The sequence below is a fragment of the Antarctobacter albus genome (assembly GCF_900101505.1).
GTDB classification, from domain to species: Bacteria; Pseudomonadota; Alphaproteobacteria; order Rhodobacterales; family Rhodobacteraceae; genus Antarctobacter; species Antarctobacter albus.
Genome location: NZ_FMZI01000008.1, coordinates 112,788 through 166,615 on the forward strand (window position 1 = coordinate 112,788; position 53,828 = coordinate 166,615).

At 65.3% G+C, this 53,828-nt stretch carries 60 protein-coding genes and 1 pseudogene (2 of these 61 cut by a window edge); 28 read left to right on the plus strand and 33 right to left on the minus strand.

What is annotated here, in order from left to right; all coding sequences use genetic code 11:
• The 4 genes from BLQ71_RS15125 to BLQ71_RS15140 all read right to left on the minus strand — a co-directional run.
• Positions 1-227, minus strand: the 5' end (the start) of a protein-coding gene (locus tag BLQ71_RS15125) for a glycerophosphodiester phosphodiesterase family protein (RefSeq protein WP_074622324.1). It extends 523 nt beyond the left edge of the window; the window shows 227 of its 750 coding nt (coding positions 1-227); its start codon is at positions 225-227; the stop codon falls past the left edge of the window.
• Complete coding sequence (locus tag BLQ71_RS15130) at positions 227-691, minus strand: RidA family protein (RefSeq protein ID WP_074622427.1); 465 nt, start codon at positions 689-691, stop codon at positions 227-229. The genes BLQ71_RS15125 and BLQ71_RS15130 overlap by 1 nt, the downstream gene beginning before the upstream one ends.
• A gap of 154 nt (positions 692-845) precedes the next feature.
• The gene (locus BLQ71_RS15135) at positions 846-2,150 is read right to left on the minus strand and encodes an HlyD family type I secretion periplasmic adaptor subunit (protein WP_043142348.1); all 1,305 of its coding nucleotides are present in this window, start codon (positions 2,148-2,150) and stop codon (positions 846-848) included.
• On the minus strand, positions 2,147-3,877 hold the full coding sequence (locus BLQ71_RS15140; protein ID WP_074622325.1) for a type I secretion system permease/ATPase: 1,731 nt from the start codon (positions 3,875-3,877) through the stop codon (positions 2,147-2,149). The genes BLQ71_RS15135 and BLQ71_RS15140 overlap by 4 nt, the downstream gene beginning before the upstream one ends.
• A 127-nt stretch (positions 3,878-4,004) precedes the next feature.
• On the opposite strand from BLQ71_RS15140, the gene BLQ71_RS15145 reads away from it, so the two are divergent.
• Positions 4,005-4,820, plus strand: coding sequence for an MlaA family lipoprotein (locus tag BLQ71_RS15145; protein ID WP_229754886.1), 816 nt, complete (start codon positions 4,005-4,007; stop codon positions 4,818-4,820).
• Between the two features lie 13 nt (positions 4,821-4,833).
• A complete protein-coding gene (locus BLQ71_RS15150; protein ID WP_043142341.1) occupies positions 4,834-5,421 on the plus strand; it encodes an MlaC/ttg2D family ABC transporter substrate-binding protein in 588 nt (195 codons plus the stop codon).
• Positions 5,422-5,632: 211 nt separating this feature from the next.
• Here BLQ71_RS15150 and BLQ71_RS15155 read toward each other — a convergent pair whose 3' ends face one another.
• Together BLQ71_RS15155 and BLQ71_RS15160 are read right to left on the minus strand one after the other, a co-directional pair.
• Positions 5,633-6,127, minus strand: a complete 495-nt coding sequence (locus tag BLQ71_RS15155) for a hypothetical protein (protein WP_074622327.1) — start codon at positions 6,125-6,127, stop codon at positions 5,633-5,635.
• A 151-nt stretch (positions 6,128-6,278) separates the two neighbouring features.
• Positions 6,279-8,432, minus strand: coding sequence for a transglycosylase domain-containing protein (locus BLQ71_RS15160; RefSeq protein WP_074622328.1), 2,154 nt, complete (start codon positions 8,430-8,432; stop codon positions 6,279-6,281).
• A gap of 253 nt (positions 8,433-8,685) precedes the next feature.
• Here BLQ71_RS15160 and BLQ71_RS15165 point away from each other — a divergent pair, with 253 nt between their 5' ends.
• The 3 genes from BLQ71_RS15165 to BLQ71_RS15175 all read left to right on the plus strand — a co-directional run bounded on the left by BLQ71_RS15165 (position 8,686) and on the right by BLQ71_RS15175 (position 11,047).
• Complete coding sequence (locus BLQ71_RS15165; protein WP_043142336.1) at positions 8,686-9,024, plus strand: P-II family nitrogen regulator; 339 nt, start codon at positions 8,686-8,688, stop codon at positions 9,022-9,024.
• Between the two features lie 30 nt (positions 9,025-9,054).
• Positions 9,055-10,389: an ammonium transporter gene (locus BLQ71_RS15170; protein WP_074622329.1), complete on the plus strand. Its 1,335-nt coding sequence runs from the start codon at positions 9,055-9,057 to the stop codon at positions 10,387-10,389.
• Between the two features lie 184 nt (positions 10,390-10,573).
• Entirely contained in the window at positions 10,574-11,047 is a 474-nt protein-coding gene (locus BLQ71_RS15175; RefSeq protein ID WP_043142333.1) for a hypothetical protein, read from the plus strand.
• A 153-nt stretch (positions 11,048-11,200) separates the two neighbouring features.
• Here BLQ71_RS15175 and BLQ71_RS15180 read toward each other — a convergent pair whose 3' ends face one another.
• The 4 genes from BLQ71_RS15180 to pgsA are packed head-to-tail and all read right to left on the minus strand — an operon-like array spanning position 11,201 to position 13,380.
• Positions 11,201-11,971, minus strand: a complete 771-nt coding sequence (locus BLQ71_RS15180) for an FCD domain-containing protein (protein WP_043142332.1) — start codon at positions 11,969-11,971, stop codon at positions 11,201-11,203.
• A 49-nt stretch (positions 11,972-12,020) separates the two neighbouring features.
• A complete protein-coding gene (locus tag BLQ71_RS15185; RefSeq protein WP_043142329.1) occupies positions 12,021-12,464 on the minus strand; it encodes a molybdenum cofactor biosynthesis protein MoaE in 444 nt (147 codons plus the stop codon).
• 5 nt (positions 12,465-12,469) lie between these two features.
• Positions 12,470-12,715 (minus strand): molybdopterin converting factor subunit 1, encoded by a 246-nt coding sequence (moaD, locus tag BLQ71_RS15190; protein ID WP_043142327.1) that lies wholly within the window; start codon positions 12,713-12,715, stop codon positions 12,470-12,472.
• Entirely contained in the window at positions 12,715-13,380 is a 666-nt protein-coding gene (gene pgsA, locus BLQ71_RS15195; RefSeq protein ID WP_043142325.1) for a CDP-diacylglycerol--glycerol-3-phosphate 3-phosphatidyltransferase, read from the minus strand. Before pgsA ends, moaD begins: the two co-directional genes overlap by 1 nt.
• Before the next feature lie 92 nt (positions 13,381-13,472).
• On the opposite strand from pgsA, the gene BLQ71_RS15200 reads away from it, so the two are divergent.
• Positions 13,473-13,859, plus strand: coding sequence for an META domain-containing protein (locus BLQ71_RS15200; RefSeq protein WP_074622330.1), 387 nt, complete (start codon positions 13,473-13,475; stop codon positions 13,857-13,859).
• On the opposite strand, the gene recO is transcribed toward BLQ71_RS15200, so the two are convergent.
• From recO to lepB (BLQ71_RS15235), 7 genes are all read right to left on the minus strand, one after another.
• A complete protein-coding gene (gene recO / locus BLQ71_RS15205) occupies positions 13,843-14,568 on the minus strand; it encodes a DNA repair protein RecO (RefSeq protein WP_074622428.1) in 726 nt (241 codons plus the stop codon). The two genes, BLQ71_RS15200 and recO, sit on opposite strands and share 17 nt — an antisense overlap.
• A gap of 134 nt (positions 14,569-14,702) precedes the next feature.
• Positions 14,703-15,032 (minus strand): DUF1491 family protein, encoded by a 330-nt coding sequence (locus tag BLQ71_RS15210; RefSeq protein WP_043142323.1) that lies wholly within the window; start codon positions 15,030-15,032, stop codon positions 14,703-14,705.
• On the minus strand, positions 15,032-15,940 hold the full coding sequence (era, locus tag BLQ71_RS15215) for a GTPase Era (protein WP_043142320.1): 909 nt from the start codon (positions 15,938-15,940) through the stop codon (positions 15,032-15,034). The genes BLQ71_RS15210 and era overlap by 1 nt, the downstream gene beginning before the upstream one ends.
• An 88-nt stretch (positions 15,941-16,028) precedes the next feature.
• Positions 16,029-16,919, minus strand: a complete 891-nt coding sequence (locus tag BLQ71_RS15220) for a DMT family transporter (RefSeq protein ID WP_074622331.1) — start codon at positions 16,917-16,919, stop codon at positions 16,029-16,031.
• A 545-nt stretch (positions 16,920-17,464) separates the two neighbouring features.
• Complete coding sequence (rnc, locus tag BLQ71_RS15225; protein ID WP_069207968.1) at positions 17,465-18,145, minus strand: ribonuclease III; 681 nt, start codon at positions 18,143-18,145, stop codon at positions 17,465-17,467.
• Positions 18,142-19,110, minus strand: coding sequence for a signal peptidase I (lepB, locus tag BLQ71_RS15230; RefSeq protein WP_083342270.1), 969 nt, complete (start codon positions 19,108-19,110; stop codon positions 18,142-18,144). The genes rnc and lepB (BLQ71_RS15230) overlap by 4 nt, the downstream gene beginning before the upstream one ends.
• On the minus strand, positions 19,107-19,940 hold the full coding sequence (gene lepB, locus BLQ71_RS15235; protein WP_043142313.1) for a signal peptidase I: 834 nt from the start codon (positions 19,938-19,940) through the stop codon (positions 19,107-19,109). Before lepB (BLQ71_RS15235) ends, lepB (BLQ71_RS15230) begins: the two co-directional genes overlap by 4 nt.
• Positions 19,941-20,378: 438 nt before the next feature.
• Here lepB (BLQ71_RS15235) and BLQ71_RS26815 point away from each other — a divergent pair.
• Positions 20,379-20,852 (plus strand): annotated as a pseudogene (locus BLQ71_RS26815) (trypsin-like serine peptidase); the annotation flags it as partial.
• A 447-nt stretch (positions 20,853-21,299) separates the two neighbouring features.
• Positions 21,300-22,388 (plus strand): extracellular solute-binding protein, encoded by a 1,089-nt coding sequence (locus BLQ71_RS26820; RefSeq protein WP_074622430.1) that lies wholly within the window; start codon positions 21,300-21,302, stop codon positions 22,386-22,388.
• A gap of 3 nt (positions 22,389-22,391) precedes the next feature.
• Here the strand turns inward: BLQ71_RS26820 and acpS are convergent, their stop codons facing one another.
• The 8 genes from acpS to folK form a co-directional block, all read right to left on the minus strand.
• Positions 22,392-22,793: a holo-ACP synthase gene (gene acpS / locus BLQ71_RS15250; RefSeq protein WP_074622332.1), complete on the minus strand. Its 402-nt coding sequence runs from the start codon at positions 22,791-22,793 to the stop codon at positions 22,392-22,394.
• 67 nt (positions 22,794-22,860) lie between these two features.
• Complete coding sequence (locus BLQ71_RS15255) at positions 22,861-23,319, minus strand: hypothetical protein (RefSeq protein WP_074622333.1); 459 nt, start codon at positions 23,317-23,319, stop codon at positions 22,861-22,863.
• Between the two features lie 101 nt (positions 23,320-23,420).
• Positions 23,421-24,254: a 2OG-Fe(II) oxygenase gene (locus BLQ71_RS15260; RefSeq protein WP_043142307.1), complete on the minus strand. Its 834-nt coding sequence runs from the start codon at positions 24,252-24,254 to the stop codon at positions 23,421-23,423.
• 113 nt (positions 24,255-24,367) lie between these two features.
• On the minus strand, positions 24,368-25,117 hold the full coding sequence (locus BLQ71_RS15265; RefSeq protein WP_043142304.1) for a pyridoxine 5'-phosphate synthase: 750 nt from the start codon (positions 25,115-25,117) through the stop codon (positions 24,368-24,370).
• A gap of 94 nt (positions 25,118-25,211) precedes the next feature.
• Positions 25,212-25,847 carry a DUF2062 domain-containing protein gene (locus tag BLQ71_RS15270; protein WP_043142302.1) on the minus strand — a complete coding sequence of 212 codons (636 nt, stop codon included), beginning with the start codon at positions 25,845-25,847 and terminating at the stop codon, positions 25,212-25,214.
• Positions 25,848-25,863: 16 nt separating this feature from the next.
• Positions 25,864-28,014: a RelA/SpoT family protein gene (locus tag BLQ71_RS15275; protein ID WP_069207972.1), complete on the minus strand. Its 2,151-nt coding sequence runs from the start codon at positions 28,012-28,014 to the stop codon at positions 25,864-25,866.
• A gap of 28 nt (positions 28,015-28,042) precedes the next feature.
• Positions 28,043-28,396: a DNA-directed RNA polymerase subunit omega gene (gene rpoZ / locus BLQ71_RS15280; RefSeq protein WP_043142299.1), complete on the minus strand. Its 354-nt coding sequence runs from the start codon at positions 28,394-28,396 to the stop codon at positions 28,043-28,045.
• An 83-nt stretch (positions 28,397-28,479) separates the two neighbouring features.
• A complete protein-coding gene (gene folK, locus BLQ71_RS15285) occupies positions 28,480-29,040 on the minus strand; it encodes a 2-amino-4-hydroxy-6-hydroxymethyldihydropteridine diphosphokinase (RefSeq protein ID WP_074622334.1) in 561 nt (186 codons plus the stop codon).
• A 137-nt stretch (positions 29,041-29,177) separates the two neighbouring features.
• Here folK and BLQ71_RS15290 point away from each other — a divergent pair, with 137 nt between their 5' ends.
• From BLQ71_RS15290 to BLQ71_RS15315, 6 genes are all read left to right on the plus strand, one after another.
• Positions 29,178-29,750 carry a LabA-like NYN domain-containing protein gene (locus tag BLQ71_RS15290; RefSeq protein WP_043142294.1) on the plus strand — a complete coding sequence of 191 codons (573 nt, stop codon included), beginning with the start codon at positions 29,178-29,180 and terminating at the stop codon, positions 29,748-29,750.
• Positions 29,751-29,965: 215 nt separating this feature from the next.
• A complete protein-coding gene (ispH, locus tag BLQ71_RS15295; protein ID WP_074622335.1) occupies positions 29,966-30,922 on the plus strand; it encodes a 4-hydroxy-3-methylbut-2-enyl diphosphate reductase in 957 nt (318 codons plus the stop codon).
• 7 nt (positions 30,923-30,929) lie between these two features.
• Complete coding sequence (locus tag BLQ71_RS15300; RefSeq protein WP_074622336.1) at positions 30,930-31,382, plus strand: DUF3429 domain-containing protein; 453 nt, start codon at positions 30,930-30,932, stop codon at positions 31,380-31,382.
• Between the two features lie 41 nt (positions 31,383-31,423).
• Positions 31,424-32,014 (plus strand): class I SAM-dependent DNA methyltransferase, encoded by a 591-nt coding sequence (locus BLQ71_RS15305; RefSeq protein WP_074622337.1) that lies wholly within the window; start codon positions 31,424-31,426, stop codon positions 32,012-32,014.
• Positions 32,007-32,459: a ribonuclease HI gene (gene rnhA, locus BLQ71_RS15310; protein WP_074622338.1), complete on the plus strand. Its 453-nt coding sequence runs from the start codon at positions 32,007-32,009 to the stop codon at positions 32,457-32,459. Before BLQ71_RS15305 ends, rnhA begins: the two co-directional genes overlap by 8 nt.
• Before the next feature lie 13 nt (positions 32,460-32,472).
• The gene (locus tag BLQ71_RS15315) at positions 32,473-33,093 is read left to right on the plus strand and encodes a trimeric intracellular cation channel family protein (protein WP_074622339.1); all 621 of its coding nucleotides are present in this window, start codon (positions 32,473-32,475) and stop codon (positions 33,091-33,093) included.
• Between the two features lie 135 nt (positions 33,094-33,228).
• On the opposite strand, the gene BLQ71_RS15320 is transcribed toward BLQ71_RS15315, so the two are convergent.
• Positions 33,229-34,404: a MalY/PatB family protein gene (locus BLQ71_RS15320; protein WP_074622340.1), complete on the minus strand. Its 1,176-nt coding sequence runs from the start codon at positions 34,402-34,404 to the stop codon at positions 33,229-33,231.
• A 103-nt stretch (positions 34,405-34,507) separates the two neighbouring features.
• On the opposite strand from BLQ71_RS15320, the gene def (BLQ71_RS15325) reads away from it, so the two are divergent.
• From def (BLQ71_RS15325) to BLQ71_RS15355, 7 genes are all read left to right on the plus strand, one after another.
• Positions 34,508-35,035 carry a peptide deformylase gene (gene def / locus BLQ71_RS15325; RefSeq protein ID WP_069207978.1) on the plus strand — a complete coding sequence of 176 codons (528 nt, stop codon included), beginning with the start codon at positions 34,508-34,510 and terminating at the stop codon, positions 35,033-35,035.
• Positions 35,032-35,535: a peptide deformylase gene (gene def / locus BLQ71_RS15330; RefSeq protein ID WP_074622341.1), complete on the plus strand. Its 504-nt coding sequence runs from the start codon at positions 35,032-35,034 to the stop codon at positions 35,533-35,535. Before def (BLQ71_RS15325) ends, def (BLQ71_RS15330) begins: the two co-directional genes overlap by 4 nt.
• Positions 35,532-36,026, plus strand: a complete 495-nt coding sequence (gene def / locus BLQ71_RS15335) for a peptide deformylase (RefSeq protein ID WP_074622342.1) — start codon at positions 35,532-35,534, stop codon at positions 36,024-36,026. The genes def (BLQ71_RS15330) and def (BLQ71_RS15335) overlap by 4 nt, the downstream gene beginning before the upstream one ends.
• A 65-nt stretch (positions 36,027-36,091) precedes the next feature.
• Positions 36,092-37,003 (plus strand): methionyl-tRNA formyltransferase, encoded by a 912-nt coding sequence (gene fmt / locus BLQ71_RS15340; RefSeq protein ID WP_074622343.1) that lies wholly within the window; start codon positions 36,092-36,094, stop codon positions 37,001-37,003.
• A gap of 58 nt (positions 37,004-37,061) precedes the next feature.
• Positions 37,062-37,301, plus strand: coding sequence for a hypothetical protein (locus BLQ71_RS15345; protein ID WP_043142274.1), 240 nt, complete (start codon positions 37,062-37,064; stop codon positions 37,299-37,301).
• A 203-nt stretch (positions 37,302-37,504) separates the two neighbouring features.
• The gene (locus BLQ71_RS15350) at positions 37,505-37,738 is read left to right on the plus strand and encodes a GlsB/YeaQ/YmgE family stress response membrane protein (RefSeq protein WP_043142272.1); all 234 of its coding nucleotides are present in this window, start codon (positions 37,505-37,507) and stop codon (positions 37,736-37,738) included.
• 97 nt (positions 37,739-37,835) lie between these two features.
• Positions 37,836-38,825: a glutathione S-transferase family protein gene (locus tag BLQ71_RS15355; protein WP_074622344.1), complete on the plus strand. Its 990-nt coding sequence runs from the start codon at positions 37,836-37,838 to the stop codon at positions 38,823-38,825.
• A 6-nt stretch (positions 38,826-38,831) separates the two neighbouring features.
• Here the strand turns inward: BLQ71_RS15355 and BLQ71_RS15360 are convergent, their stop codons facing one another.
• Positions 38,832-39,188, minus strand: coding sequence for a response regulator transcription factor (locus tag BLQ71_RS15360; protein ID WP_308421245.1), 357 nt, complete (start codon positions 39,186-39,188; stop codon positions 38,832-38,834).
• A gap of 242 nt (positions 39,189-39,430) precedes the next feature.
• On the opposite strand from BLQ71_RS15360, the gene BLQ71_RS15365 reads away from it, so the two are divergent.
• Positions 39,431-40,606 (plus strand): lytic murein transglycosylase, encoded by a 1,176-nt coding sequence (locus BLQ71_RS15365; protein ID WP_069207984.1) that lies wholly within the window; start codon positions 39,431-39,433, stop codon positions 40,604-40,606.
• Positions 40,607-40,681: 75 nt separating this feature from the next.
• Here BLQ71_RS15365 and ade read toward each other — a convergent pair whose 3' ends face one another.
• A complete protein-coding gene (gene ade, locus BLQ71_RS15370) occupies positions 40,682-42,376 on the minus strand; it encodes an adenine deaminase (protein WP_074622346.1) in 1,695 nt (564 codons plus the stop codon).
• A 146-nt stretch (positions 42,377-42,522) separates the two neighbouring features.
• Between ade and choX the strand changes: the two genes are divergently transcribed.
• Positions 42,523-43,443, plus strand: a complete 921-nt coding sequence (gene choX, locus BLQ71_RS15375; protein ID WP_069208150.1) for a choline ABC transporter substrate-binding protein — start codon at positions 42,523-42,525, stop codon at positions 43,441-43,443.
• Between the two features lie 32 nt (positions 43,444-43,475).
• Here choX and BLQ71_RS15380 read toward each other — a convergent pair whose 3' ends face one another.
• A complete protein-coding gene (locus BLQ71_RS15380) occupies positions 43,476-44,111 on the minus strand; it encodes a glutathione S-transferase family protein (protein WP_074622347.1) in 636 nt (211 codons plus the stop codon).
• 131 nt (positions 44,112-44,242) lie between these two features.
• Here BLQ71_RS15380 and choW point away from each other — a divergent pair, with 131 nt between their 5' ends.
• Positions 44,243-45,073, plus strand: a complete 831-nt coding sequence (gene choW, locus BLQ71_RS15385) for a choline ABC transporter permease subunit (protein WP_074622348.1) — start codon at positions 44,243-44,245, stop codon at positions 45,071-45,073.
• Entirely contained in the window at positions 45,070-46,083 is a 1,014-nt protein-coding gene (gene choV / locus BLQ71_RS15390) for a choline ABC transporter ATP-binding protein (RefSeq protein ID WP_069207987.1), read from the plus strand. The genes choW and choV overlap by 4 nt, the downstream gene beginning before the upstream one ends.
• On the opposite strand, the gene BLQ71_RS15395 is transcribed toward choV, so the two are convergent.
• Entirely contained in the window at positions 46,080-46,688 is a 609-nt protein-coding gene (locus BLQ71_RS15395; RefSeq protein WP_074622349.1) for an enoyl-CoA hydratase/isomerase family protein, read from the minus strand. The two genes, choV and BLQ71_RS15395, sit on opposite strands and share 4 nt — an antisense overlap.
• Entirely contained in the window at positions 46,685-47,440 is a 756-nt protein-coding gene (locus tag BLQ71_RS15400; protein WP_043142242.1) for an SDR family oxidoreductase, read from the minus strand. Before BLQ71_RS15400 ends, BLQ71_RS15395 begins: the two co-directional genes overlap by 4 nt.
• 153 nt (positions 47,441-47,593) lie before the next feature.
• Between BLQ71_RS15400 and BLQ71_RS15405 the strand changes: the two genes are divergently transcribed.
• Positions 47,594-49,123, plus strand: a complete 1,530-nt coding sequence (locus BLQ71_RS15405; RefSeq protein WP_074622350.1) for a DUF2125 domain-containing protein — start codon at positions 47,594-47,596, stop codon at positions 49,121-49,123.
• Positions 49,124-49,190: 67 nt separating this feature from the next.
• On the opposite strand, the gene BLQ71_RS15410 is transcribed toward BLQ71_RS15405, so the two are convergent.
• The gene (locus tag BLQ71_RS15410) at positions 49,191-49,943 is read right to left on the minus strand and encodes an SDR family NAD(P)-dependent oxidoreductase (RefSeq protein ID WP_069207989.1); all 753 of its coding nucleotides are present in this window, start codon (positions 49,941-49,943) and stop codon (positions 49,191-49,193) included.
• A gap of 73 nt (positions 49,944-50,016) precedes the next feature.
• Positions 50,017-51,264, minus strand: coding sequence for an FAD-dependent monooxygenase (locus BLQ71_RS15415; RefSeq protein WP_074622351.1), 1,248 nt, complete (start codon positions 51,262-51,264; stop codon positions 50,017-50,019).
• A 48-nt stretch (positions 51,265-51,312) separates the two neighbouring features.
• On the opposite strand from BLQ71_RS15415, the gene BLQ71_RS15420 reads away from it, so the two are divergent.
• Both BLQ71_RS15420 and BLQ71_RS15425 read left to right on the plus strand, forming a co-directional pair.
• On the plus strand, positions 51,313-52,641 hold the full coding sequence (locus BLQ71_RS15420; protein WP_074622352.1) for an amidase: 1,329 nt from the start codon (positions 51,313-51,315) through the stop codon (positions 52,639-52,641).
• Between the two features lie 140 nt (positions 52,642-52,781).
• Positions 52,782-53,828: the 5' portion of an aminotransferase class I/II-fold pyridoxal phosphate-dependent enzyme gene (locus BLQ71_RS15425; RefSeq protein ID WP_074622353.1), read on the plus strand. Its footprint extends 132 nt past the window's final position; the window shows 1,047 of its 1,179 coding nt (coding positions 1-1,047); the start codon lies at positions 52,782-52,784; the stop codon falls past the right edge of the window.

Below are 53,828 nucleotides of genomic sequence, written 5' to 3' on the forward strand. Positions count from 1 at the left end.
GCGCTGCGTTGCTGGATCGGCCCGCTGGCCCCGGTCAGCCGGGTCAGCGCGTAGTCGTGAAAGACCATCGCCTGTCCGTCTTTCGACAGTTGCAGGTCGATCTCGATTCCATAGCCCGCGTCCATCGCCGCGCGGATCGCCGCGCGCGAGTTTTCGGGCCGCCCGGGCCCGTGCAGGGCCCGGTGGGCAATCGGGCGGTCCAGAAAGGCCGCGGGCAGGGGCACCATCACGCGATCTCGAAGATGCCTTCGATCTCGACGGCGACACCCAGCGGCAGCGCGGGGGCCGAAACCGCCGAGCGCGAGTGCCGCCCCGCATCCCCCAGGATCTCGACCAGCGTGTCGCTGGCGCCGTTGATGACCTTGGGCTGATCGGTGAAATCATCTGTCGAGTTGACGAAGCCGGTCAGCTTGACCACCCGCTTGAGGCGGCTGAGGTCGCCACCGCAGGCCGCCTTGACCTGAGCCAGGAGGCTCAGCGCGCAGGCACGAGCCGCTGCGGCGCCCTCTTCGACGCTCAGGCCGGCACCCAGCTTGCCGGTGATCAGCCCGTCCGCGTTCATGCTGATCTGTCCCGAGACAAAGACCAGGTTGCCCGACAGGACGTAGGGCACGTAGTTGGCGGCGGGGGCCGGTGCGTCGGGCAGGGTCAGGCCCAGCTCGGCCAGGCGGGCGTCGATGGCGTTGGTCATGATGCGTTCCTCGTCGGATTTCGCGGCCACGCTAACGGCGCCGGAATGCGGGCGCAAGCGCCGAGACCGCGCGCCGCAAGGCTCTTGGAAAGAGCCTTGCCCAACGGCTTTGCAAAGGCGTTGAAGCGGTGTCCAAACCGCTTCAAAGGGCCCCTCAGCTTTCGCGGAAGGCCTTGGCGAAATAATCCGTGAAGGGTTTGACCAGGTAGGCCAGCGGCGTGCGGTCCTCGGTGCGGATGAAGGCCTCGACCGGCATGCCGGGGATCAGCGCCGCGCCCTCGGGCAGGCGGTCGATCTCGCCCTCGTTCAGCACGATCTCGGCCCGGTAATAGCGCACACGCGAATTCTGGTCCTCGAAGGCATCGGCAGAGATCTGCACGACCCGGCCGAACAGTTCCGGCGTCTGTCGCTGGTCGAGCGAGGAAAAGCGCAAACTCACCTCCTGGTCGACGAAAAGCTTGTCGATGTGGATCGGTTCGACCTGCGCGGCAATCACCAGCGGGCGGTCCTGCGGCACGATGAACAGCACCGGGTCCGCCGGACGGATGACCGACCGCGGGGTGAAGATCGTCAGCCCGTAGATCACCCCGCCCACCGGCGCGGTGATGTCCAGCCGGTTCAGCCGCTCACGGATGGCAAGCCGTTTTTCCGCCAGTTCGCGTTCACGGAACTGCAGGTCACGCAGAGTGGTGATCGCCTCTTCGCGGCGCTTGGTCTGCAGGCTCAGGATCTGGATGTCGATTTCGGTGATGCGGCCCTCGGCCTGCGCCTTCGAGGCCTTGAGTTCCCCCACCGATCCGGCCAGCCGCGCTTCCTCGCGCTGCAGGGCCAGGATTTCCGGCGCCCGCACCAGGCCCTGCGCACGCAGTTCCTCCTTGTTGACCAGCTCTTCCTTGATCAGCTCCAGCTGGCGCGCCAGCGCCTCCTGCTGGGCGAGGATGCCGATCACTTGGTCGGCGATCTGGTCTGAGCGTTTGCGAAGCTGCCCGATCTCGCCCTCGACGGAGTCGCGCCGGGCAAAGAAGAGGTTGCGCTGACCTTCGACCAGTTCGGCAACCTCCGGGTCGGTGACGGCGCGGTTCAGCACTTCCTCGGCAAAGACGATCTCGTCCTTGGCGTCCCGTTCCGCCTGCAGGCGGGCGCGCCGCGACATGATCTCGTACAGCTGGCCCTCGATGATGTTCAGCTCGGAGAGCAACAGGGTCGGGTCCAGCCGGATCAGCACCTGGCCTTCCGTCACGGTGTCGCCCTCGTCGACCAGGATCTTGGCGACCACGCCGCCGTCGGGGTGCTGCACGACCTGCCTGTTCTGGTCGACCTCGATCTGGCCGGAGGCCACGATGGCGCCCGAGATATTTGTCGTCGCCGCCCAGGTGCCGAAGCCCCCCACCAGGATCGTCAGGCCGATGATGCCAAAGATCATCGGCATGCGCAGGGAAAACTGTTTTTCGGGGCTCATCTGACGCCTCCCGGTCCGGCTTTCTGCAATTGCTGGTGGTTCTTGACCATGGCCTGCAACACCTCGTCCTTGGGCCCGAAGGCCGCGCGCCCGCCGTTTTCAAGCATCAGAAGCAGGTCGCATTCCTTGATGGCGGCGGGGCGGTGGGCCATGATCAGAACGATCTTACCCTCTGCCTTGAAGGTCTTGATCGCCTTGTTGACGGCCTCGGACCCCTCGTTGTCGAGGTTCGAGTTCGGTTCGTCGAGGACCAGCACCACCGGGTCGCCGTACATTGCACGGGCCAGCCCGATGCGTTGCATCTGGCCGCCCGACAGCCGTCCGCCGGCGGCCGAGACCCTTGTATCATACCCCTGCGGCAATTTCAGGATCATCTCGTGCGCGTCGGCCTTCATCGCCGCCTCGACGACCTTTTCGGCATCGGGCTGGGGCGACAGGCGGGCGATGTTCTCGGCGATGGTGCCATCGAACAGCGTTACCCGTTGCGGCAGGTAGCCGATGTGCTTGCCCAGCGTCTCGGCGCCGTATTGATCCAGGGATGCCCCATCCAGCCGGATCTTGCCACCTGCCGGGCGCCATACCCCGGTCAGGGCACGCGCCAGCGTCGACTTGCCCGCGCCCGACGGCCCGATCACGCCACAGGCCTGGCCCGGCCCGACGCTGAAGGACACCAGCCGCAGCGCCGCCTGCTGTTCGCCCGGGGCGACGACGGTCAGCTGCTGAACGTCCAGCTTGGCCTTGGGTTTCGGCAGGGCGGTGGGGGTTCCGGCCTCGGGCACCTCGGTCAGAAGCTGGGCCAGGTTGTCCCAGCCCTTGCGCGCGCGCTGCACCAGCACCCATTGCCCGATCAGCAGTTCGATCGGCGCCAGCGCCCGGCCCATCAGGATCGACCCGGCGATCATCGCGCCCGGTGTCAGCTCTCCTTGCAGGACGAGGTAGGCACCCAGGCCCAGCATCGCCGATTGCAGCAGCATCCGGAAGGTCTTGGTGATCGTGGTGAAGGTGCCGGTCAGGTCGGCGGAATGGATCTGCCCCGACAGCGCCTGCGACCGCGCCTGCATCCAGCGGGTAAAGGCATCGCCGCGCATCCCCAGCGCCTGCACCATCTCGGCCTCGGCGCGGATCTGGTCCGAGGTGCGTTCCGCCTGCATCACGGCGATGTTGGATTTCTGCGTCGGGTTCTTGCTGACCGTCTGGTTGATCAGCGTCACGGCGATCAGGAACAGGCCGCCGCAGATCGCAAGAAAGCCCATCCATGGATGGAAGATGAAGATCGCGAAGATGAAGAAGGGCGTCCAGGGAATGTCGAAGAAGGCCATCAGCACCGGCGAGGACATCAGCCGCTGCACCGATTCCAGGTCCCGCAGCCCGGTCTGGGCCAGTTCGTCGTTCTGCACCGCCGCGCGCCGCAGCACGGCGTCGAAGACCCGCAGGTCCAGCGCCGCCTGGAAGCGCGCGGCAACCCGTCCCATGATACGGCCCCGGACGTAGTCCAACAGGCCCATCATCGAGTAGAGAAAGACCACCAGCACCGACAGCGCGATCAGCGTCGCCTCGGAGCGCGAGCCAAGCACGCGGTCATAGACCTGCAGCATGTACATCGGCCCGGTCAGCATCAGCATGTTGACGAAAAAGCTGAAGATGCCGACGAACCAGTAATATGGCCGGCTTTGCCTGCGGGCTGCCCGCAATTCGTCGCGGCCGGTGTCTTTCTGTGCCATGCTCATATGCCTGTATCAGCCCTTCGTTGTGTCTTGGGCCGGAATCGGTGACAGTGAAACCCTGTCCCGTCCCATGTCGCTATTGTGCCACATGGCCGGGGATTCCGGGATCCTTCGTTGGGAAGGGGCGGAGATGAAATTACCTACCCTTTTACGGAAGGCGCGCGGCTTTCCCAAGGGGTTTGAAGAGGACTGGGGGTTGATGGTGAATGTAAGGCCGGTTGTGGTTCTGACCGTCGTTCTGGGCATCGCGGGCTGTTCCGTCCCGGGGCCCGAGGGCGCGCCGGGGGGCATCCACGACCCCTACGAGACGCAGAACCGCAAGGTGCACGACTTCAACAAGAAGGTCGACAAGACCTTCTTCAGCGGCGATGGACCGGGCTACGCCGAGACCGTGCCGCCCTTCGTGCAGGATCGCGTTTCCAGTTTTGCCGACACGGTGTCGCTGCCGCAGACCGTGGTCAACCAACTGCTTCAGGGGCGCCTGCTGCGCGCGACCAGCAACACCATGCGCTTTACGCTGAACGCGACCATCGGTGTCGGCGGCCTGTTCGACGTGGCCAATAAATGGGGCCTCAAGCCCGACGAGACCGATTTCGGTGAAACTCTGGCGGTCTGGGGCGTGCCAGAGGGCGCCTACCTTGAGGTGCCCTTGCTGGGGCCGTCGACCGAGCGGGATGCCGCCGGTGACGTGGTCGACCTGTTCACCGATCCATTGAAATACGTGGTTCCGACTCCAGATCGGTATATCGGCACGGTCGCAAAGGCCATCGACAAGTTCGGTGAACGCAGCCAGTTCAGCGGCACCGTCGATTCGGTTCTCTACGACAGCGCCGACAGCTATACCCAGTTGCGGTTGATCTACCTGCAACAGCGCCGCTACGAGCTGGGCGAAGAGGCGCCGGGGGCGGATTTCGATCCCTTCGCCGTCGACACTGAAGGTTTCTAAGAGGAGTCCCGTGATGACCCATCTCAACCGTCGCCATTTCATCGCGGCGGGCGCAGCCCTCGCCGCGATGCCAGCCATGCCCGCTCTTGCCCTGACCGGGCAGCAGGCCGCGAACCTCGTGCACAACCTCGTGAACGAGATCAACACGGTCATCGCCTCGGGCAAGTCCGAAGCGTCGATGTACCGTGAGTTCGAGCGGCTGTTCAAGAAATACGGTGACACGCCGCTGATCGCCGCCAACGTGCTGGGGGTTGCCGGGCGCAGCGCCAGCAACGCGCAGCGCAAGGCCTTTACCGAGGCCTTCACCGGCTACATCGCGCGCAAGTACGGCAAGCGGTTCCGCGAGTTCCAGGGCGGGCGCATCGAGGTGCAGTCGGTCCATGCGATCAGCCGCGGTTACGAGGTGCGCTGCGTGGCCCACATGAGCGGGTCCAAGACGCTGGAAACCGCCTTCCGCGTGTCCGACTCGAACCGGTTCTACAACCTCTTCGTGGAGGGAGCCGACATGCTGCTGTCCGAGAAGGAAGAGATCGGCGCCATGCTGGATGCCCGCCGTGGCAACATCGACCAGCTGATCGCCGACCTGCGCCGGGCTGGCTGAGCCGCGCCTGCGCGTCCTGCCCGCAGAATGATTACGGGCCGGTCCCCCTGGGGCCGGCCCTTTGCATCAATTGATGCCGTGCGGAGCTGAGAGCCTTTCAGGACAGCCCGATGACAAGAAACCCTCATTTGAAGAAAATCTTGGGAGAGGGTTGCGGTGAATGTCAGGTGTGCGGGACAAAGCGGACGTCCAAAGACACGTGGCAGTTCTATTATGTCATCGAATACGAGGGCCGGGATAAAATTTCAGTTATTCGATGATCAGTATGGTCCTTCACCGAATCATCAGTTTTTTCAGGAGACCTGTGATATTCGCCCGCATCGAACGCTTCGAATATCTCATAGAAGGGATCGGGCACCATCGTGCCCGACTCGAATCCTGAAAGCCACGCCCGCCACAAATCACTCATGATGCAGTCGCAGGTTCGGTAACTCAGAAGCCCTGCAGCATATTTTTCAGTAATCATGAGGGCGACCGAATTGTAAAACTGGTGGTTCCGCAGGTTACCAGCCCAATGCTCGATTAGCTCAGGTTCTATCTCGCGGCGAGGCTCGGCGCTCGAAATCTCAGCCATCGCCGCCAGGTGGCGTTCAAGTGTATCTCTGTCCGATGAGTTCTCTACGGCACCCAAAGCTTCGTCCCAATGCAACGGCATGCCCTGTCTCGAGCGCCAATTTCCGACACTGACGTTGTCACCATCTGGCATTTGATACTCCCTTACAAGGACCGCTGTGGACTCAAAGCGGTGAATGCGCTCCGAGCCCACTGCGGGGTTTCACGCGCACCATCTCCTCCAAAGGGCTGGCGGCCCCCCCTGGGGCCACCCCGTTGCTTTTCCGATGTGCGGGCAGATGGCCTCAGTTGCCGCCCAGAATGTCCCGCAACACCTGTTCCAGGATGGAATCGCGCCGCTGAGGCTGCCGGGGAACCGGCTGGGGCTCCGGCTCGGGGACCTTGGGCGGCACCGGTTCCATCATCGGCAGCGGGCTCACCGGCAGACCGTCGTGGACCCGCAGCATGACCTCGTGCCAGATTTCCGCGGGCAACCCGCTGCCGGTGACACCGGTCAGCGGCGTGTTGTCGTCATAGCCCATCCAGACCCCGGCGACGTAATCGGCGGTAAAGCCCACGAACCAGGCGTCGCGCGCCTCCTGGCTGGTGCCGGTCTTGCCGGCGACCTGGCGGTCGGGCAGGGCGGCGCGGCCGCCGGTGCCCTGGGCCACCACCCGGCGCATCATCCAGACCAGCTGTTGCGCGGCCTCTTCGCGGATCACCCGTTCGCCCATGCCGCCGCTGGCCTCCATCAGCGGGTCCGACGCGCCTTTGTAGCGGATCAGTTCCTGGCCGTAGGGCCGCACCGACGACCCGCCGTTCAGGATGCCCGCATAGGCGCCGGTCATCTCCAGCAGGGTCGCCTCGGCGGCACCCAGCGCCAGCGCGGGTGTGTCCGCCAGTTCGCGGTGGATGCCAAAGTCGCGCGCCACCCGCAGCACCAGGTCACGGCCCACGGTTTCCGAAACCTTGACCGCCGGGATGTTCAGCGACTTCTGCAACGCCTCGGCCAAGCTTACCCGGCCATAGTGCTGGCGCGAATAGTTCTCGGGGCACCACTGGCCCGAGCCGGGGATGTTCAGGCAATAGGGTTCGTCGACGACCGTATCCAGCGGCGAATAGCCCAGTTCCAGCGCCGTGGCGTAGACGAAGGGCTTGAAGGCCGATCCGGTCTGGCGCACCGCCTGCGTGGCGCGGTTGAACAGGCCGGTGGCATCGGTGTCGCGTCCGCCGACCATGCCGCGCACCGCGCCGTCCGCCGACATGACGATCACCGCCACCTGCGCCTTCGATCCCTCGCGGACCTTCTCGGCAAAGATCTTGTCGACCGCGCTGGCGGTGGCGCGCTGGATGCGCTGGTCCAGCGTGGTTTCGATGATCACGTCCTCTGTCGTGTCGCCGATCAGGTAGTCCATGTCCGACGACATGATCCAGTCGGCGAAATAGCCGCCGCCCAGGTTGCGCGCGCCCTGCGCCAGCACTGCCGGGTTCTCCTGGTAGTGGCGCATGTCCTCTTCGCCAAGATAGCCCTGGTCGTACATCAGCCGCAGCACCGTGGCCGCGCGGTCCTGGCTGCGCTGCAGGTTGGAGGTGGGCGCCAGCGTCGAGGGCGCGGTGAGCAGCCCCGCCAGCATCGCCGCCTCTGCCGGGTTCAGCGCCGCCGCCGGCTTGGCGAAATAGCGCTGTGCGGCGGCCTCGGCGCCATAGGCGCCGCCGCCCATGTAGGCGCGGTTGAGGTAGATCGAAAGGATCTCGTCCTTGGTGTACTTGGCCTCCATCGCGATGGCATAGATCGCCTCCTGCGCCTTGCGCGACAACGAGCCGCGACGGCAGTCGGCGACGTAGTCGGCCTCTGACTCCCACTCGTCGGGGTCGTACTGCACGCCCAGGCACAGCAGTTTCGCGGTCTGTTGCGTGATCGTCGAGCCGCCGTGCCCCGAGAGCGGCCCGCGCCCCTCGCGCAGGTTGATGCGGATGGCGCTGGCCACGCCGCGCGGGCTGACACCGAAGTGCCAGTAGAACCGCCGGTCCTCTGTCGCCACCACGGCGTTCTTGAGGTGCTCGGACACGGTGTCCGCGGTCACCGCGCCGCCGAATTGGTCGCCGCGCAGGGCAAAGACCTTGCCGTCCCGGTCCAGCAGCGTCACCGAGCCCCGCGCGCGCCCGTCCGTCACCTCCGACAGTTCGGGCAGCCCGCTGTAGACATACAGCACCGCCGATCCCAGGATCAGCGCCACGACCACCGTCGCCGACAACGTCACCCGCCAGACCAGCCGCAGGATCCAGCGCAGGATAGCGCCGAAAAAGCCCAGGATGCCGCCGCGCCGCTGCCGCCGGGCGGGTTTGCGCCGCGTTTTGGTCTTGCGGCCTTGCGCCGGCTTTGCGGCGGATTGCCCGGCCTTGCGCGGATAGCGCCGATCGGCCACCAAGCGGCCGGATTTGCCCTTCGAGGAACTCATCAAGATCTGCCCGTCACTCTTCTTTGGTCCCGACTCTACCTGTCCCGGCCGGGAATGTTGACCATCGCTGAACGCCAGACGGGTTTATTTTCCGATTAAATAATGTGCGTCGAATACTTATCGCCTAAAAATTAGACTCTTTGGCCCGAAAGTTCGCCCGAATTTCGGGCCGATCCCTTCATTTCGAGGCCCCGGACCAGTTTTGCTGCGGGTGCAATGCAGGGGCGACCCTGCCAGACCGAAGGGGACCAAGGTGAAACTGATCATTGCAACGATCAAGCCGTTCAAGCTGGAAGAGGTGCGCGAAGCCCTGACCGGCATCGGCGTGCGCGGCATGATGGTAACGGAAATCAAGGGCTTCGGCTCTCAGTCCGGCCATACCGAAATCTACCGCGGCGCAGAATACGCCGTGAATTTCGTGCCGAAAATCAAGCTTGAAATCGTCGTGTCGTCGTCGATGGCCGACCAGGTGATCGAGACCATCAAGACCACCGCGCAGACCGGCAAGATCGGTGACGGCAAGATCTTCGTGCTCGACGTTCAGCAAGCCGTGCGCGTGCGCACCGGCGAAACCGACGCAGACGCGCTCTGAGGCGCGCAGTTCATCATGAGGGATAACGACATGAAACTTCTCAAGACGCTTGCGCCGGCCGCGCTTCTGCTGGCCCTGCCGAGCATGGGCCTGGCACAGGACGCCGAGGCCGCAGCGCCCGGTTTCGACGAGATCGGCCCCTACATCATGACGACCCTGCTGTTCTGCATGGCGGGTTTCCTGGTGTTCTTCATGGCCGCGGGCTTTGCCATGCTCGAAGGCGGCCTGGTGCGGTCCAAGAACGTCACCATGCAGATGACCAAGAACATCGCGCTCTACTCGGTTGCTGCGATCATGTACTGGCTCATCGGTTTCAACCTGATGTACCCGGGCGACGGCTGGATCATGACCGGCTATATCGGCCCGTTCTTCAGCCCGACCGTGCTGGACCCGGTTGGTGTGGCTGCCGCGGACGCGGCGCTTGACTACGCCTCGATCGGTTCGGACTTCTTCTTCCAGCTGGTCTTTGTCGCTGCCACCGCCTCGATCGTGTCGGGCGCGCTGGCCGAGCGGATCAAGCTGTGGCCCTTCCTGGTCTTCGTCGTCGTGCTGACCGGTGTCATGTACCCGATCTCCGGCTCCTGGCAGTGGGGCGGCGGCTGGCTGTCCGAAATGGGCTTCTCCGACTTCGCCGGCTCGACGGTCGTGCACTCGGTCGGTGGCTGGGCCGCGCTCGCAGGTGCCATCGTACTTGGCCCGCGGATCGGCAAATTCGGCAAGGACGGCAAGGTGCACCCGATCCCGGGTTCCAACCTGGCGCTGGCAACCCTGGGGACGTTCATCCTGTGGCTGGGCTGGTTCGGCTTCAACGGTGGCTCGCAGCTGGCAATGGGCACCGTGGGTGACGTGTCGGACGTGTCGCGCATCTTTGCCAACACCAACATGGCCGCCGCAGCCGGTGCCATCGCCGCGATGATCCTGACCCAGATCATGTACAAGAAGGTCGACCTGACGATGGTCCTGAACGGCGCCCTGGCGGGCCTGGTCTCGATCACCGCCGAACCGCTTGCGCCGACGCTCTTCGGCTCGCTCTGGATCGGTGCCATCGGCGGTGTCATCGTGGTCTTCGCCGTGCCGATGCTGGACAAGTTCAAGATCGACGACGTGGTCGGCGCCATCCCGGTGCACCTCTGCGCCGGCATCTGGGGCACCATTGCCGTGGTCTTCTACAACGGTGACGCCAGCCTCTCGACGCAGATCATCGGCATCATCGGCTACGGTGTGTTCACCTTCGTCGCATCGCTGATCGTCTGGGTCATCCTCAAGGCCGTCATGGGCATCCGTGTCTCGGAAGAGGAAGAGATCACCGGTCTCGATATGGCCGAGCTGGGTATGGAGGCATACCCCGAGTTCTCCAAGGGCTGAGGTTCTCCTTCCTCTCAGCTTTTGTGACCACTGGCCCGGGCGCTCGCGCCCGGGTTTTTTCGTCAAGGGGTATCGGAAACCTGCCTTTGTTTCCGGATTTCCCCCTGGCGGGCTTGCATCCGGGCAGAGGCCCTGAAATTCTGGTTTCCCTTGGGGAAACCCGGCTGGCTATCAGAGAGGCCCGATGATATCTCACGACTTTCTGGAGGTGCCGGGCATCCGGTACTGGCACCTGTCGGGCGAGGTCGATCTGGACGAGTCGATCGAAGCCTTTGTCGCGGTCCGGGCTGCCGGCGGTCTTGCCGCGGACATGACCCGTCCCGTCGTCTTCGACATGCGCAAGACTGATATGGCGCGGTTCACCGGCGAAGACATGCGCCGCTATTCCGCGCGGCTCAAGGCGCTGGGCTTCGGAGAGACCGGCTCCCTGGCCGCCTATGTCGTCAGTAATGACACCAACTTTGGCATGATGCGGATGTCAGCCACCTATTTCGAACTGTCCGGTGTGCGCAAACAAGAGAACACGATCGTGACGCTGGACATCTCCGAAGCGGCGGAATGGGTCATTGCCCGCGCCGGGATTGCGACCGAACATCAGGATGCCGTGCGGCGCTTCCTGCTCCGTGTGCCGGGCGAAGAGTCCTGCGAAACAACCTGAGCGGGTGTTTTGTACAAAATGCTGAAAACGAAGTACGTTTTGTACAAAACGTACATGATGCGCTGGCCGCGTCCCGATCTGTGGCTCTGTGGCGGCCTTGGGGATAGGGTGCGCCCGATGGTCAGTCTTCCTGACCGCTCCCCGCGCCGCAGCCTAGCGGCGCTCGCTTTCCCGGCGTAGCCGCTGGCGGGCGATGGCCTCGTTCTTTTCGGCGGTCCTGTCCGCGCTCAGCGCCGCCTCGACGTAGTCCAGATGTGCCTCGACTGCCGCCCGCGCCCCGGCGGCGTCGCGCGCCTGCAGCGCGTCGTTGATGGCGCGGTGCTGGTCCAGAAGGCTGGCCCTTGTGGTGCGTTGCTTGAACATGACCTGGCGGTTGTAGAACACGCCCTCGCGCAGCAACTGGTACATCGACCGCATCATGTGCAGCATGATGACGTTATGGCTGGCCTCGATGATCGCCAGGTGAAACTCGGCGTCCAGCCCGGCCTCCTCGGCCGGGTTCCGCTTGACGTGGGCCGCCTCCATCTTGGCGAAAACCGCTGCGATCACGGCAAGATCGCTGTCGGTGCCGTGAATCGCGGCGCGTTCCGCGGCCAGTCCTTCCAGGTCGCGCCGGAACGACAGGTAGTCAAAGACCGCCTCGTCGTGATTGGCGAAAAGCTGGATCAGCGGTTCGGAAAAGGCCGACCCCAGGACGCCGGTGACGAAGATGCCCGCGCTGGCCTTGGAGGTCAGCAACCCGCGCGCCTGCAGTTCCGACACTGCCTCGCGCAGCGAGGGCCGCGAGACGCCGAGCTGTTCCGACAGGTCGCGTTCCGAGGGCAGGCGCTCGCCGGGGCGCAGCACACCGCGCAGGATCAGCAGTTCGATCTGCCGGACAACGGTCTTCGAGAGCTTCTCGGCCTGGACTTTTTCGAAGGGCATCGCGCGTTCCTTCCGCTGGTCAGGAGAAGTTACCAAAACCGACCGGTTGTTACCACCGCCGCAACGCGTCCTCGTCCTCGTCCCGCGCCGCGACCCAAGCCCTTGATTCCGCGCTGAATTCTTTTTTCCAGAACGGCGCCCGCGACTTCAGGTAGTCCATCAGGAACTCCGCCGCCTCGAAGGCATCCTTGCGGTGCGGCGCCGCCGTCGCGACCATCATGATCTGTTCACCGGGTTCCATCCGGCCATGACGGTGGATCACCAGCACATCCCCCAGCGCCCAACGCTCGACCGCCTCTTTGGCAATCTTTTCAAGGGCTTTCTCGGTCATGCCGGGATAGTGCTCGATCTCCATCGCCTCCAGCCCGCCGCCCTGCAGGTCTCGGACGATGCCGGTGAAGGTGACGACCGCGCCCATGTCGTGCCGACCCGCGGCAAAGCCCGCCGCCTCGGCGCCGAAATCGAACGGGGCCTCCTGAACTACGACACGCATGGCCCTCAGCCCCCGGTCATCGGCGGAAAGAAGGCCACTTCGCGCACCCCCGCCAGCGGGGCATCGAAATCCGTCAGTTCCTGGTCGACGGCCACGCGCAGGGCGCTCAGGTCTTCGAAGGCGGCGGCATAGCGGTCTTCGCGCGCGCGCAGTTCCTCGACCAGCGCGGCCACGGTCGCGGCCTCGGTCTCGACCTTTTCGCGGGGCAGACCGATCCTTTCGCGCACCCAGGCAAAATACAGCACGTCCATCAGCGATCCTCCTTAAGAAAGGGCAAGGCCTTGCGGAAATAGTCCCACCCCGTGATCAGCGTCAGCGCGGCGGCAATCCAGAGCAGGGTCAGCCCGCCTTTGCCGGACCAGATCATGCCCTGCAGTTTCCACCGCAAGCCCATCTCGTCCTCGATCTCACCGTCGAGAATCTGGCCGATGATCTGGTCATCCATGCCCATGCTCGACATGACAAGGTAGTGCTCAAACACGCCTTGTGCAAAGAGCACCGCGATGGCCACCATCTGCGCGGTGGTCTTCCACTTGGCCAGCTTGGTGACTTTCAGCGTTCCGGCGGTGTCGCCCAGGTACTCCCGCAGGCCCGAGACAAAGACCTCGCGGAAGAGGATCACAGTGGCCGGCAGGACCAGCCAGGGCGACCAGGAGGAAAACCCGACGATCACCATCAGCGCGATGACCACCATCGCCTTGTCCGCGATCGGGTCCAGCATGGCGCCCAGCTTGGTTTCCTGTTGCCAGCTGCGCGCCAGGTGGCCGTCCAGCCAGTCCGTCACCGCGGCCCCCAGGAAGAGGATCAGCGCGGCCCAGTCCGCCAGGGGGCGCGAGAAATACAGGAACATCACCGCAACGCCGGGCGCGGCGAGCAGGCGCAGGATGGTGAGAAGGTTGGGCAATGTCAGTTTCATCGCAGCCTCTCTATCCGGTTCTCGGGGAAGGGGGAAGGCTTGCACGCACTGTCCCGACACCCCACCTTTGGGTGAGGCAAAGCGGGGGCAACATGCGTGGACTCATCCTGGCGGGACTTCTTTCGGCGCTTGTCCCGGGCGCCTGGGCGGGCATGACCCTGCATCCTGAAAATGCGCGCTGGGTGCTGCAGAGCATGGGCGGCGCGTCGGTGGATTTCGACGCCTCGCTGGACCTGACCACACCGGGCACGGTGAACGGCAAGGCGCCCTGCAACAGTTTTGGCGGCAAGGTCGAAGGGGCATGGCCCGATCTGAGTTTTGGCCCGTTGCGGATGACCCGCCGGGCCTGCCCCGAGTTGGCACAGGAACACGCCTTCGTCATGGCGCTGCAGCAGGTGACGCAGGCCGAATTGCGCGACGACCAACTGGTATTGCGCGACGCGGCGGGCGTCGAGCTGGTGTTCAGCCCCGCGCCCTGAGCCGGGCGATCAGGGCGGCCCGCGCGGGTGGCAGAGGTTTGTCCCGCAATTCCGCCGCCAGCCGGTTTTCCATGAAGAACCCGGTCGTTTCCAAGGCGGTCAGGATTTCTTCATCCCCGGCCTCGCCCTCGCCCCGCAGGACCGGCGGCAGGGGCAGCAGCCGGTCGGCCCATTCCCCGGCGCCCAGGGCGGTGACAGCCCTTCCCGACCGGGGCGAGACATAGTCCAGCCCCTCGATCGCGCCGGTGACCGCGCATTGCGTCAGGTCGAGGCCGAAGCCCAGTTCCTCCAGCAGCGCCAGTTCCCATTGCAGGTAGGCCAGGGGCCAGAGATCCGGGCGATCCAGCAGATCCAGTAGTTTTTCGGACCTGTCGTAAAGCGCGGGGTGTGGTTCACGTTCGGGCAGGCAAAAGGCCAGCAGCGCGGTGACCGCGTTGAGCCCGGCCAGCGCCAGCCGGTCCCCCAGCGCGGCGGCGGCGCGCGAGCGTTCAGGCTCGGCGGTGAAACTGCCGATGTGATCCTCGAGCCGCGCCCGCCACGACAGGTCGAGCTGGGCGCCGGGTTGCAGATGCGGCGCCAGCTTGCGCGAGGTGCCGCCCCGCAACACGCCTGCATGACGACCATGTTGCGGCGTGAAGACCTCGAGGATCAGCGAGGTCTCGCCGTGTTTCCGCGTGTTGAGAAGAATGCCCGTGTCGCGCCAGTCCATGCAGTGAAAGATCGGCCCGCGCGCGCCGATTGGCAAGCCGTGATCCAAATGTGCAGCCTGCGGCTGCGCAGGGTGTCTCGGCCCCTTTGCGGGGCCTCGGGCAGGGGTATTTCTGCCAAGAAGAAGCCTGCTGGTCAGGCCAGGGTGGGATCGTCGAGCAGGTGGCGGCCAAGGCGGTCCTCGACCTCGATCACCCAGAGGTCTGGATCGAAACGGCGCTGGCGGGTGATCGTCTCGTCGACCTCTGCTTCTTGGCCGGAGGTGAGGTCGGTCCACTTGCGGTCGCCGCTGGCGAGGTCGAAGCCGCGGGTGAAGGCGCGGGCCTGACCGTCGAGCGTGTTGAGCTTGACCAGGACGGCGCCGGCGGTGTCGTCGCCGTGGGCGGTGACGAAGGCGGGAATGTCCATCAGACGCAGGCGCGCCAGGTAGGCATCCACCCAGAACCGCGCGGTCAGCCGCGCCATCAGGCGTTGCCGTCGCGGAAGTCGAGCCCCATTTCCGAGTAGCGCTCCGCCTCTTCGAGCCAGTTCTCGCGGACCTTGACCTGCAGGAAGAGGTGGATGGGACGACCGAGGAATTCGGTCAGTTCCTCGCGGGCGGCCTTGGAGATGGCCTTGATCGTCTCGCCCTTGTGGCCCAGGACGATGCCCTTGTGGCCGTCGCGGGCGACATAGATCACCTGGTCGATGCGGGCCGAGCCGTCCTTGCGCTCTTCCCAGTTCTCGGTCTCGACGGTCAGCTGGTAGGGCAGTTCCTGGTGCAGGCGCAGTGTCAGCTTCTCGCGCGTGATCTCGGCGGCGATCATGCGCATCGGCAGGTCTGCGATCTGGTCTTCGGGGTAGAGCCAGGGGCTTTCGGGCATTTCGTCGGCGAGCCAGTGGCGCAGGTCCTCGATCCCGTAGCCCTTTTCAGCGGAGATCATGAAGGTCCGGGCAAATTCGTAACGCTCGTTCATGGCCTGGGTCAGGGCCAGGAGGGCAGGCGCCTCGACGCGGTCGATCTTGTTGATGGCGAGGGCAACGGTGCGGTTCCGAGGCAGGTCCTTCAGGCCTTCGAGGATGCTCTCGACGCCTTCGGTGATGCCGCGGTGCGCCTCGATCAGCAGCACGATGACATCGGCATCCGCCGCGCCGCCCCAGGCGGCGGCCACCATCGCGCGGTCCAGCCGGCGGCGCGGTTTGAACAGGCCCGGCGTGTCGACGAAGACCAGCTGGCTGTCGCCCTCCATCGCGACGCCACGGATGCGGGCGCGGGTGGTCTGGACCTTGTGGGTCACGATGCTGACCTTGGCCCCCACCATCGCGTTGGTGAGGGTGGATTTGCCTGCGTTGGGCTCTCCGATCAGGGCGATGAAGCCGGCGCGTGTGGTCATGACAGATCTGTCCGAATGCGATTTCGAAGTGCCTCCCCTAGGCCAGATGAGGCGTCAAGGCCAGAGGATTCGCATGTGGCGGGCGGTCTCAGGGGGCTGCGCGGCTGATGGTGGTCCGTTTCCGCCCGTCGCGCCAGAGCGAATAAATGCCCGAGGCGACGATCAGCGCCGCGCCACTCAGGGTCATCGTGTCGGGGCGTTCGCCGAAGACCGTGTAGGCCAGGACCAGCGCCACCAGCAGGCGCGAATAGCGGAAGGGGGCCACGACAGAGACCTCGCCGGTGCGCATGGCGGTGGTGAGCGCGGTATAGCCGATCACCCCGGCCACGGCCGTGCCGCAGATCATCGCCGTGGCGGGCAGGGTCGGCAGGCTGGGCGCAGGTTCGAAGGTCATGATGACGAGGCCCGCGAAGGTGACCACGGCAAAGCCCAGCACACCCAGTTGCGACGGGCGGATATGGGCGGGCGCGGTGCGGGTGGCCACGTCGCGGCCCGCGAAACCGATCATGCCGAGCAGGGCAAAGACGGCGTTGGGTTCGATCCCCGAGGGCGAGGGGCGGATGATCAGCAGCACACCGGCAAATCCCACGGCGGTGGCCAGCCAGCGGTGCGGCCCGATGCGTTCGCCCAGGATCAGCCCGGCCGAGAGCATGACCACCAGCGGCGCGGCCTGCAGGATGGCCGAGGTGGTCGAGAGCGGCGTATAGGCCAGGCTGAGGGCAAAGAAGAGCCGACCCAGGATCTCGAACCCGGTGCGGATCAGCAGTCCCTTTTGCAGGTAGGCCGAATCCCAGAGCGGCACGCCGCGACGGCGGGCCTGGACGGCGTAGATCGTCATCGCCAGCAGGCCGAACTGGACCGTGCCCAGACCTGGTGAAATGCCGCCGGTGCCGGTTGCTGCCTTGAAAAAGGCATCCTCGACCCCGAAGCCGAGCATGGCGAGCATCATCCAGAGGCTGCCTTTTAGATTGTCGGTCATGCGTGACCCCTGCGTTGAGATGCGTATAGCGGTACAGCGCATTCATCCGGTGGACCAGAGTCTGCGTTCGGGGCAGGCTGTTTGCGGCTGTCGGGGGTCGCGCAGGTCTTTTGGCATCTGGTGGACTGTCTGATCTGCCTCGGGTTCGGGATGAAATGGGTGCGTTTCGGCGTGCCGACGGTGTCACGTATCTGCATGCTGGAAGAGCAGGTGCATATCCATCCGGGGGACACGGGGACCATCGGGCCGTCACCGACTGGATGCGGTCCGGGGTCTTGCCCCTTGCCGAGGCACTGGCCTCTCCAGAAGCGGTCGAACAGCGGTGCGCCGGGCGTCTCGGGCAGGAACCGCAGGCCGAACCGCGCTATCTGGCGCTTCGGATCTGGCAGGCGCGGGATATGGAACCGCCCGGTGTCATGCGTGACATGTGCGAAATGCTGTCAGGGAAGGGCTTTGAACAGGAGCAGCCGCGGGCTTTTGACCGGGCACTGCGCGCTTCGTCTGAGGCGGTGGCCCTCTTGCGGGGAGAGCGGGCGGGTGTTGGCTCAGGCGGTCAGCTTGTCCAGCAGCATACGGGCGGCCATCTGTTCGGCCTGGCGTTTGCTGCCTGCTGTGGCCTCGGCAGAGGTGCCGTCGGGCAGGCGCACCTCGATGGTGAAGACCGGAGCATGATCCGGACCGCTGCGGGCGGTTTCGACATACTTGGGCGGCTGGTGGCCGCGCGCCTGAGCCCATTCCTGCAAGGCGGTCTTGGCATCCTTGGCGTCTTCCTCGACCGCGTCGATGCGCTTGTCCCAGAGCCGCAGGATCAGGGCGCGTGCCGCCTCGAACCCGGCGTCCAGGTAGACTGCGGCAATCACCGCCTCCATCGCGTCACCCAAAAGCGCCATCTTGCGCCGCCCGCCGGACAGCTGTTCCGACCGCCCCAGTTTCAGCGCGTTGCCGATGCCGACCTCGCGCGCGACATCGGCGCAGGTTTCCTTCCGCACCAGCGCGTTGAAGCGGGGTGCCATCTGGCCCTCCGTGGCGGCGCGGTCGCGTTCCAAGAGCGCCTCCGCCATGACCAGTCCCAGCACCCGGTCGCCGAGGAATTCCAGCCGCTGGTTGTCCTCGCGCCCCGGCCCGGACATCGATGCATGGGTGACGGCGCGGCGCAGCAGGCGCGGGTCGGCAAAACGGTGGCCCAGCGACTCCTGCAGGGCGATGAGTTCGGCGGATACCTTCATTCGACTGTCCTTAGCAGGCGCCCTTCGCGCCCTTCCTGCGAATAGAGCACCAGACGCACCCGGCCTGCAACATGGGCCAGGGGAACCAGCCCGACGCCACCCAATCCTTGCGTGATGCGGCTGTCCAGCGAGTTGTCGCGGTTGTCGCCAAGGACAAAGAGGTGGCCTTCGGGGATGCGGAATTCGACGGTGTCGTCGGTGCGTTGCGTGCCGATGTTCAGCACGGTGTAGGTGGCGCCGCCGGGCAGGGTTTCACGTGCCGCCTGCTTGATGCAAGGGGCGCCGGGGGCCGTCGGGGTCAGGCAACGCGGACGGGTCCCGATGGCCGTGGGGCGGTTCGGTTCGCTCCAGTCCGGGGCCGGGGCCTGCGGCACGGGTGTGCCGTTCAGCATCACCTGACCGTCGCGCATCTGCACCCGGTCGCCGGGCAGCCCGATCACCCGCTTGAGAAAATCCTGCCCGCTGACCGGATGCCGAAAGACCACCACCGCCCCTCGCTCTGGCGCTGTGAGGCTGCGGGTGGCCAGGGCGTAGTCGCCCGGTTGCAGGGTGGGCGACATGCTGCCGGTGGGGATGATGTAGGGCGCCCAGGCCACGCGGCTGGCGATCAGGGCGACCATGACCCAGACGAGCGCCCGGCCCGCCTGGCTGAAGGGACCCGGCACCGCATCGGGCCTGTTGCGGCGCACCGCCATGATTGCCACCAGCGCAAGCGAGACCAGCGGCACCGCCAGCCCCCACATCCACCAGCCGGACCAACCCATGGCGCGCAAACGCCGCCGTGCATGACCCCAGAACAAAAGGGTGGCCGCCGCCGCGGCCAGTGCCACACCCGCCCCGGCGGGGCTGAGCGGAGGGACCTGCGCCTGCGCCACCATCAGGCCCACCACCAGCGCGGCGGCCAGAACGAAACCGGCGCGGCCGGTCAGGCCGCGCCAGTCGAGGGCTGCAGTCAGAAAGCTCACTCGATTACTTGGAAATACCGGTCGCTGCGCCAGGTCCAGAAAAACAGCATCGAGCGTCCGGCGGAGGAGAACATGATCCGATCCGCCCGGCCGATCAGGTTTTCATAGGGAACAAAGCCGACCCCGTTGGCGATATTGGGCACGCGGCTGTCCGAAGAATTGTCGCGGTTGTCCCCCATGAAGAAGTAGTGCCCTTCGGGAACCGTGTAGACCGGGGTATTGTCGGATCCCTGCATGCCGATGTTCAGGATCGAATGGCTGACACCATTGGGCAGCGTCTCGATCAGCTTTTCCTTGATGCAGGTGGCGCCGTCGCCGACCGTGCCGTTGGAACAGCGCGGCCGCAGGCCCTGCGGCCCCTGCGGCGCGGCCAGTTCCTCGAACGTGCCGTCGGGGGTCAGTTCGACCGGGGCGCCGTTGATGTGCAGCACGCCGTTGCGCATCTGGATGCGTTCGCCTGGCAGGCCGACCAGCCGCTTGATGAAATCGCGGCCCGACACCGGGTGGCGGAACACGACCACGTCACCACGCTTGGGCTCTCCGCCAAAGAGGCGCTTGTTGTCGCCATCGGCCCAGCCGCAGAAATCCTGCGCATCGACGTTGATGCCAAAGCGCGGGATGATGATCGAGGGGCAGGAGGCGTAGGAATAGCCATAGGCCATCTTGTTGACGAAAAGGAAATCGCCGATCAGCAGCGTGTCCTTCATTGACCCCGAGGGGATCCAGAAGGGCTGGAACAGGAAGGTGCGGAAAACGCCCGCGATCAGCAGCGCGTAGACCACCGTCTTGATGGTCTCGACAAGACCGCCCTTCTTTTCTTCCTTCGCCATGTGATCTGCCCTTTGCCTCACCTGTCCGGCGCTTCATGGGCGGCGGGGCAGGGCGTGTCAAGGCGGGAGGGCCGGGCGTTGACCGGGCAGGGCGGCGCTTGCTACGGTTTGTGAATTGTCGGATCTATCCGGGATTTCATCATGACCTTGCCTCGCCTTCTTGCCACGCTGCTCATTGTGCTCGCCGGACACAGTGCCAGCGCCTTCGAAGGCTGCAAGTTCTCCTTTCGCATCGATACGCAAAGTTCGGCCCTGCAGGCGCTGATCCAGGGGGCGTCGGAACGGGGCGGTTTCTGGCGCCCGATTGCCGAGGCTCCGGACGACGTGCAAGAGATCGCGCGCTATATCGGACGGCTGGATGTCTGCCTGATGACACCGGATGGCAAGCCGCGGACGGTGACGCTCAACGGTCAGACCCGGACGCTGAAAAGCCCGCAGATGACCACCTGTACCGCCGCGCTCCTGCCTGGCAACCGTTTGTTGACCAACAACCACTGTTTCTACAACGACGTCATGGTCGAGGCCGGGTTCACCTTCGTACAGGAGGCGCGCATCAACTTTGGCTACACGGCGGCGGATTTCACCGGTGACGTCAAGACTTATGCCGTCTCCACGCGAGAGCTGGCGCGGGACGAAGGGCTTGACGCGATGGTGTTGCAGATCTTCGGCGCGGATGCGAACGAGGCGCTGGGCGGGCATGTGCCGATGGTGATGCAGCCGCGCGTCCGCCCACGCCGCGCGCTGACCATGATCCACCACCCGAACGGTGATCCGCAGCAGTTTTCATCCGGCACCTGCCAGGTGCACCCGGACCAGGGCAAGCTGCCCGAAGCGGCCTCGCAATTGCGCCACAGCTGCGAGACGACGGGCGGGTCTTCCGGCTCTCTTCTGCTGGACGCGCGTTCATTGGCCGTTGTCGGACTGCACAACCAGGGTGGGTTGCACGGGCGCGGCGGCTTCAACGGCGGGCACAAGATCGCGGCGGTCGAGGCCGCGCTTGGCCTGGGGTTCCACGCCGAGGCGGCGCCCGCGCCGGTCGTCATTCCCAAGCCGGACCCCGAGACCCTGGCCCAGGAAGCCCTCACCGAGGCGCTGCAACTGGACGGAATCGAGGCGCGGCGCGCGGCGCTGGAAGACGTGGTTTCGCAATTCCCCGACAGCCGCGCGGCAAGAAGCGCGCGCAACGCGCTGGACCTGATGGCGCCCCGGCAACGCAGCCCCGAAGAGCGGGCCTCGGACGCGCTGATCGCCGCGCTGGCCTTGGGTGATGATGCGGCGCGCAAACGCGCGTTGACCGAAGTGCTTCGGCAATTCCCGGTCACCCCTGCCGGCAAGAGCGCAAAGACCATGCTCGATTTGATGGCGGCGCGCTCCGTGGCGAAAGCGCCCCAACCCAGGCCGAAACCCAATGTGCGGATGTCGGATGCCCTGAAACTTGTCAGCTGGGGCGGGGCCTACCAGCATAGCCAGGACAAAGCTTATGTCGACCCCTACGTCGCCCGCAACAGGGGGCTGAATGTCAGTTGGGATTCGGATTCCCCCAATGCTGTCAGCGTTCTCCGCAAGGGCGATGCCACGGCGCGGTCCTGGGACCTGGTGGATGTCGTGGCCGCCGACGCGATCCGCCTCTGCGAGGGTGGGCAGGCCGAACGGATCGACTTTGACCGTATCCTGGCACCGGCGCCGGACGGCACGCCACCCAGCGCGGATTTCGGCAAGTTCCTGATCAACGACTGCTTCGTTCCCCAGATCGCCTATTCCACGACCATCGGGTATCGCACCGATCTGGTGGGGCGTCAGCGACCTGGTTCGATCTGCGATATTTTCGATCTGCGGCGGTTCCCTGGCAAACGGGCCTTGGAAAAACGTCCGATCAACAACATGGAATGGGCGCTTCTCTGCGATGGCGTACCCGAAAGCCGCCTGTACGAGGTTCTGGCGACCCGACGGGGACAGGACCGGGCGCTGGCCAAGCTGGACACGATCAAGAACCACGTCATCTGGTGGTCCGCCGGGGCGGAAACACCGCAACTTCTGGCGGATGGCGAGGTGGTCATGGGCTCTGCCTACAATGGCCGGCTGTTCAGCTTGATTGCCGACTACGGTCTGCCGGTCGATATTCTCTGGGACCGGCAGGTGATCGACCTGGACGGCTGGATCATCCCCAAGGGCCTGCCAGCGGACCGCAAGGCCCGCGTGCTGGACTTTCTCTACTTTGCGACGGATGCCCAGCGACTGGCGGATCAGGCGCAGTATATCGCCTACGGCCCCGCGCGGCGCAGTTCTGCGACTTTGGTGGGGCGTCACAAGGATCTGGGCGTGGACATGAAGCGCCACATTCCCACAGGCCAAGGCAATTTCGCGACGGCCATGCTCTACAACTATGACTTCTGGGCAGAGCACCGCTCTGCGATCGACAGCCGGTTCAGCGCCTGGCTTAAACGCTAGTGGTTATCCGCGTGGCCGCGCCTCGATCACGACGAAGGCCTGCGCCCAGGGGTGATCGTCGGTCAGGGTGACGTGGATGATGGCCTCGAACCCTTCGGGGGTCATGGCGTCCAGCCTGTCCTTTGCCCAGCCGGTCACTTCCATCACCGGCTGGCCGGTGTGCAGGTTGGACACCGCCATGTCCTTCCAGGCGATGCCCATCCGCAGCCCCGTTCCCAGCGCCTTGGAACAGGCCTCTTTCGCGGCCCAGCGTTTTGCGTAGGTGCCCGGCGTATCCGCGCGCCGTTCGGCCTTGGCCTGTTCCACCTCGGTGAAGACACGGTTGCGGAAGCGGTCGCCGAACCGATCGAGCGTGCCGGCAATCCGGTCGATGTTGGCGAGGTCGGTGCCGATGCCAAGGATCATTTGGTCAGCCTCCTGCGGGCGGTTGGGAACCCGTCCCACAAACCCCGGCGCCGCGCCAAGGTCAAGCTCAGGGCAAGATGTCGCCGTGGATGGCGCCTGTGGCCTGGTTCAGGGTAAAGCGCAGGGTCGCCGCGCCGGGCATGGCGGTGGCGGGGTCGTAGACGTCGACCGGAACGGTGAAGGTCAGGCCCGTGGCCGGGTCGTAGCTGGCGGTCAGCGCGCCGAATTCCATCCCGGCAAAGCCCATGCCGTTCAGCCCGATTACCTTGCACTGCCGGTCCCCGAGTTCCGAATAGGGCGGCGACAGCACCAGCATCCAGGCCCAGCCAGCTGCGGGTTCGATGGTGTCCATCAGCGCCAGCCGGGTCTTGCCGTTGGAAAAGGTGCGGCTGTGCGCCTCCCAAGGTTCGACGATGTTGCGCGCGCTGGCCTGCCAGTCGCAGTCCTGCACGGTGACAATGTTTTCCTGCGCCGCCGCAAGGGCAGGGAGCAAGGCCAGGGGCAGGGCGCAAATCAGGGACTTCATCGGGTGGTTCCTTGTCAAAACGGCTTTGTCCAAGGATAGCCGGCCCCGTGCGAGGGGACGAGGCGGGGTTTTCCCGACCTCGCGTGGTCTAGGTGACCTGATCAGAAGCCGAAGCGCTGCAACCGCCCGATCACCTTGCGGAAAATGACCGGCGGCAGGACTTCCTGCAGCATGTCGGCGCGTTTTACCTGCCGGTCGACCTGGTCCTTGGTTCCGGGGCGGGGTTTGAACAGCGTCGTGTGGGATTTGCGCGTGTAGTCCCAGGTGGCGGTGTAATAATACAGCGCCAGCGACATGCGCGGCTCTCCGTCGGGGTGGTTCACGGTCTCGGGGTTGCCGTGCCAGGTGTCGGAGCCGGTGTTGAAACAGCACATGCGGTTGAAGAGCGGCACGAATCCCGCGACCTTTTCCGTCATGTCGGTGTTCCAGATCTCGAAAGAGCCGCCGTATTCCTCTTTCCAGTCCTTGTTGAGGTAGATGAGGATATTCAGCCGCCGTTCCAGGTTGAGCTTCTGGTTGTGGTTGAAATCCGCGTGGATATCGAGATGCCCGCCGTTGGCGACCACATGCACGCCGCCGCCCGCGAAATAGGGGTCCGGGATCAACCCGTTGATCCCGGTCATCTCTTCGAGGAAGCGCACGAAGGGGCGCGAGTTCAGGACGTAGAACAGGTTACGCGTATAGGGCGGCAGCCGCTCCGGCAGGTAGCTGGACTTCAGCTTTTCCTGCGGGCGGTTGAACATGTCCTCGGCCTCGGGCAGCTGTTTCAGCTCTTCCAGCACCCGGTCCAGAACCTCTGCGGGCAGGAAATCATCAAAGCTGCCATAGGGGTAAGGAGTGCGGGTGCGATAGCTGTCTGCCGCCGCGGCGCCCGCCGCCTTGGCGGCCGCGGCGTCGATGGCAAGCGTTTCGGGGTCCATTTGTATGACGGGCATGACGACACCTCGGGCAATTGCACGCGTTCGGGCCGAGTATACCCGTCTTTACGGCAAAAAAGTGGTGACAATCGTAAGGAATGCGGCGGACCGGGCGACCGGTCCGTCCGGGGTCAGGTGCGGGCGGCGTCCATCAGGCGGCGCATTTCCGAGATGGCCGGGCCGAGACCGCGAAAGATCGCTTCTCCCACCAGGAAGTGGCCGATGTTCAGTTCCATGACCTCGGGGAAGGCGGCGACGGGCTGAACGGTGTCATAGGTCAGCCCGTGCCCGGCGTGAACCTCCAGTCCCAGAGAGTGCGCATAGGCTGCCATCTCGCGCATCCGTTCCAGTTCCGCGTCGCGCTTGTCGAAATGGCCCTCGGCATGGAAATCGCAATAGGCGCCGGTGTGCAGTTCGATCACCTGCGCTCCGATCCGATGTGCGGCCTCGATCTGGCGCTGGTCGGCGGCGATGAAGATCGACACCCGGCATCCTGCCTCGCGCAGGGGAGCGATGAAATGTGCCAGCTTGTTTTCTTCGCGCGCGACCTCCAGCCCGCCCTCGGTGGTCTTTTCCTCGCGCTTTTCGGGCACGATGCAGACGGCGTGCGGCTTGTGACGAAGGGCGATCTTCTGCATCTCGTCGGTGGCGGCCATCTCGAAGTTGAGCGGCACGCTCAGGTTTTCCATCAACCCGTCGATGTCCGCGTCCGAGATATGGCGCCGGTCCTCGCGCAGGTGCGCGGTGATGCCATCGGCGCCCGCTTCCTCGGCCAGCTTGGCGGCCCGGATCGGGTCGGGATAGGCGCCGCCACGTGCATTTCGCACGGTTGCGACGTGATCGATGTTGACGCCAAGGCGCAGCTGTCCGGTTTGGGTCATGATGGCGATCCCCGTTCTGGAATTTGATCAAAAGCTAGAGCGGCGGGCGGGAAAATGAAAGCCGGAATCGGGAGGTTCCGGCGGGCCGGGGCGGTCACTTGGCCTCGCGCGCCTTTTTCTTCTTCAGCTCGGCCAGCTTGGCCTTGATGGCTCCCTTGCGGCGGTTCTGAAAGGCGGTGATCAGCGGCAGCGAGACGTAATAGGCGATGGTGCCCGCGATCAGCCCGGGAAGGATGCCGCCCACCATGTAGGGAAAGAATACCTCGTCGTAGAAGATCTTGAGGTGGCTCCAGTCGGTCTTGTCCGGGGTGAAGATGGCGATGAAATTGTCCCACAGGTCCTGGCCCGCCTTGACGAATTTCTTGCCGATGCTGCCGTGATCCTTGTCCGCCTCGAGACCTAGCAGCCAGTACCCCGTCTTCATCGCGATCACGCCGATGGGCACATAGGTCAGCGGGTTGCCAAAGAATGTCGACAGGATCGCGGCCAGGATGTTGCCCCGCATGATCCAGGCGATCAGTGCGGCAGTGAAGAAGTGAAACCCGTAGAAGGGCGTGAAGGTCGTCAGGACACCGGCAAAGATGCCACGCGCGATCCTGTCGGGCGGATCGGGCAGGCGGTTGACACGCAACTGGACATACCGCGCCGCCCGCGCCCAGCCGCCGCGCGGCCAGAGCGCTTCGAGCACGATCCGGCCAATGGGCCGTCTGTCGCGTCTCTTGAAGACCAAGTTGTGCCTTTCCTGCCTATTCTGCCGCTTCCGTCGCCGCAGCCGGAACCGATTCAAGCCCGGGGTCGCGTCGACGGACGACAGAGGCCACGTGGCTTTCCGCCTCCAGCGTGGAGATCAGGGAATGCAGATGTTCTGCATCTCGCAGATCAATGTCCATCATGAGGCGGTAAAAATCCGGTTTGCGTGCGAGGAAATTCAAATCAGAAATATTGGCCTTGGTCTCGCCAATCAATGTGCAAATCCGTCCCAGGACGCCTGCATCGTTGCCGATGGTGAGTTCAAGTGACACCGTGTAGACGGCCGGGTGCTTGCCCTCGGCCCAGTGCAGGTCCAGCCAGCGTTCCGGTTGGTCCTCATGGTCGGCCAGGGCGGCACAGTCGATGGCGTGTACGGCGACGCCCTGCCCGCGATGCGCAAGCCCGACGATTCGTTCGCCCGGCAGCGGCTGGCAACATTTCGCCCGCTCAAAACCCTGCCCGTGTTCAAGGCCCACGACAGCGCGCTTCATCTCGATCTCGCCGTCGTCCTGGATGGCGAGGTTGGGATAGACCGCCTCGACCACCTCGGAGGTGGTCAGCTCGGCGCTGCCCAGCCGCGCCAGCAGGGTTTCCGTGTCTTCCAGCCGCAGCGTCGCCGCCGCCTTTTCCAGCACCTTGTCGGTGGCCTTCTTGCCGCGCGATTCGAAGGCGGCGCGGGCGAGTTCGTGGCCCAGCTTGGCGTAGCGTTCCTTGTTGGCCTCGCGCAGGGCGCGACGGATGGCTGATTTCGCCTTGCCCGTCGTCGCCATGTCCAGCCAGGTCGCCTGCGGCGCCTGGCCCTCGGCGGTAATGATCTCGACCGACTGGCCGTTCTTCAGCCGTGTCCACAGCGGCACGCGGATGCCGTCAACCTTGGCGCCGACGCATTTCGACCCGATCCGCGTGTGAATCGCATAGGCATAGTCGATCGGCGTCGCGCCACGGGGCAGTTTCACCACGTCACCCTGGGGGGTAAAGCAGAAGACCTTGTCGGAATACATCTCCAGCTTGACCGCCTCGAGGAAGGCGTCGTGGTCTTCCTCGGCGTCGAACTGTTCGGTGACAGAGGCGATCCACTTGGCCGGATCGACGGCAAAGCGGTTCTCTGCCGGCACCCCGTCACGATAGGACCAATGCGCGGCAACGCCGGTCTCGGCGACCTCGTGCATCTCGCGGGTGCGGATCTGAACCTCGACCCGCTTGCCGTCGCGCCCCGACACGGTGGTGTGGATTGAGCGGTAGCCGTTGGTCTTTGGCTGGCTGATATAGTCCTTGAACCGGCCGGGGATGGATTTCCAGCGCTGGTGGATGGCACCAAGCGCGCCGTAGCAATCCCCTTCAGACCGGGTGATGACGCGAAAACCGTAGATGTCGGAGAGGCGGGAAAAGCCGATCTTCTTTTCCTGCATCTTGCGCCAGATCGAATAGGGCTTTTTCGCGCGGCCAAAGACCTCGGCCTCGACGCCCGCCTTTTCCAGCTCGTGGCGCATGTCTGTCGTGATGCGCTGCACCACGTCGCCGGTTTCGCGCTGCAAGGTGATGAAGCGGCGGATGATGCTGTCGCGGCCCTTGGGATTCAGCACGCGAAAGGCGTGGTCCTCCAGTTCCTCGCGCATCCACTGCATGCCCATCCGGCCTGCCAGCGGGGCGTAGATGTCCATCGTCTCGCGCGCCTTCTGCACCTGCTTGTCGGGGCGCATGGCGCGGATGGTGCGCATGTTGTGCAGCCGGTCGGCCAGCTTGACCAGGATCACGCGCAGGTCCTTGGACATGGCCATGAACAGCTTGCGGAAGTTTTCCGCTTGCTTGGTTTCGGAGCTGGACAGCTGGAGGTTGGTCAGCTTGGTGACACCATCGACCAGTTCGGCGATCTCGCGCCCGAACCGCTGCTCGACCTCGGCAAAGGTCGAACGCGTGTCCTCGATCGTGTCATGCAGCAGGGCGGTGATGATGGTGGCGTCGTCGAGCTGTTGCTCGGTCAGGATCGCCGCCACCGACACCGGATGCGAAAAATAGGGCTCGCCCGACTTGCGGAACTGCCCCTCGTGCATCTCGCGGCCATAGTCATAGGCCGCGGTGATCAGGTCTGCGTTTGTGCGCGGATTGTAGTTGCGGACGAGATCGACGAGGTCTTCTGCCGAGATCATGTCAGCACCACACCGCCGGCCCGGGGGCTCAGCCCTGGCCCTGCGCCTCCATGAGCGCGCGCAGCAGCTTTTCCTCGGACATGTCGTCTTCTTGCGGCTTGTCCTGCTCTGCACCCATCAGCAGGGCCATCGCGTCCTCTTCGGGCTCGTCGACCTCGATCTGGGTCTGGTTCGATTCGATCAGACGCTCGCGCAACTCGTCGGCGGACTGGGTTTCCTCGGCGATCTCGCGCAGGGCGACCACCGGGTTCTTGTCATTGTCGCGGTCGACCGTGATCGCGGCACCGGAGGACACTTCGCGCGCACGATGTGCGGCCAGCATCACCAGTTCGAACCGGTTCGGGACCTTGTCGACGCAATCTTCTACCGTCACGCGTGCCATGAAAAGCGCTCCGTTATCCTGTTACGAGGGCCTCAGAAAGGCATGACATACCGCGCCCTTGCCCGGGATACAAGGGGGTGTCCTTACAGGGCCATGACTTCGGCGCGGTCCTGCCGGGGCAGGGCCGCCAGCATCTCGGCCACCGTAGCGCCTGTCAGAGGATGACGCCAGCCCGACGCGATATCCGCCAACGGCACCAGCACGAAGGCACGGTCCTGCAGGCGGGGATGCGGCAGGATCAATTCGTCGGGAACCTCCTGTGTCTGCCGTTCCAGGGGCAGCCCGCGCCAGTGCGCCTGGCCTTCCGGGTCGGGCCGCACAAGGTCGCCCGCGGCCAGCAGATCGAGGTCCAGCGGGCGGCTGGCCCATCGCGTTCCGCGGGTGCGACCGAACTCTGCCTCGATGCCATGCAGGATGTCCAATACTACCTCAGGGTGATCGGGGCCCGTCACCGAGACGCAGGCATTCACGAAATCCGGCCCGTTGCCGGGCGGAAAACAGGGGGTTGCGAAAAAGCGGCTGACCCGGCGCAGGCGCAGCCCCGAGGTGGCCATCGCGGTCAGCGCTGCGGCCAGGGTGTCGCTGCTGCCGCCCGCGCTGGACGGCAGGTTCGAGCCGAGTGCTATAAGGAATTCTTGTGCCATTTGCCCTAACGTACTATTCTTTTGAGACTTCCCTGCGCCTTGCGATGCGCGGAAAAAACCATAATCTTAGCCGGACGCGCCCGCTACCACTCACTCACTCACGGACTTGGCGGGCCGATTGGACGAAAGGAAATTTTATGTTCTACAAGGACGAACGGCTTGCGCTGTTCATAGATGGCTCCAATCTCTACGCAGCGGCGAAGGCTCTCGGGTTTGATATCGACTACAAGCTCCTGAGACAGGAATTCGCACGTCGTGGCAAGATGGTTCGGGCCTTCTACTACACGGCGCTTCTGGAGAACGATGAGTACTCTCCTATTCGCCCTCTGGTTGATTGGCTCCACTACAACGGCTTCACGATGGTGACCAAGCCGGCAAAGGAGTACACGGACAGCCAAGGGCGCCGCAAGGTCAAAGGCAACATGGACATCGAGCTGACGGTCGATGCGATGGAGCTGGCCCCGCGGGTGGATCACATCGTGCTCTTCTCCGGTGACGGCGACTTCCGTCCGCTGGTCGAAAGCCTCCAGCGGCAGGGCGTGCGGGTTTCGGTGGTCTCGACCATCCGGTCGCAGCCCCCGATGATCGCCGACGAGTTGCGCCGCCAGGCCGACAACTTCATCGAGCTCGACGAGCTGCGTGAAGTCATCGGTCGTCCGCCGCGCGACACTCAGGTCGAACGTAACTTCGAGGTCGCCTCGAGCAAGTAAGGCCACAGGCTGCAACCCCGGCAACCGCTCCACAGGGATGAGAGGGCGGTAACAGGGCAGGGCGGCCCGGAACAGAAGGGACGGTGCGCTGCGCCGTCCCTTTCCTTTTGACCTGTCCGGCTTCTTGACCTGTCCGGCTTCGGCATAGGGGCACACTGGACGAGCAGGGGCCAAGGTCTTAGGTCAGGGGACAGCACAGGACGAAAGGCCGCGCGATGACCGACAGACTGCCGCCGCTCACTCTCTACCTGGCCGCACCACGCGGCTTCTGCGCCGGTGTCGACCGGGCGATCAAGATCGTGGAAATGGCGCTCGAGAAATGGGGCGCGCCGGTCTATGTCCGCCACGAGATCGTCCATAACAAGTATGTCGTCGACGATCTGCGCGCCAAGGGGGCTGTCTTTGTCGAGGAGCTGGAAGACTGCCCCGACGACCGCCCGGTGATCTTTTCCGCGCATGGAGTGCCGAAATCCGTTCCGGCAGAGGCCTCCAGGCGCGAAATGATCTATGTCGATGCGACCTGCCCGCTGGTTTCCAAGGTGCATATCGAGGCCGCCCGCCACCACGAGAACGGGTTGCAGATGGTCATGATCGGCCATGCCGGCCACCCCGAGACCGTGGGAACGATGGGTCAGCTGCCGCCGGGCGAGGTGCTGCTGGTCGAAACGGTCGAGGACGTGGCCCATGTCGAGGTGCGCGATCCCCAGCGCCTGGCCTTCGTGACACAGACAACCCTGTCCGTCGACGATACGATCAACATCGTGGCCGCGCTCCGGGCCCGTTTCCCGGCCATCGTCGGCCCGCACAAGGAAGACATCTGCTACGCCACCACCAACCGCCAGGAGGCGGTCAAGGCGCTGGCGCCAAAGGCCGATGCGCTGTTGGTGGTGGGCGCGCCAAACTCGTCGAATTCGAAACGCCTGGTCGAGGTCGGGCGCCGCGCGGGCTGTGCCTATTCGCAGCTGGTCCAACGCGCCACGGACATCGACTGGCGCGCGCTGGAAGGCATCGGATCGGTGGGGGTCACCGCCGGGGCCTCGGCGCCTGAGGTCCTGATCGAGGAGGTCATCGACGCCTTCCGCGCCCGCCACGACGTCACGGTTGAACTGGTCGAAACCGCGCAGGAAAATGTCGAGTTCAAGGTGCCGCGCGTTCTGCGCGAACCGGCCTGATCCGCCCATGTCCCGGATCCCCCGCTCTGCCCTGATCCTTGGCCTGGCCGGCGTGCTGCCTTTCGGCTGGGGTGTTCTGACCTTGCTGTCCCCCGGCCTGCACGATTGGGCCACTGGCTTCCTTGGGCCGCGTTTCGTCGGCCCCTATGTCCAACTGTTCTACGGTGCGGTGATCCTGTCCTTCATGTCCGGCGTGCTGTGGGGCTTTGCCACCAAGGCCGAAGGCAGCCGCGCGACCACCGGCTACGTGCTTTCCGTCATTCCCGCGCTCTGGGCCTTTTTCACCACGGGCGGCGGCGAGACCGCTGCCGCTCTCAATCTGACCTTCGGATTTTTGGCGCTGTTGCTGCTGGATGCCGCCTTCTGGCGCTGGGGATTGGCGCCGCCGTGGTGGATGCGGTTGCGTATCCTGCTGACGGCTCTGGTCGTCGCCTGCCTGCTGCTCACCGCACTGCTCTGAACCGGCTTGCGAAGGGCGCCGGAAAAGGCCAGACCACCGCCATGACAGACCGCGAGACCATCCGTATCTATGACAGCCGGGCCGAGGACTACGCCCGCGTTACCGCCTCCGACACTCCGGACGCCACTCTTCGGGCCTTCATCGAGGCCCTGCCGGAAAAGGCGCATGTGCTCGACCTCGGCTGCGGGCCGGGCCGATCGGCGCGCCACATTGCCGCCGCCGGGCATCATGTCGACGCCTGGGATGCCTCCGCCGCGATGGTGGAACTGGCGTCGGCCCATCCCGGGGTCAGCGCGCGCCAGACCGATTTCGATGCGTTGGACGCAGCGGCTGCCTATGATGGCATCTGGGCCAATTTCAGCCTGCTGCACGCCCCGCGTGAGGCCATGCCCCGCCATCTGGCGGCCATTCACCGCGCGCTGAAACCGGGCGGGCTGTTCCATGTCGGGGTGAAAACCGGCACCGGCAGCAAGCGCGACGACCTCGGCCGCCTCTATACCTATTACACCGAAGCCGAACTTACCGGCCTCCTGCGGGCCGCGGGTTTCACGCCCGGCCCCTTCCGGCACGGTGAGGACCTCGGCCTCGACAACGTCATGGCCCCCTGGATCACGGTGACCACCCATGCCTGAGCTTTTTGCCTATACCGATGGCGCCTGTTCCGGAAATCCCGGCCCCGGCGGCTGGGGCGCCCTGCTGCGCGCGATGGACGGCGAGACGGTCGTCAAGGAGCGTGAACTGAAGGGCGGAGAGGCGAAGACCACCAACAACCGGATGGAACTGCTGGCGGCGATCAACGCGCTGGAAAGTCTTGCCCGCCCCTCGACCATCACTGTCGTGACCGACAGCGCCTACGTCAAGAACGGCGTCACCGGATGGATCCACGGCTGGAAGCGCAACGGATGGAAGACCGCCGCCAAGAAACCCGTCAAGAACGTCGAGCTCTGGCAGCGGCTGGACGAGGCGCAAAAGCGCCACCAGGTGACCTGGGAATGGGTCAAGGGCCACGCCGGTCACCCGGAAAACGAACGCGCCGACGAACTGGCGCGCGCGGGCATGGCGCCCTTCAAGAAATGACGGCGGACCGCGCATGAGCCTGCTGGTCCTGCTCGACTATGCCGCCGTGCTGGTCTTTGCCCTGACCGGCGCGCTGGTGGCCAGCCGGGCACAGCTGGACATCGTGGGGTTTGCCTTTCTCGCCGGTCTGACGGGGCTGGGGGGGGGCACCCTGCGCGACACGCTGCTGAACCGCACGCCGATCTGGATTGCCGACCAGACCTACCTTGCCGTGGTGACAGGCGCCGCCGTTCTGGTCTTTTTCACCGCCCACCTGCTTGAAAGCCGGATGCGCGCAATCCTCTGGCTGGACGCGCTGGCGCTGGGGGTCGCCGTTGCCGCCGGGGCCGGAGTGGCGCAGGGGTTGGGCCAACCCGTTGGCGTGGTGCTGGTCATGGGCATCGCCACCGGCTGTGCCGGAGGGCTGGCGCGCGACGTGGTCGCCAACGAACTGCCGCTGGTACTGAAACAGGGGGAACTTTACGTCACCTGTGCCCTCGCCGGATCCCTGGCCGGCGTCCTGGCCACCCGGGCCGGGGCTTCGCCCGCGCTCAGCGCGGGGCTCGTGGCGCTGGTGACCATCGGGCTGCGTGCCGGGTCGTTGACGCTGGGCTGGCGCCTGCCGGTCTATCGTCCTCGCCCGCCGCGACAGTGACCTCCGGCGCGCGCCTCGCTCCGCCTTCGGTGTTTCTTTGGGCTGAAAATACCTCCGGGGAGCGCGAGGGGCTGGCCCCTCGCATCCGCCACGCCCAAAGGGCGCGACGGGCTGGATTGGGCGCAAGTCCGACCTTCACTGCAAGTCGGAAAACGCCTCCTGAAGCCTTGCAACCGCCTCGGCCACCCGCGCCCGGGGCGTGGCAAAGTTGAACCGCAGGAAGGACTCTCCACCACTGCCGAAAGTCTCGCCGTGGTTCACGGCGATCCGCGCTTCCTTTTCCACCCGCCGGGTGAATTCCCCGGGGGCCATGCCTGTCCCCGCGAAGTCGACCCAGGCCAGGTAGGTCGCCTGCATCGGCATCGACTGCACACCCGGGATGGCGTTCACGCCCTCGTCGAACAGCCGCCTGTTGCCGTCGAGATAGGCGCAAAGCTCATCGACCCAGGCCGCGCCTTCGGGCGAATAGGCCGCTGTCGCCGTGACCATGCCGAACGAGTTGGGCGACATGCCAAGCCCTGCCATGACCTCGCCAAAGCGTTTGCGCAGGGCGGCATCGGGGATGATGACATTGCCGATATGGCTGCCCGCCATGTTGAAGGTCTTGGTGGTGGCCGACATCATCACCAGCCGGTCCTCGATCCCCGCATCGATCTTGGCCATCGGGATGTGCTTTTCGCCCGGCATCAGCAGGTCGTGGTGGATCTCGTCCGAGACCAGCACCAGGTCATGCCGCTTGGCGAACTCGGCCAGCCCGCGCAGCTCGTCCTCTGTCCAGACCCGGCCACCGGGATTGTGCGGCGAACACAGCATCACCAGTTTCTCACGCCCGGTCATCATGGCGTCGTAGGCGTCGAAGTCCATTTCGTAGCGGCCGTTGTTCATCACCAGCGGGCATTCCACCACCTCGCGGCCTGCGGCGCGGATCACCCGCGCAAAGGCGTGATAGACCGGCGTGAACAGCACTACGCCGTCGCCCGGCTCGGTATAGGCCTGCAGGCACAGGCCCGTCCCGTTCACCAGCCCATGCGTGGAAAAGATCCAGTCGGGCGAGATCTCCCAGCCGTGCCGGGTGTCCAGCCACCAGCGGATCGCGTCCCGATAGGCGGTATCGGGGCCGAAATAACCGAACAGTCCGTGGTCGACCATCCGCTGCAGGGCGGAGGTCACGCAGTCCGGCGGGCGGAAATCCATGTCCGCGACCCACATCGCCAGCCCGTCCTCTGGCGAGACGCCATAGACCTTCTCCATCATGTCCCACTTGGTCGAATGCGTGCCTACGCGGTCGATGTCCTCGTCAAACCGGCTCATGACTCTGCCCTTTCTGCGACTTTGACGCGCAAGCTATCCGTCCCGGTGTCAGGTGCAAGGGGCCGCGCTTGCCTATGTTGTCCGTGATGCTTAAATCGGGCGCATGAAACGGCCGATCCTCATTCACCCCGATCCCCGCCTGAAAAAGGTCTGTGCCCCCGTCGACGATCTGTCGGACGAACTGCGCAGCCTTTCGGACGACATGCTGGAAACCATGTACGCCGCCCCGGGCATCGGGCTGGCCGCGCCGCAGATCGGTATCCTGTCGCGGCTGATCGTGCTGGACTGCGCGAAAAAGGATGACGGGGACGACCCGCGCCCGCTGGTCATGTTCAACCCGCAGGTGGTGGCCAGCAGCGATGAACGCAACGTCTACGAGGAAGGCTGTCTTTCCATCCCCGACCAGTATGCCGATGTCGAACGGCCCAAGGTGGTGGATGTCGAGTGGCTCGACCGTGACGGCAAGCTGCAGCGCGAAACCTTCGACGGGCTCTGGGCGACCTGCGTCCAGCACGAGATCGACCACCTCGACGGCAAGCTCTTCATCGACTACCTGAAACCGCTTCGGCGGCAGATGATCACCCGCAAGATGGTCAAGCTCAAGAAAGAGCGGGCGCGGGAAAAGGCGTGAGCATCCTTCCGATCCTGAAATGGCCCGACCCGCGCCTGGCTTTGCCCTGTGCCCCTGTCGAGGACCCCGCCGCGCTCGAGACGCTGGTAACGGACATGTTCGAAACCATGTACGATGCGCCTGGCCGTGGGCTTGCCGCGCCGCAGGTCGGCGTGATGCAGCGGTTCTTTGTCATGGACGCGGGCTGGAAAGAGGGGGACATGACCCCGTTTGTCTGCATCAACCCGGCGATCCTCTCGGCCTCTGACGAACAGGCCGTGGCGACAGAGGGCTGTCTCTCCGTCCCGGGCGTGACGGCAGAGGTGACCCGCCCGGCGGAGATCACCCTTGCGTTCACCGACCTGACGGGCGCCGCGCGGCAACTGACCCTGACAGGGGCCGAGGCCACCATCGCCCAGCACGAATACGACCATCTCGACGGGGTGCTGCATTTCGACCGGCTGGACCGGGCGGGGCGCGATGCGCTCTTGGCGGCCTATGAAGCAGGGCAGGGCACATGAGCGTACGTCCTTTCGTTCCCTGGCCGGACAAGCGCCTGCGCACCGCCGCCAAGCCGGTCGCTGAAATCACCGACGAGATCCGTGCCATCTGGGATGACATGATCGACACGATGGAGGCGATGCCCGGCGTCGGCCTTGCCGCGCCGCAGATCGGCGTGATGTTGCGACTTGCGGTGGTGGATGCCTCCGAGGAACGTGGCAAGCCCCTGCGCATGGCCAACCCGGAGATCCTGCATGCCTCGGTCGAATTCCGTGACCATGATGAGGCGAGCCCCAACCTGCCCGGCGTGCATGCGAAAATCAGCCGCCCGCGCGCCGTGACCGTCACCTACACCGACCCGCAGGGAATGAAAGTGCGCAAGGATCTTGTCGGTCTCTGGGCCACCTCGGTCCAGCATCAGATCGACCACCTGAACGGGCGGATGTATTTCGACCGGCTCAGCAAGATGAAACGCGACATGCTGCTGCGCAAGGCCCGCAAACGCGCCTGACGCCGTCTGGTCCCGCCCGCCTGCCTGCGCTACACCCGCGATACGATCACCGCAGGAGCAGGTACATGCGCGTTGTCTTCATGGGCACCCCCGATTTCTCCGTCCCGGTTCTCGACGCGCTGCACGCGGCGGGCCATGACATCGCCTGCGTTTATTGCCAGCCACCGCGCCCCGCCGGACGTGGCAAGAAGGACCGCCCGACCCCTGTGCACCAGCGCGCCCTTGCGCTGGGCCTGCCCGTCCGGCATCCCGAGCGGCTGAAATCGCCTGAGGACCAGGCCGCATTCGCCGATCTGAACGCCGATGTGGCGATTGTGGTCGCCTACGGGCTGATCCTGCCGCAGCCGGTGCTGGATGCGCCGAAACACGGCTGTCTCAACATCCACGCCTCGCTGCTGCCCCGCTGGCGCGGCGCAGCCCCGATCCACCGCGCCATCATGGCCGGAGACCCGGAAACCGGCGTCTGCATCATGCAGATGGAAGCGGGGCTCGACACCGGCCCGGTGCTGCTGCGCGAGGCCACGCCCATCGGGGCCACGGAAACCACCGGGGAACTACACGACCGGCTCAGCCGGATGGGCGCCCAGCTCATCACGCAGGCGCTCGACCGGATCGACGACCTGGTGCCTGAGCCTCAGCCCGAGGCGGGGGTCACCTATGCCGCGAAGATCGACAAGGCCGAGGCCGCCGTCGACTGGACCCGACCTGCTGAGGAGATCTCGCGCCAGGTTCGCGGCCTTGCGCCCTTTCCCGGGGCCTGGACCACGCACGGCGGTGACCGGATAAAGCTGCTGGGCGCCGAACCCGCAGAGGGGCAGGGCGCGCCGGGTACGCTGCTGGACGACCGCTTTACCGTGGCCTGCGGGACCGGCGCCCTGCGCATCACCCGCGCGCAACGGGCGGGCAAGGGCGCGCAGGACGCCGCCACCTTCCTCAACGGTTGCCCCCTGCCCAGGGGCACACAGCTGGGAGGTTGACCCTCTGGGCATCGCGCGCCCGGACCCCTATCGTGCCCCCGGACGCAAGGAGACCCGCATGTTCCCCACCCTGATCGGCACCGTGGTCATCGCCGGGATCACCGGCTATCTCTCAGAGAAATCGGGATTCACCCGCAACGGCATCCTGCAAAGCATCATCATATGCATCGGTGGCGCCTTCCTGTTCTACTTTGTCACCATCATGTTCGGTGTCGGATTTCGCAGCCCCGGCGTGAACGCCATCCTCTCTTCGATCGGGGCGCTGATCATCGTGCCGACCCACTGGCGCCGGCGCTGACCTCAAGCGACGGGCTTGTGGCGGGCGGGCAGGGGGCTCTGCCCCCGTCTCCCTTCGGTCGACTCCCCCGAGGGTATTTGGAAAACCAAAGAAGCGGCGGGGCCGCTCCGGGTGCCGGCAACGCGCTCATCAATTCCCCATTGCGCCGCCGTCCCGCTCGCCTATCCTGCCCATAGAGACGCGCCAGCCCAACAGGAGCACGCATGCATATCGTCTGGCTCATCATCGTCGGCGCCGCCGCCGGTTTCCTTGCCACCCGCATGATGAGGATGGAAACCGGCATCCTGCCGACCATCGCCATCGGCATCGGCGGGGCGCTGATCGGCGGCCTTGTCCTGCGCTTCCTGCTGACCATGACCGGGCTTCTGGCGGGACTCGTGGGCGCGGTGCTGGGGGCCTTGCTGCTGATCTGGGTCTGGCAGACCTTCATGCGTTAAACGGGCTTGTGCGTCAGCACAGGCCCCCTGCGCGCCGGTCGGCCTTGGTACGCGGGCCTTGTGGCTCTACCTCCTTGCCAGGTCAAAGGAGGACATCATGGGACAACTTGTTGAGGGCACCTGGCACGAGGGCTGGTATGACACCGGAAAGACCGGCGGCAAGTTCGTGCGGTCGGAGTCGAGCTGGCGCAACTGGATCACCGCCGATGGCGCCCCCGGCCCGACGGGCGAGGGCGGGTTCAAGGCCGAACCGGGCCGCTATCATCTCTATGTCAGCTATGCCTGTCCCTGGGCGCATCGCGCGCTGATCTTTCGCCAGCTCAAGGGGTTGGAGGACCTGATCACCGTCAGCGCCGTGCATCCGGACATGCTGGGCGACGGCTGGACCTTCGAGACCGACGACAAGGGCGCCACGGGCGACACACTTTATGGCCTGCCCTTCCTGCGTGACATCTATACCAAGGCCGATCCGCAGGCGACGACCCGCGTCACCGTCCCGGTGCTCTGGGACAAGCACCGCGAAACCATCGTTTCGAACGAAAGTGCCGAGATCATCCGCATGTTCAACAGCGCGTTCGACGGGATCACCGGCAACACGCAGGACTTCTGGCCAGAGGCGTTGCGCGAGGCGATCGAGCCGGTGAATGCACGTATCTACGACACGCTGAACAACGGCGTCTACAAATCGGGCTTTGCGACCACGCAAGAGGCCTATGACTCCGCCGTTCATCCGTTGTTCGACACGCTGGACTGGATCGAGGACCGGCTGTCGCACAACCGCTACCTGATGGGCGACCGGGTCACCGAGGCCGACTGGCGGCTGTTCACCACGCTGATCCGGTTCGACAAGGTCTATCACGGTCACTTCAAGTGCAACCGTGCGCGGATCGTCGACTATCCGAACCTCTGGGCCTACACCCGCGAGCTATACCAGTGGCCGGGCGTGGCAGAGACGGTGAATTTCGACCATATTACGCGGCATTACCATTATAGCCACGAAACAGTGAACCCGCATCGCATCGTGCCCATCGGGCCGGAGCTGGATCTTGGAGCGCCGCATGGGCGTGACCGGCTGCGCGCGGCCTGAACCGCGTCAACCCGCGCGGGCGTAGTGCCGGACCATCGTGGCCAGGTCGTCGGGCGAGGTGCTGCTGGGCAGGAAGGCGCAGGCATTTGCGCAGAGATTGAAGATCGACCCATCTGAAAAGAAGGTCGTGTTGGTGACGAAGATGATCCGCGCCTCGGGTTGGCGGAACTGCGCCAGGTCGGAGACCGCCAACGCGTTGCCGCCATCCAGCACCACGTCCAGGATGATGATGTCGAAACTCTGTGCCGCAAGCAGGTCAAAGGCGACCTGCTCGGTGGAGGCCGTCCAGACACGGGCACCTCCACGCTGGATATGCCTCTGCCACAGCTGAGCCAGCGGCTCGCTGTTTTCCACGATCAGCACGTTCAAGCGACTCTCCTCGCACCCAGCACCGGGGCAGACCATCCCCGGTGAACCGTTCCTTGCCTTCATCATGTGTTCACAGGAGTGAAGAAACGGTTAATTGCCATGAGAATTTTGAATAAACGGTAAATACCCGCCCCGGTTGTCGGGAATACGCCATCAGGCGCCCGTGCCGTGAAGCATGCTTGCCCCGGGCGCCGGTGTTGATACTGTGCTGCCAAAGAGAGCAAGCGAGGAATTCCATGCGGTTTTCGGCAATTATCGGTGCACTGATGCTGGCGGGCGCGGCTCAGGCGCAGAACGTGCCCTGCGGCGGCAGCTTTGGCGCCTTCGTCGACGGTCTGGCGCAAGAGGCGGTCACGCAGGGACATGACCCCGCCACGGTTCGGCAGTTTTTCGCCAGCGCCCAGCAAAGCGATGCCGTGTTGCGGGCCGATCGCCGTCAGGGGATCTTCCAGGATCCCTTCATCACCTTCTCGCGCAAGCTGATCAGCCAGTACCGGTTGGATAAGGGGCGCCAGATGGCGGACCGCTACGATTCCGTCTTTGACCGGATCGAGCGGGAATTCGGCCTCTCGCGCGGTGTCCTGCTGGCCTTCTGGGCCTTCGAGACGGATTTCGGTGCCTTCCAGGGCGATTTCAACACGCTCAACGCGCTGGTGACGCTGGCGCATGACTGCCGTCGCCCGGAAATCTTCCGGCCGCAGATCTTCTCGGCGCTCAAGCTGTACGAGAACGGCGATTTCGATCCGCGCACCACGACCGGCGCCTGGGCCGGTGAGATCGGCATGGTCCAGATGCTGCCCAAGGACATCCTGATCAACGGTGTCGATGGGGACGGCGACGGCCATGTGACGCCCAAGACCTCGGCCCCGGATGCGCTGATGTCCGGTGCCAAGATGCTGTCGCATCTCGGCTGGCGCCCGAACGAGCCCTGGCTGCAGGAGGTCGAGCTGCCCTCGGACCTGGATTGGTACGACACGGGCATGCACGCCACCAAGACGGTTGCGGAATGGGAGCAGCTGGGCGTGCGCGGCAAGCACGGCGCACTGGACGATGGCCGGCTCGAGGCATCGATCGTGATCCCGCAGGGCCGCAAAGGCCCGGCCTTCATTGCCTATCCGAACTTCAGCATCTACTTCGAGTGGAACCAGAGCTTTACCTACGTCCTGACCGCCGCCTACTTCGGCACGAGGCTGGAGGGTGCGCCGGTCTATGACGCGGGCAACCCAGAGCCGGGCCTGTCGGGTGAGCAGATGAAGCGCCTGCAGTCCAAGCTGGCCGCGCGCGGCTACGATGTGGGTGAAATCGATGGCATCCTTGGTGCGGGCACCCGTGACGCGGTACGCAACGTCCAGCGCGAACTGGGCCTACCCGCCGATGCCTGGCCGACGCCTGCGCTGCTGAACCGTCTCTAAGCGGGACAAGGATCGGATTGCATGACGTTTCGGCCCGTTCGGGCCGAAACTATCTGGCGGTGGGAGGATCTTGCCTTACCCGATGATCTCGAAGCGGTTCACGTCCACCATGCCGCGATCGGTGATCTTCAGCGCCGGGATTACCGGCAGCGCCAGGAAGGCCAGTTGCAAGAAAGGTTCTTCCAGCGTCACACCCAGCGACTTCGCCGCCGCCCGCAGATCGACCAACCGGGCGCGGACCTCTTCGAAGGGCTCCAGGCTCATAAGTCCTGCAACGGGCAGCGCCAGTTCGGCCAGCACCCGTCCGTCCCGCGCCACCACGAAACCGCCCTCGATCTCTGACAGCCGGTTGGCGGCCACGGCCATGTCGGAGTAATTCACGCCGACGCAGGCGATGTTGTGGTGGTCGTGGCAGACAGTCGAGGCAATGGCCCCGGCCTGCAGGCCAAAGCCCTTCACGAAACCCGTCGCGATATTGCCGTTCCTGCCGTGCCGTTCCACCACGGCGATGCGCACCAGGTCACGTGCCGCGTCGGGCGCCTTGTCACCGTCCACGATAGGGATGTCCTCGTGCAGGTGATCGGTCAGGATCTGGCCCTCTCGGATGCCGATCACATCCGTTTCGACCCGGTTCGCCCGCGCCCGGAAATTCTCGGGTGAGACCCGCGGCGCCTTGACCGAAGCACGCCCCACGGGCGCCACCGTCTCGCGCGTCGAAAAGGCCGCCTCCGAGAGCACCACGCCACCTGCAAGCACCATCCGCGCGTCGCAAGCCTCCAGCGATCCGATGGCCACGATGTCTGCCCGTTTGCCCGGCGCGATCATGCCGCGATCCTTGAGGCCAAAGGCCTCGGCCGCCGAAAGGCTGGCCGCGCGATAGACCGCCAGGGGCGGCGATCCCAGCCGGATCAACTCGCGGATCATGTAATCCAGGTGCCCGTGTTCGCCGATGTCCAGCGGGTTGCGGTCGTCGGTACAGAGGCACATGTAGGGCGCCGTTCGTTCATTCAGCAGCGGTTGCAGCGCATGCAGGTCCTTGGAAACCGAGCCTTCGCGGATCAGCACATGCATCCCCTTGCGCAGCTTCTCCAGGGCTTCATCCGCGCCGGTCGCTTCGTGCTCGGTCCGGATGCCCGCCGCGACATAGGCGTTCAGGTCCTTGCCGGACAGCAGCGGGCAATGCCCGTCCACATGGCCGTCCTCGAACAGGCGCAACTTGTCCATGCAGCCGGGATCGCGATGGATCACGCCGGGGAAGTTCATGAACTCCGCCAGACCCAGGCCCGAGGGATGCCCCATCAGCCCGGCGATCTCTGCCGCGGTCAGTTCGGCCCCGGCGGTTTCCATGTGGGTCGAGGGCACGCAGGACGACAGTTGGACCTTGATGTCGATCAGCGTGTGCCGGCTGGCCTCCTGGAAATAGCGCACGCCGGCCTCGCCGATCACGTTGGCGATCTCATGCGGGTCGCAGATGGCCGTCGTCACCCCGCGCGGACCCACGCAGCGGTCGAATTCAAAGGGCGTGACCAGCGAGGATTCGATATGCAGGTGGGTGTCGATGAACCCCGGCACCAGGATCAGGCCCGAGACGTCGATCACCTCGCGTCCCTCGTAGCGGTCCATGATGCCGACGATCGTGTCGCCGCAGATCGCGACGTCGCCCTCCAGAAACTCGCCGGTGATCAGGTCGAACACCCGTCCGCCGCGCAGCACCTTGTCCGCCGGTTCATCCCCGCGCCCCTGCGCGATGCGCTGTTCCAGATCCGCCATGATCCTGCCTTTCGAAAATTGCCTCGTGCCGGATGATGGCACAGCGCTGCGCCACCTGCGAGACCTTCCGCCGCCGGTTCCATCCCGGTTGCATTGGGGCCAAAGGCACGATCTACTCACGCGCAAAACCAACCAGGGAGATTTCCATGACAAAGACCCTCACGTCCGCGCTTGCGCTGAGCCTCGTTGCGGGCACCGCGATGGCCGAATGCGGCAGCGTCACCTTTTCGGATGTCGGCTGGACCGACATCACCGCCACCACTGCCGCCACAACGCTGGTCCTGGATGCGTTGGGCTACGAGACCGACATCAAGGTGCTGTCCGTTCCGGTGACCTATACGTCGATGGCCGAGGGCGACATCGACGTCTTCCTGGGCAACTGGATGCCGACCATGGAGGCGGATATCGCGCCCTACCGTGAGGCGGGCACCGTCGATACCGTGCGTGACAACCTGCAGGGCGCCAAATACACGCTGGCCACCAATGCCGTGGGCGCCGCACTGGGCATCGCCGACTTCGCAGATATCGCCAGCCATGCGGATGCGCTGGACGAGACGATCTACGGAATCGAGCCGGGCAATGACGGCAACCGCCTGATCATGGACATGATCGACGCCGACGCCTTTGGCCTCAGCGCCTTCGAGGTCAAGGAAAGCTCGGAGCAGGGGATGCTGGCACAGGTCGGTCGCGCAGTGAAGCGCGACGAGCCCGTGGTCTTCCTGGCCTGGGAACCGCACCCGATGAACGCCAACTACGACCTGACCTACCTGACCGGCGGCGACGACTACTTTGGCCCCGACCTGGGGGGGGCCACGGTCTATACCAATACCCGCGCGGGCTACGTGGATGAATGCCCCAATGTCGGCGCGCTGCTGAAGAACCTCGAGTTCACCCTCGCGATGGAAAACGAGATCATGGCGCTGATCCTCGACGAAGGCGAAGACCCCGAGGATGCCGCCAGGACCTGGCTTTCGGCCAATACCGGCGTACTGGACGGTTGGCTGGACGGCGTGACCGCAATGGACGGTGGTGACGCCAAGGCCGCCGTCATGGACGCGCTGAAGTGATCGCGGCGGGGGCGCCACGGCGCCCCCATCGGTCAGCCTTCGTCCCGTTCCGGCATCAGGGCATTGTCCATGTCCTGCGCCCGCACCGCCGCTTCACGCCCCATGATCCGCGCGATGTAGGGGGCAAAGGCTGTGCGGTCGGGCAGGGTGCCGAACTGCCGCCCCCAGGCTATCTGCGAGCCCAGGTAGACATCCACCGCCGAGAACCGGTCGCCAAGCAGGTAGGGCCGCCCGTCGGAGAGCAGCCCCTCCAGCGTATCCGTCACCGCCTCCAGGTTGCCCCAGCCGGCCCGGCCATAGGCCTGCTCATCCTGCGTGTCGAAGCCGAAAGACGCCGCCGTCACCGCCGCCTCGACCGGCCCGGCGGCAAAGAACAGCCAGCGATAGTAGGTGCCCCGCGCGTCCGATCCGGGCTCTGGCGCCAGTGCGGCCTCGGGGAAGGCATCGGCCAGATAGGCGCAGATCGCTGCGCATTCCGTCACCACCACCTCGCCATGCACCACGGTCGGCACCTTGCCCATCGGGTTCAGTGCCCGGTACGCGGGGGTCTTCATGGCGGGGCCATAATCCAGGACTTCCGTCCGGTAGGGGGCGCCGGTTTCTTCCAGCATCCAGCGGGCGATGCGCCCGCGCGACATGGGATTGGTGTAAAATGTGATGTCACTCATGATCTCTCTCCGGCTTCCGCACGGTCAGGCTCTCATGGCGCGCGCTCGTCACCAAGCGTCAATCGGGAAACCCGCTTCACATCTGGCGGCACAGCCCTCATGCTTTGGTCAGGGAACGAAAGGGATGACATTTGGACTGGCTGACCGAGCACAAGCTCCCCGTAGGTGACGCCGCGGAGGCGGTCTTTGACTGGTTGCAAGAACACGGAGGCTGGTTTTTCGACGGCATGGCCGTGGCGATGGAGGCGCTGATCGAGGCGATCCTCTGGCTGTTGCAGACCCCGCATGAGATGCTGGTGGTGCTGCTGTTCACCGCCGCGACCGCCGCGCTGCACCGCAGTTGGCAGGTGCCCCTGATGGTCTTCCTGGGCTTTCTCTTCATCCTCAACCAGGGCTACTGGGAGGAGACGACCGAAAGCCTGACACTGGTGCTCTCGGCCTGCGTGGTCTGCATGGGGGTCGGCGTGCCCGTCGGCATCTTTGCCGCCCACAATCCCGGTCTCTATCGGTTCCTGCGTCCGGTTCTGGACCTGATGCAGACCCTGCCGACCTTCGTCTACCTGATCCCGGCCATCGTCTTTTTCGGCATCGGCATGGTGCCGGGCCTGATTGCCACGGTGATCTTTGTCGTGCCCGCGCCCATTCGCCTGACTCACCTGGGCATTTCCTCGACGCCCAAGGCGCTCCTGGAGGCGGCGGATGCCTTTGGCGCCACGCCGGGGCAAAAGCTGTGGAAGGTCGAACTGCCCAGTGCGCTGCCGCAGATCATGGCCGGGCTGAACCAGACCATCATGCTGTCGCTGTCGATGGTGGTGATCGCGGCACTGGTCGGTGCCGACGGGCTGGGCGTGCCTGTGGTGCGCGCGCTGAACCGGGTCGACACGGGCCTTGGTTTCGAGGCGGGGCTGATCATCGTGGTCGTCGCCATCATGCTGGACCGTGCCCTGAGGTGGAAACAATGAGCGCTGTCGCCTTCGAAAACGTCTCGATCATCTTCGGCGACCGCCCCGCCAGCGCGCTGCCCCTGGCGGATGCGGGCAAGGACCGGGGCGAGATCCAGTCTGAAACCGGCCAGGTGCTGGGCGCGCATGACTGCACGCTCAGCGTCGAGGAGGGCGAGATCGTCGTGCTGATGGGGCTTTCCGGATCAGGCAAGTCGACGCTGCTGCGCGCGGTCAACGGGCTGAACAAGGTCGCGCGCGGGCGCGTGCTGGTGAATGACGACGGCGACATGGTCGACGTGGCCAGCTGCACCGCCGCGCGCCTGCGCCGTATCCGCCAGCGCCGCGTGGCGATGGTGTTCCAGCAATTCGGTCTGCTGCCTTGGCGCACCGTGGCCGAAAACGTGGGCTTCGGGCTGGAACTGGCGGGGCAGGGGGGCAAGGAGCGCACCGAGACCGTCAAGCGTCAGCTTGCGCTGGTGGGGCTGGCCGATTGGGGCGATCGCAAGGTCGGTGAGTTGTCCGGCGGCATGCAGCAGCGCGTGGGCCTGGCCCGTGCCTTTGCCACCGAGGCGCCGGTCCTGCTCATGGATGAACCCTTTTCGGCGCTCGATCCGCTGATCCGCACCCGTCTTCAGGACGAATTGCTGGACCTGCAGAGTGAGCTGAAACGTACCATCCTGTTTGTCAGTCACGACCTCGACGAGGCCTTCAAGATCGGCAACCGCATCGCCATCATGGAAGGCGGCCGCATCGTCCAGACCGGCACCCCGCGCGAGATCTTCTCGAACCCTGCTTCGGACTATGTCGCCGATTTCGTCGCCAACATGAATCCGCTGGGCGTGCTGACCGCACGCGACGTGATGGAACCTGGCACGGGCAACGGAGCGGGCGAGATCGCGGCCGAAACCCCAATCCGGGACCTGATGCCAAGGCTGAAAGAGGGGCCTCTGACCGTGACCGAGGCGGGCGCGGCGCTGGGTCGTGTGACCTCCGACAGCGTCATCGCGCGGCTGTGTGCGAACAGCTAGACGATCAATCCCTTGATCGCGCGGGCGTGTTCCGGACCAGCGCCCACCGTGTCGGCGGTCAGCGCGCGCGCCTCGGCCAGCACGTCGCCCTCGACCAACCGGTCTATCAGGCCCCAGGCCTGTGCCTCTTCGACCGGGATCTTCTGGCCCGCCATCAGGATCATCTTGGCCCTTGCCGGACCCACCAGTGCCACGAGGCGCTTGGCGTCTGACGGTTGCGGCAGAAAGCCCAGCTTCATCACCGGGTAGAACACCTTGGCGCCGGGGACCGAGATTCGCAGATCACAGGCCAGCGTCATGCCCATTGCCCCGCCCGCGACGGTCCCGTTCAGCGCGCAGATCGTCAGACCGGGATGCCGGGCAATCGCGCCCGACAGCCGTTCCCACAGTGGCGAGACAGCCAGACCCGCCTTCGCCGCTTCGAGATCCGCACCGGCGGAGAACACCTTGCCCGCACCGGTCAGGATCAGCGCCCGGGCGCCCGTCTGGGCATCATCGGCGATGTCGCACAGCTCTTCGAGCATCCGGGCGGTCAGCGAGTTGGCCTTTTCGGGCCGGTCGATCGTGGCGATCCACAGCCCGTCGTCGCGGTCCAGACGGATCATGCCAGTCCCACTGCCTTGCGAATGCTCTCGTCCCGCAGGGAAACCTCGTCTCCCAACCAGCCGTCCGCCGCGTCGGAACACATCCAGACCAGCGTCTTGGCAACCCATTCGGGCGGGATATGGGCCGACCAGTCCAGCTGGCTGACCGGGTTTATGCCGCTGGCCTTGATCTCGCGCTGCATCTGCGTGGCCACCGTCCCGGGGGAAAGCGAGATCGCCCGCATCCCCTGGTCGCGGTATTCCTTGTCCATCATGCGGGTCAGCATCAGCGCACCGGCCTTGGACGAACAGTAGTGCGACCAGCCCTCGACAGGCCCGTGCGCTGCGCCGGACCCGATGGTCAGCACCGTGCCGCCGCCGGAGTCGAGCATCACGGGCAGCGCCGCGCGCATGCCGTGGAACACTCCCTTGAGGTTGATGTCGATGACCTCTCCCCAGGCCTCGGGGTTGGCATCGGCCATGCGGGCCACGGGTTCGATCACGCCGGCGTTGTTCACAAGGATGTCCAGGCTGCCGTGCGCCTGAAGGCATTTGGTCACCGCCTGTTCCACCTCCCAGTAACGGGCGATGTCGCAGGGGATCGCCACCGCCTGTTCGCCGATCTCGCCGGCCAGGTCCGCGATCGCCTCGGCAGAGCGCGCGACCAGCGCCACCCGTGCCCCCGCCGCGGCGAATGCCCGCGCCGCCTCGGCCCCGATCCCGCGGCTTGCGCCCGTGATCAGTACCGTTTTTCCGCTCAGATCGCTGCTCATGCCCAGTCTCCTGATGGAATTGGTGATTTGCGCCACAAATGGCGTCTCGCAACTGTCGTAATCGCTCAATAGTATGGAATCCAGTCCCTTGACCGGCCCCGAGAAGGCCTTGACACTGCACCCATTCGTTTGCCCCGACAGAGAGGAGAGATTATGAAACGCTACGCAACAGCCTCTGCGCTGGCCATCGTGGCTATGGCCGGACAGGCTTGGGCCGATGTCACGCCCCAGCAGGTCTGGGACGACTTCGAAGCATACATGTCCAACTTCGGCTACCAGATCACCGCCACAGAGACGATGGAAGGCTCGTCGCTGGTGATCTCGGACATGACGATGGTCGTCACCATCCCCGAAGAGGATGGCCTTGTCCGCGTGACCATGCCGCCGATGACCTTTGCCGAAGCCGGTGAAGGCAGCGTGTCCATCACCTACCCCGAGGTGGGCGAGGTCATGGTCTACTTCGTCGAAGACGATGACGAGGTCGTCGGCGAAATCGTGCTGGAAATGACCCACACCGATCTCGAGATGCTGGTGTCAGGCAACCCCGGCGATCTGACTTACACCTACTCGGGCGAGCGTGTCGCGCTGGAACTGACCCGCGTCTTCGACCACGAGGACCAGGAAGAGTACGGCCGCGACGTCATCAGCGCCACGATGAGCATGGGCCCGCTGTCTGGCACCTCGCACATCATGAAGGACGAGGTGATGCGCAGCATCGAGCAGGACATGACGATGGGCGACCTGGCCATCGATGTCAGCTTTGACGAACCCGATGGCGACGATGCCTTCATGTTCTCGATGGCCCTGGCCGGGCTCAGCAGCACCGGCACCACGCGCCTGCCGCTGGATCTGGACGTCGAGGACCCGACCTCGATGTTCAAGAACGGTGGCATGGTCGACGCGGTGCTCAAGCACAACGGCGGCAAGACAGAGTTCAGCCTGAACGAAGGCGACGGCCCGACCAGCGGCATGTTCAGCTCTTCCGGTGGCGAGTTCGGCGTGGCCGTGTCGGAAACCGACCTGTCCTATCGCCTGTCGGCTGCGGATCAGACCGTTGCGATGTCCGGCCCGGAACTGCCGTTGCCGATCAACGCCGCGCTGGGCGAGGCCGGTTTCTCGCTGGCCATGCCGCTGTCGCCCTCCGAAGAGCCGCGCCCCGCGTCGCTGTCGCTGACCCTGGGCGGGTTCACGATGGACGATATGCTGTGGAACATCTTTGACCCGGGTGAGGTGCTGCCCCGCGATCCGGCCACCGTCGCCTTCAGCCTCGATGCGATGGTCACGCCCTTCATCAGCCTGCTGGACACGGATTCGATGGAAAAGCTGGGCATGACCGGCGGTATGCCGGGTGAACTGAACTCGCTGACGCTCAACAGCCTCGTGGTCGATGCCGTGGGTGCGATGGTCAAGGGTTCGGGCGCTTTCACCTTCGACAACAGCGACTTGCAGACATTCGGCGGCGTGCCGCGTCCCGAGGGCAAGCTGGACGTGTCGATCGCGGGTGCAAACGGTCTTGTCGACAGCCTGATCTCGATGGGTCTCCTGCCCGAAGAGGACGCGATGGGCTTTCGCATGATGATGTCGATGTTCACCGTGCCGGGCGAAGACCCCGACACCGCGACTTCGACCATCGAGATCAACGCCGAGGGCCACGTCCTGGCCAACGGTCAGCGCATCCAGTAAGCCGCCGCACCGGCGCAGACGAAAAGGGCGGGGACTTCCCCGCCCTTTTTACGTTTGGTTGTCGTGCTCAGGCCCGCAGGGCCGGCAGGCCCACGCCCGTGGAATCGAACCCGCCATCCACTGCCACGATCTGCCCGCTGACATAGGATGCCTTTTCCGAGGCGAGAAAGACGATCACCTCGGCCAGTTCGCGCTCGCTGCCGTAACGGTTCAGCGGGATCGAGTCGTGGTAGGCCTGGATGATCTCGGGGCTGTGCACGGCAATCGACAGCTTTGTCTTGACCGGGCCCGGCGCCACACAGTTCACGCGAATGCCGAATTCACCCAGCTCGGCGGCGTGCTGCTTGGTCAGGTGGACGACCGCGGCCTTCGAAGTGCCATAGGCCACCCGCAGCGTCGAGGCGCGCAGCCCGCTGATCGAGGCGATGTTGACGATGGCCCCCTGAGTTTCCTTGAGGTAGGGCGCCACCGCCTGCGAACAGAGGAAAACACCGTCCAGGTTGGTTTCCATCACGCGCCGCCACATCTCGAAGTCGCAGTCCTCGATGGGGCCGAACTCGGCCACGCCGGCATTGTTGATCAGCGCGTCTATGCGTCCCGCCCAGCCATGCGCTTCGCGCACCATCGCCGCCACGTCCTGCGGGTTCGACACGTCGCGTACCAGTGGCAGCACGTTCTTTCGCGTGGCGGTCTGTTTCAGCAACTCGTCCCCGTCGCGGTCCAGCATCGCCACCTGCCAGCCGTTCTCCAGGAAGAGGTCCGCCGTGGCCAGTCCGATGCCGCGCGCGGCGCCGGTGACGATTGCGCATTTCTTGTCCATTGATGTCCTCCCGATCTTCTGCCGCGCACTCTAGGCAGCCCGCAGATCGGGGGGAAGCCCCGTCAGAAACGTGTCAGGTCCGCATCAGGTCCGGCAGATCGCCGGTCAGACCGGCCGCCTCGCGGATAAAGCCGCGGCGCAGGCCCGGCGCCGCGTTGATCGCCGCCATGCCAATGTCGCGCGCGGCCCGCAATAGCGGGTTGTCGTTGGAAAACAGCCGGTTGAACAGGTCGGTGGAGGCAGCCAGCGTCGCCGTGTCGAACCGCCGCCACTGCGTGTAGCGGTCCAGCACACCCGGCGCCGCGATGTCCTCGCCGCGCCTTGCCGCATGTGTGATCACATGTGCCAGAACCGCCACGTCGCGCAGCCCCGCGTTCAGGCCCTGGCCCGCGATCGGGTGCATCCTGTGCGCCGCGTCGCCCACCAGCGCCACCCTGTCCGCCACGAAGGCCCGCGCCAGTGACAGTGTCAGCGGATAGGTGAACCGCGCTCCGGCAAGGGAGATCTCGCCGAGGAAATCGCCGAACCGCGGGCGCAGCACCTGCAGGTAGTCCTCGTCGGGTAGCGCGTTGATCGCCTTGGCTCGCGCGTCGGTCTCGCTCCAGACGATGCTGGAGCGGTTGCCGGTCAGCGGCAGGATGGCCAGCGGTCCGGCGGGCAGGAACAACTGGTGTGCCACGCCGTGATGCGGTTCTTCGTGCGCAATGGCGCAGACCAGTGCGGTCTGGCCATAGCTCCAGCCCATGCGCCGGATACCCGCCCGGCGCGCGACACCGCTTTTCTGCCCGTCCGCACCCACGATCAGGCGCCCGCGCAGCACCGTACCATCCGCCAGCGTGACCGCCGCGCCCTCGGGAGTCACCTCTTGCGCGGTGACAAGGCTTTCGGCGCGATGTTCGATCAGGTCCGAACCCGCCAGCGCGGCCAGCAGGGCGCGGCGCAGGTAACGGTCCTCGATCATGTAGCCCATCGGGCCGTCCTCGATCTCGGCGCTGTCGAAATGCAGGCCAAGGAAGACGCCTGCATCGCCCACCCGCCCGTCCGAGACCTTGATCTCGTTCATCGGCTGGGCGTGATCGGCCAGCGCCCCCCAGATCCCCAGCCGGTCCAGCATCCGTTGCGACGACCGCGCCAGCGCGTATGAGCGGCCATCGAAATCCTCGGCCTCGCGCGTGTCCAGTGGCAGGGCATCCACCACGCAACTGCTCAGCCCGGCCTGCGCGGCGGCAAGGGCAAGGGCGGGGCCGTTCAAGCCGCCACCGACTATGATCAGGTCATGTTCCATGCGGCGCAATATGGACGTGCGCACGGGATTGTCCATGCGCCCGCCTGCCGCTACCGTCGCCGCGCGAGGACAGGGAAGACAAGAATGACGAATTGGACAGAGATGAGTGCCGCGGACCTGGGACGCGGCATTGGCAGGAAAGAGATCGACCCGGTCGCGCTGACCGAGTATTTCCTGAATGAAATCAACGCGCACCCCCTGCGTGACCGGATCTATGCCCGGCTGACCCCGGACCGCGCTCTGGCCGAGGCTGCCGCGGCGAAAACCCGCGCCGAGCTGGGCCTGCGGGTGCATCCGCTGGACGGCGTGCCGATCAGCTGGAAAGATCTCTATGACACTGCCGGCACGGTGACGGAAGCCGGTTCTGCCCTGTTGGCTGGGCGCATCCCCGCCCGCGACGCCGAGGTGCTGCGGACCGCGACGCAGAACGGTCTTGTCTGCCTGGGCAAGACCCACCTGTCCGAACTGGCCTTTTCCGGCCTTGGTCTGAACCCGGTGACGGCCACCGCGCCCTGCGTGAACGATCCCGACGCGGTGGCGGGCGGATCGTCCTCTGGCGCCGCGGCCTCTGTCGCCTTTGGGCTGGCGCCGTCGAGCGTCGGGTCGGACACCGGTGGATCTGTCCGCCTGCCCGCCTGCTGGAATGACCTCGTGGGGCTCAAGACCACCTCGGGCCGGCTCAGCCTGAAGGGCGCGGTCTCGTTGATCGCCAGTTTCGACACGGTCGGCCCGCTGTGCCGCTCGGTCGAGGATGCGGCCCTGATGCTGTCGGCGCTCGAAGGCGCACCTGCGCCTGATCTGCGCGGCACCAGCCTGAAGGGGCGCCGCTTTGCCGCGCTGCAGACCGTGGTGATGGACGACCTCGACCCGGCCCCGGCGCAGGCTTATGCCCTTGCGCTGGACAAGCTGCGCGCCGCCGGTGCCATCATCGAAGACCTGGATTTCCCCGAGATCATCACGCCGCATGAACAGTCGGCCATGCTCTACACCTCCGAGGCCTGGGCCACCTGGCGCGACGAGATCACGGCCCAACCCGATGTCATGTTCGCCCCCATCCGCGAGCGATTCGAGGCAGGCGCCGCGCATTCCGCCGCGGATTTCATCGCCGCATGGAAGACCGTGCACGCCATGCGCGCCCGCTGGGCCGAGGTGACGGCAGGTTATGATGCGGTGCTCTGTCCAACCGCGCCGAACCTGCCGGAAAAGGTCGAAACCCTGATGGAACTGGGCGAGACCTATGTGCAGGCCAACCTGCGTACCCTGCGCAACACGCGGATCGGCAACCTGATCGGCGGCGCCATCGTCACCCTGCCCACGGGCATCCCGTCCTGCGGCATCTCCTTGATGGGGACGCCGATGGGCGAACATCACCTGTTGCGGATCGCCAGCGCCGCCGAGGCCGCAATGGCCTGAGGATTTCGCGCCACTGCGACTTTGGCGCCACATCGCCCCCCTGCAGGTCCTTGATTCTGGACAGAACCCCCCGTTTTTCCGTATCCTGCGGACAAACGCGGGGCACGCGAATGATCCCGCTACTTATTGAGGCAGTCACGATGTTCCCCGAGCGGTTTTCGAACCTACCGGCCTATGCGTTCCCGCGCCTGCGCGCGCTGCTGGATCACCATGATCCGGGCGGTCCCGTGCTGCACATGTCCATCGGAGAGCCAAAACACCCGTTTCCGGCCTGGATCTCCGAGATCATCGCGCGCCACGTCGCCGATTTCGGGCGTTACCCGCCGAACGAGGGCACGGCAGAGCTGCGCGCGGCCATCTCGAACTGGCTGAACCGGCGCTATGGCGTGACGATGGACCCGGCGACCCAGGTCATGAACCTGAACGGCACGCGCGAGGGGCTGTACAACATCGGCATGGCGCTCTGCCCCGAGCAGAAGAGGGGGCAGCGCCCGGCGGTGCTGATGCCCAACCCGTTCTACCAAGTCTACATGATCTCGGCGATTTCCGTGGGGGCAGAGCCAGTCTTTACCCCCGCCACCGCCGAGACCGGCCACCTGCCGGACTACGCGGGCCTGCCGCCCGAGGTGCTGGACCGAACCGCGCTCTGCTACATCTGTTCGCCCGCCAACCCGCAAGGCGTCATGGCGGACGAGGCCTATTGGCGCGAGTTGATTGGCCTGGCCGAAAAACACGACTTTCAGATCGTGGCCGATGAATGCTACGCCGAGCTTTACCACGACACGCCGCCTACCGGCGCGCTCGAGGTGGCGGCGGCGATGGGCGCGCATCCCGAACGGGTGTTGTCGCTGCATTCGCTGTCGAAACGTTCCAACCTGCCGGGGCTGCGCTCGGGCTTCGTGGCCGGCGGCCCCGAAAGCATCGCGCGCCTGCGCCAGCTGCGTGCCTATTCCGGCGCTCCGGTGCCGCTGCCGCTGCAACATGTGTCAGAGGCGCTGTGGACGGATGAGGCGCATGTGCGCGAGAACCGCGTGCTCTGGGCGCAGAAATACGCCCTGGCGGACGAGATCCTGGGCAATGTCCCGGGCTACATGTCCCCGCAGGCGGGCATGTTCGTCTGGCTGCCGGTCAAGGATGGCGAGGCCGCGACGTTCAAACTGTGGACGGAAACCGGTGTCCGGGTACTG

Excerpts from the sequence above, each read along its gene's own strand:
- folK (WP_074622334.1), bottom strand. The coding sequence starts at position 29,040 with ATGGCACAAGAATTCCTTATAGCACTCGGCTCGAACCTGCCGTCCAGC.
- BLQ71_RS15130 (WP_074622427.1), bottom strand. The coding sequence starts at position 691 with ATGACCAACGCCATCGACGCCCGCCTGGCCGAGCTGGGCCTGACCCTG.
- BLQ71_RS15300 (WP_074622336.1), top strand. The coding sequence starts at position 30,930 with ATGTCCCGGATCCCCCGCTCTGCCCTGATCCTTGGCCTGGCCGGCGTG.
- BLQ71_RS15345 (WP_043142274.1), top strand. The coding sequence starts at position 37,062 with ATGTTCCCCACCCTGATCGGCACCGTGGTCATCGCCGGGATCACCGGC.
- BLQ71_RS15420 (WP_074622352.1), top strand. The coding sequence starts at position 51,313 with ATGACGAATTGGACAGAGATGAGTGCCGCGGACCTGGGACGCGGCATT.
- lepB (WP_043142313.1), bottom strand. The coding sequence starts at position 19,940 with ATGGCGAAGGAAGAAAAGAAGGGCGGTCTTGTCGAGACCATCAAGACG.
- pgsA (WP_043142325.1), bottom strand. The coding sequence starts at position 13,380 with ATGAAACTGACATTGCCCAACCTTCTCACCATCCTGCGCCTGCTCGCC.
- BLQ71_RS15170 (WP_074622329.1), top strand. The coding sequence starts at position 9,055 with ATGAAACTTCTCAAGACGCTTGCGCCGGCCGCGCTTCTGCTGGCCCTG.
- rnhA (WP_074622338.1), top strand. The coding sequence starts at position 32,007 with ATGCCTGAGCTTTTTGCCTATACCGATGGCGCCTGTTCCGGAAATCCC.
- BLQ71_RS15180 (WP_043142332.1), bottom strand. The coding sequence starts at position 11,971 with ATGCCCTTCGAAAAAGTCCAGGCCGAGAAGCTCTCGAAGACCGTTGTC.
- BLQ71_RS15290 (WP_043142294.1), top strand. The coding sequence starts at position 29,178 with ATGTTCTACAAGGACGAACGGCTTGCGCTGTTCATAGATGGCTCCAAT.
- ade (WP_074622346.1), bottom strand. The coding sequence starts at position 42,376 with ATGGCGGATCTGGAACAGCGCATCGCGCAGGGGCGCGGGGATGAACCG.
- BLQ71_RS15380 (WP_074622347.1), bottom strand. The coding sequence starts at position 44,111 with ATGAGTGACATCACATTTTACACCAATCCCATGTCGCGCGGGCGCATC.
- BLQ71_RS15260 (WP_043142307.1), bottom strand. The coding sequence starts at position 24,254 with ATGCCCGTCATACAAATGGACCCCGAAACGCTTGCCATCGACGCCGCG.
- def (WP_074622342.1), top strand. The coding sequence starts at position 35,532 with ATGAGCGTACGTCCTTTCGTTCCCTGGCCGGACAAGCGCCTGCGCACC.
- moaD (WP_043142327.1), bottom strand. The coding sequence starts at position 12,715 with ATGGACGTGCTGTATTTTGCCTGGGTGCGCGAAAGGATCGGTCTGCCC.
- BLQ71_RS15265 (WP_043142304.1), bottom strand. The coding sequence starts at position 25,117 with ATGACCCAAACCGGACAGCTGCGCCTTGGCGTCAACATCGATCACGTC.
- def (WP_069207978.1), top strand. The coding sequence starts at position 34,508 with ATGAAACGGCCGATCCTCATTCACCCCGATCCCCGCCTGAAAAAGGTC.
- BLQ71_RS15365 (WP_069207984.1), top strand. The coding sequence starts at position 39,431 with ATGCGGTTTTCGGCAATTATCGGTGCACTGATGCTGGCGGGCGCGGCT.
- rnc (WP_069207968.1), bottom strand. The coding sequence starts at position 18,145 with ATGAAGGTATCCGCCGAACTCATCGCCCTGCAGGAGTCGCTGGGCCAC.
- BLQ71_RS15405 (WP_074622350.1), top strand. The coding sequence starts at position 47,594 with ATGAAACGCTACGCAACAGCCTCTGCGCTGGCCATCGTGGCTATGGCC.
- BLQ71_RS15350 (WP_043142272.1), top strand. The coding sequence starts at position 37,505 with ATGCATATCGTCTGGCTCATCATCGTCGGCGCCGCCGCCGGTTTCCTT.
- BLQ71_RS15155 (WP_074622327.1), bottom strand. The coding sequence starts at position 6,127 with ATGCCAGATGGTGACAACGTCAGTGTCGGAAATTGGCGCTCGAGACAG.
- fmt (WP_074622343.1), top strand. The coding sequence starts at position 36,092 with ATGCGCGTTGTCTTCATGGGCACCCCCGATTTCTCCGTCCCGGTTCTC.
- BLQ71_RS15355 (WP_074622344.1), top strand. The coding sequence starts at position 37,836 with ATGGGACAACTTGTTGAGGGCACCTGGCACGAGGGCTGGTATGACACC.
- BLQ71_RS15150 (WP_043142341.1), top strand. The coding sequence starts at position 4,834 with ATGACCCATCTCAACCGTCGCCATTTCATCGCGGCGGGCGCAGCCCTC.
- BLQ71_RS15140 (WP_074622325.1), bottom strand. The coding sequence starts at position 3,877 with ATGAGCATGGCACAGAAAGACACCGGCCGCGACGAATTGCGGGCAGCC.
- BLQ71_RS15185 (WP_043142329.1), bottom strand. The coding sequence starts at position 12,464 with ATGCGTGTCGTAGTTCAGGAGGCCCCGTTCGATTTCGGCGCCGAGGCG.
- BLQ71_RS15210 (WP_043142323.1), bottom strand. The coding sequence starts at position 15,032 with ATGGCGCGGCTGACCGCGCGGTTCTGGGTGGATGCCTACCTGGCGCGC.
- acpS (WP_074622332.1), bottom strand. The coding sequence starts at position 22,793 with ATGATCCTTGGCATCGGCACCGACCTCGCCAACATCGACCGGATTGCC.
- BLQ71_RS15175 (WP_043142333.1), top strand. The coding sequence starts at position 10,574 with ATGATATCTCACGACTTTCTGGAGGTGCCGGGCATCCGGTACTGGCAC.
- BLQ71_RS15320 (WP_074622340.1), bottom strand. The coding sequence starts at position 34,404 with ATGAGCCGGTTTGACGAGGACATCGACCGCGTAGGCACGCATTCGACC.
- BLQ71_RS15315 (WP_074622339.1), top strand. The coding sequence starts at position 32,473 with ATGAGCCTGCTGGTCCTGCTCGACTATGCCGCCGTGCTGGTCTTTGCC.
- choV (WP_069207987.1), top strand. The coding sequence starts at position 45,070 with ATGAGCGCTGTCGCCTTCGAAAACGTCTCGATCATCTTCGGCGACCGC.
- BLQ71_RS15275 (WP_069207972.1), bottom strand. The coding sequence starts at position 28,014 with ATGATCTCGGCAGAAGACCTCGTCGATCTCGTCCGCAACTACAATCCG.
- BLQ71_RS15220 (WP_074622331.1), bottom strand. The coding sequence starts at position 16,919 with ATGACCGACAATCTAAAAGGCAGCCTCTGGATGATGCTCGCCATGCTC.
- rpoZ (WP_043142299.1), bottom strand. The coding sequence starts at position 28,396 with ATGGCACGCGTGACGGTAGAAGATTGCGTCGACAAGGTCCCGAACCGG.
- BLQ71_RS15160 (WP_074622328.1), bottom strand. The coding sequence starts at position 8,432 with ATGAGTTCCTCGAAGGGCAAATCCGGCCGCTTGGTGGCCGATCGGCGC.
- BLQ71_RS26820 (WP_074622430.1), top strand. The coding sequence starts at position 21,300 with ATGGCGGCGCGCTCCGTGGCGAAAGCGCCCCAACCCAGGCCGAAACCC.
- BLQ71_RS15255 (WP_074622333.1), bottom strand. The coding sequence starts at position 23,319 with ATGAAGTCCCTGATTTGCGCCCTGCCCCTGGCCTTGCTCCCTGCCCTT.
- BLQ71_RS15415 (WP_074622351.1), bottom strand. The coding sequence starts at position 51,264 with ATGGACAATCCCGTGCGCACGTCCATATTGCGCCGCATGGAACATGAC.
- recO (WP_074622428.1), bottom strand. The coding sequence starts at position 14,568 with ATGGACTGGCGCGACACGGGCATTCTTCTCAACACGCGGAAACACGGC.
- ispH (WP_074622335.1), top strand. The coding sequence starts at position 29,966 with ATGACCGACAGACTGCCGCCGCTCACTCTCTACCTGGCCGCACCACGC.
- BLQ71_RS15410 (WP_069207989.1), bottom strand. The coding sequence starts at position 49,943 with ATGGACAAGAAATGCGCAATCGTCACCGGCGCCGCGCGCGGCATCGGA.
- BLQ71_RS15145 (WP_229754886.1), top strand. The coding sequence starts at position 4,005 with ATGAAATTACCTACCCTTTTACGGAAGGCGCGCGGCTTTCCCAAGGGG.
- choX (WP_069208150.1), top strand. The coding sequence starts at position 42,523 with ATGACAAAGACCCTCACGTCCGCGCTTGCGCTGAGCCTCGTTGCGGGC.
- era (WP_043142320.1), bottom strand. The coding sequence starts at position 15,940 with ATGACCACACGCGCCGGCTTCATCGCCCTGATCGGAGAGCCCAACGCA.
- BLQ71_RS15135 (WP_043142348.1), bottom strand. The coding sequence starts at position 2,150 with ATGAGCCCCGAAAAACAGTTTTCCCTGCGCATGCCGATGATCTTTGGC.
- BLQ71_RS15400 (WP_043142242.1), bottom strand. The coding sequence starts at position 47,440 with ATGAGCAGCGATCTGAGCGGAAAAACGGTACTGATCACGGGCGCAAGC.
- BLQ71_RS15395 (WP_074622349.1), bottom strand. The coding sequence starts at position 46,688 with ATGATCCGTCTGGACCGCGACGACGGGCTGTGGATCGCCACGATCGAC.
- BLQ71_RS15200 (WP_074622330.1), top strand. The coding sequence starts at position 13,473 with ATGCGTGGACTCATCCTGGCGGGACTTCTTTCGGCGCTTGTCCCGGGC.
- BLQ71_RS15305 (WP_074622337.1), top strand. The coding sequence starts at position 31,424 with ATGACAGACCGCGAGACCATCCGTATCTATGACAGCCGGGCCGAGGAC.